General features: G+C 38.0%; 61 protein-coding genes and 1 other RNA gene. 31 read left to right on the forward strand and 31 right to left on the reverse strand.

The features are described from left to right. Positions 1–64 precede the first annotated feature (64 nt). The 3 genes from KME09_19330 to KME09_19340 all read right to left on the reverse strand — a co-directional run bounded on the left by KME09_19330 (position 65) and on the right by KME09_19340 (position 2113). On the reverse strand, positions 65–1018 hold the full coding sequence (locus KME09_19330) for a glycerate kinase (protein ID MBW4536093.1): 954 nt from the start codon (positions 1016–1018) through the stop codon (positions 65–67). Positions 1019–1153: 135 nt separating this feature from the next. Next, entirely contained in the window at positions 1154–1507 is a 354-nt protein-coding gene (locus KME09_19335; protein ID MBW4536094.1) for a DUF565 domain-containing protein, read from the reverse strand. Positions 1508–1516: 9 nt separating this feature from the next. Further along, complete coding sequence (locus KME09_19340) at positions 1517–2113, reverse strand: DUF3611 family protein (GenBank protein ID MBW4536095.1); 597 nt, start codon at positions 2111–2113, stop codon at positions 1517–1519. Positions 2114–2314: 201 nt separating this feature from the next. Between KME09_19340 and rnpB the strand changes: the two genes are divergently transcribed. The 4 genes from rnpB to KME09_19360 all read left to right on the forward strand — a co-directional run bounded on the left by rnpB (position 2315) and on the right by KME09_19360 (position 5706). Next, positions 2315–2710, forward strand: an RNA gene (gene rnpB / locus KME09_19345) — RNase P RNA component class A. Between the two features lie 23 nt (positions 2711–2733). Continuing rightward, positions 2734–3480 (forward strand): ribonuclease III, encoded by a 747-nt coding sequence (gene rnc / locus KME09_19350; GenBank protein MBW4536096.1) that lies wholly within the window; start codon positions 2734–2736, stop codon positions 3478–3480. Between the two features lie 60 nt (positions 3481–3540). After that, on the forward strand, positions 3541–4218 hold the full coding sequence (locus tag KME09_19355; protein ID MBW4536097.1) for a response regulator transcription factor: 678 nt from the start codon (positions 3541–3543) through the stop codon (positions 4216–4218). Between the two features lie 30 nt (positions 4219–4248). Further along, on the forward strand, positions 4249–5706 hold the full coding sequence (locus tag KME09_19360) for a HAMP domain-containing protein (protein ID MBW4536098.1): 1458 nt from the start codon (positions 4249–4251) through the stop codon (positions 5704–5706). Positions 5707–5720: 14 nt separating this feature from the next. On the opposite strand, the gene KME09_19365 is transcribed toward KME09_19360, so the two are convergent. The 4 genes from KME09_19365 to KME09_19380 all read right to left on the reverse strand — a co-directional run bounded on the left by KME09_19365 (position 5721) and on the right by KME09_19380 (position 9241). Continuing rightward, positions 5721–6992, reverse strand: a complete 1272-nt coding sequence (locus tag KME09_19365; protein MBW4536099.1) for a proton extrusion protein PcxA — start codon at positions 6990–6992, stop codon at positions 5721–5723. Between the two features lie 124 nt (positions 6993–7116). Next, entirely contained in the window at positions 7117–7785 is a 669-nt protein-coding gene (locus KME09_19370; protein ID MBW4536100.1) for a carbonic anhydrase, read from the reverse strand. 61 nt (positions 7786–7846) lie between these two features. Beyond that, positions 7847–8140 (reverse strand): P-II family nitrogen regulator, encoded by a 294-nt coding sequence (locus tag KME09_19375; protein ID MBW4536101.1) that lies wholly within the window; start codon positions 8138–8140, stop codon positions 7847–7849. A 3-nt stretch (positions 8141–8143) separates the two neighbouring features. After that, entirely contained in the window at positions 8144–9241 is a 1098-nt protein-coding gene (locus KME09_19380; protein ID MBW4536102.1) for a sodium-dependent bicarbonate transport family permease, read from the reverse strand. A gap of 327 nt (positions 9242–9568) precedes the next feature. On the opposite strand from KME09_19380, the gene trxA reads away from it, so the two are divergent. The 3 genes from trxA to KME09_19395 all read left to right on the forward strand — a co-directional run bounded on the left by trxA (position 9569) and on the right by KME09_19395 (position 11791). Continuing rightward, positions 9569–9895, forward strand: coding sequence for a thioredoxin (gene trxA, locus KME09_19385; protein ID MBW4536103.1), 327 nt, complete (start codon positions 9569–9571; stop codon positions 9893–9895). Between the two features lie 426 nt (positions 9896–10321). Next, positions 10322–11386 (forward strand): LOG family protein, encoded by a 1065-nt coding sequence (locus KME09_19390; protein MBW4536104.1) that lies wholly within the window; start codon positions 10322–10324, stop codon positions 11384–11386. A 183-nt stretch (positions 11387–11569) separates the two neighbouring features. Beyond that, complete coding sequence (locus tag KME09_19395) at positions 11570–11791, forward strand: hypothetical protein (GenBank protein ID MBW4536105.1); 222 nt, start codon at positions 11570–11572, stop codon at positions 11789–11791. Between the two features lie 84 nt (positions 11792–11875). Here the strand turns inward: KME09_19395 and KME09_19400 are convergent, their stop codons facing one another. Next, positions 11876–12166, reverse strand: coding sequence for a hypothetical protein (locus KME09_19400; GenBank protein ID MBW4536106.1), 291 nt, complete (start codon positions 12164–12166; stop codon positions 11876–11878). A gap of 46 nt (positions 12167–12212) precedes the next feature. Between KME09_19400 and KME09_19405 the strand changes: the two genes are divergently transcribed. From KME09_19405 to KME09_19450, 10 genes are all read left to right on the forward strand, one after another. After that, positions 12213–13436, forward strand: a complete 1224-nt coding sequence (locus KME09_19405; GenBank protein MBW4536107.1) for a lipid-A-disaccharide synthase-related protein — start codon at positions 12213–12215, stop codon at positions 13434–13436. A 42-nt stretch (positions 13437–13478) separates the two neighbouring features. After that, positions 13479–14249: an HAD-IA family hydrolase gene (locus tag KME09_19410; protein MBW4536108.1), complete on the forward strand. Its 771-nt coding sequence runs from the start codon at positions 13479–13481 to the stop codon at positions 14247–14249. A 157-nt stretch (positions 14250–14406) separates the two neighbouring features. Continuing rightward, entirely contained in the window at positions 14407–15933 is a 1527-nt protein-coding gene (locus KME09_19415; GenBank protein MBW4536109.1) for a lipopolysaccharide biosynthesis protein, read from the forward strand. Between the two features lie 16 nt (positions 15934–15949). Continuing rightward, positions 15950–16666: a class I SAM-dependent methyltransferase gene (locus KME09_19420; GenBank protein MBW4536110.1), complete on the forward strand. Its 717-nt coding sequence runs from the start codon at positions 15950–15952 to the stop codon at positions 16664–16666. A gap of 135 nt (positions 16667–16801) precedes the next feature. After that, positions 16802–18091: a polysaccharide pyruvyl transferase family protein gene (locus tag KME09_19425; protein MBW4536111.1), complete on the forward strand. Its 1290-nt coding sequence runs from the start codon at positions 16802–16804 to the stop codon at positions 18089–18091. A gap of 182 nt (positions 18092–18273) precedes the next feature. Beyond that, the gene (locus tag KME09_19430) at positions 18274–18825 is read left to right on the forward strand and encodes a hypothetical protein (protein MBW4536112.1); all 552 of its coding nucleotides are present in this window, start codon (positions 18274–18276) and stop codon (positions 18823–18825) included. Beyond that, a complete protein-coding gene (locus tag KME09_19435) occupies positions 18818–19336 on the forward strand; it encodes a hypothetical protein (GenBank protein MBW4536113.1) in 519 nt (172 codons plus the stop codon). Before KME09_19430 ends, KME09_19435 begins: the two co-directional genes overlap by 8 nt. Positions 19337–19698: 362 nt before the next feature. After that, on the forward strand, positions 19699–20931 hold the full coding sequence (locus KME09_19440) for a glycosyltransferase (GenBank protein MBW4536114.1): 1233 nt from the start codon (positions 19699–19701) through the stop codon (positions 20929–20931). An 88-nt stretch (positions 20932–21019) separates the two neighbouring features. Beyond that, a complete protein-coding gene (locus KME09_19445; GenBank protein MBW4536115.1) occupies positions 21020–21964 on the forward strand; it encodes a glycosyltransferase in 945 nt (314 codons plus the stop codon). A 71-nt stretch (positions 21965–22035) separates the two neighbouring features. Beyond that, positions 22036–23328, forward strand: coding sequence for an EpsG family protein (locus tag KME09_19450; protein ID MBW4536116.1), 1293 nt, complete (start codon positions 22036–22038; stop codon positions 23326–23328). A 296-nt stretch (positions 23329–23624) separates the two neighbouring features. Here the strand turns inward: KME09_19450 and KME09_19455 are convergent, their stop codons facing one another. After that, positions 23625–23966, reverse strand: coding sequence for a hypothetical protein (locus KME09_19455; GenBank protein ID MBW4536117.1), 342 nt, complete (start codon positions 23964–23966; stop codon positions 23625–23627). A gap of 56 nt (positions 23967–24022) precedes the next feature. Here KME09_19455 and KME09_19460 point away from each other — a divergent pair, with 56 nt between their 5' ends. The 4 genes from KME09_19460 to KME09_19475 all read left to right on the forward strand — a co-directional run bounded on the left by KME09_19460 (position 24023) and on the right by KME09_19475 (position 27199). Beyond that, complete coding sequence (locus tag KME09_19460; protein ID MBW4536118.1) at positions 24023–24316, forward strand: hypothetical protein; 294 nt, start codon at positions 24023–24025, stop codon at positions 24314–24316. Between the two features lie 68 nt (positions 24317–24384). Then, the gene (locus KME09_19465) at positions 24385–25140 is read left to right on the forward strand and encodes a YebC/PmpR family DNA-binding transcriptional regulator (protein MBW4536119.1); all 756 of its coding nucleotides are present in this window, start codon (positions 24385–24387) and stop codon (positions 25138–25140) included. Positions 25141–25270: 130 nt separating this feature from the next. After that, positions 25271–26332 (forward strand): hypothetical protein, encoded by a 1062-nt coding sequence (locus KME09_19470; protein MBW4536120.1) that lies wholly within the window; start codon positions 25271–25273, stop codon positions 26330–26332. A gap of 42 nt (positions 26333–26374) precedes the next feature. Then, positions 26375–27199 (forward strand): PHP domain-containing protein, encoded by an 825-nt coding sequence (locus tag KME09_19475; GenBank protein ID MBW4536121.1) that lies wholly within the window; start codon positions 26375–26377, stop codon positions 27197–27199. A 12-nt stretch (positions 27200–27211) separates the two neighbouring features. Here the strand turns inward: KME09_19475 and KME09_19480 are convergent, their stop codons facing one another. Continuing rightward, a complete protein-coding gene (locus KME09_19480) occupies positions 27212–27379 on the reverse strand; it encodes a hypothetical protein (GenBank protein ID MBW4536122.1) in 168 nt (55 codons plus the stop codon). Positions 27380–27527: 148 nt separating this feature from the next. Between KME09_19480 and rnc (KME09_19485) the strand changes: the two genes are divergently transcribed. The 6 genes from rnc (KME09_19485) (at position 27528) to treY (ending at position 35203) form a co-directional block, all read left to right on the forward strand. Beyond that, entirely contained in the window at positions 27528–28241 is a 714-nt protein-coding gene (gene rnc / locus KME09_19485) for a ribonuclease III (protein ID MBW4536123.1), read from the forward strand. 393 nt (positions 28242–28634) lie between these two features. Then, positions 28635–29057: a RimK/LysX family protein gene (locus tag KME09_19490; protein ID MBW4536124.1), complete on the forward strand. Its 423-nt coding sequence runs from the start codon at positions 28635–28637 to the stop codon at positions 29055–29057. Positions 29058–29106: 49 nt separating this feature from the next. Beyond that, positions 29107–30036, forward strand: coding sequence for a 30S ribosomal protein S6--L-glutamate ligase (rimK, locus tag KME09_19495; GenBank protein ID MBW4536125.1), 930 nt, complete (start codon positions 29107–29109; stop codon positions 30034–30036). Positions 30037–30063: 27 nt separating this feature from the next. Then, a complete protein-coding gene (locus tag KME09_19500; GenBank protein MBW4536126.1) occupies positions 30064–31014 on the forward strand; it encodes a succinylglutamate desuccinylase/aspartoacylase family protein in 951 nt (316 codons plus the stop codon). Between the two features lie 159 nt (positions 31015–31173). Next, positions 31174–32241 (forward strand): hypothetical protein, encoded by a 1068-nt coding sequence (locus KME09_19505; protein MBW4536127.1) that lies wholly within the window; start codon positions 31174–31176, stop codon positions 32239–32241. Between the two features lie 202 nt (positions 32242–32443). Then, entirely contained in the window at positions 32444–35203 is a 2760-nt protein-coding gene (gene treY / locus KME09_19510; GenBank protein MBW4536128.1) for a malto-oligosyltrehalose synthase, read from the forward strand. A gap of 219 nt (positions 35204–35422) precedes the next feature. On the opposite strand, the gene KME09_19515 is transcribed toward treY, so the two are convergent. Further along, complete coding sequence (locus KME09_19515) at positions 35423–35782, reverse strand: S1 RNA-binding domain-containing protein (protein MBW4536129.1); 360 nt, start codon at positions 35780–35782, stop codon at positions 35423–35425. A gap of 244 nt (positions 35783–36026) precedes the next feature. Beyond that, positions 36027–36344: a hypothetical protein gene (locus tag KME09_19520; GenBank protein MBW4536130.1), complete on the reverse strand. Its 318-nt coding sequence runs from the start codon at positions 36342–36344 to the stop codon at positions 36027–36029. A 149-nt stretch (positions 36345–36493) separates the two neighbouring features. On the opposite strand from KME09_19520, the gene KME09_19525 reads away from it, so the two are divergent. After that, positions 36494–36673 carry a hypothetical protein gene (locus tag KME09_19525; protein MBW4536131.1) on the forward strand — a complete coding sequence of 60 codons (180 nt, stop codon included), beginning with the start codon at positions 36494–36496 and terminating at the stop codon, positions 36671–36673. Positions 36674–36722: 49 nt separating this feature from the next. Here KME09_19525 and KME09_19530 read toward each other — a convergent pair whose 3' ends face one another. After that, positions 36723–37304 carry a hypothetical protein gene (locus KME09_19530; protein ID MBW4536132.1) on the reverse strand — a complete coding sequence of 194 codons (582 nt, stop codon included), beginning with the start codon at positions 37302–37304 and terminating at the stop codon, positions 36723–36725. A 174-nt stretch (positions 37305–37478) separates the two neighbouring features. Beyond that, positions 37479–38087, reverse strand: a complete 609-nt coding sequence (locus KME09_19535; protein MBW4536133.1) for a glutathione S-transferase N-terminal domain-containing protein — start codon at positions 38085–38087, stop codon at positions 37479–37481. Positions 38088–38217: 130 nt separating this feature from the next. On the opposite strand from KME09_19535, the gene KME09_19540 reads away from it, so the two are divergent. Beyond that, on the forward strand, positions 38218–39087 hold the full coding sequence (locus KME09_19540) for a Tab2/Atab2 family RNA-binding protein (GenBank protein ID MBW4536134.1): 870 nt from the start codon (positions 38218–38220) through the stop codon (positions 39085–39087). Positions 39088–39130: 43 nt separating this feature from the next. Here the strand turns inward: KME09_19540 and KME09_19545 are convergent, their stop codons facing one another. From KME09_19545 to lexA, 5 genes are all read right to left on the reverse strand, one after another. Further along, positions 39131–39292, reverse strand: a complete 162-nt coding sequence (locus tag KME09_19545; GenBank protein MBW4536135.1) for a YqaE/Pmp3 family membrane protein — start codon at positions 39290–39292, stop codon at positions 39131–39133. A gap of 117 nt (positions 39293–39409) precedes the next feature. Further along, positions 39410–39946, reverse strand: a complete 537-nt coding sequence (locus KME09_19550) for a tetratricopeptide repeat protein (GenBank protein ID MBW4536136.1) — start codon at positions 39944–39946, stop codon at positions 39410–39412. 122 nt (positions 39947–40068) lie between these two features. Continuing rightward, entirely contained in the window at positions 40069–40536 is a 468-nt protein-coding gene (locus KME09_19555) for an MEKHLA domain-containing protein (GenBank protein MBW4536137.1), read from the reverse strand. A gap of 57 nt (positions 40537–40593) precedes the next feature. Next, positions 40594–41619 carry a tRNA dihydrouridine synthase DusB gene (dusB, locus tag KME09_19560; protein ID MBW4536138.1) on the reverse strand — a complete coding sequence of 342 codons (1026 nt, stop codon included), beginning with the start codon at positions 41617–41619 and terminating at the stop codon, positions 40594–40596. 86 nt (positions 41620–41705) lie between these two features. Beyond that, a complete protein-coding gene (lexA, locus tag KME09_19565) occupies positions 41706–42314 on the reverse strand; it encodes a transcriptional repressor LexA (GenBank protein ID MBW4536139.1) in 609 nt (202 codons plus the stop codon). 203 nt (positions 42315–42517) lie between these two features. Here lexA and KME09_19570 point away from each other — a divergent pair, with 203 nt between their 5' ends. Then, positions 42518–43846 carry an ABC transporter substrate-binding protein gene (locus tag KME09_19570; GenBank protein MBW4536140.1) on the forward strand — a complete coding sequence of 443 codons (1329 nt, stop codon included), beginning with the start codon at positions 42518–42520 and terminating at the stop codon, positions 43844–43846. Between the two features lie 46 nt (positions 43847–43892). On the opposite strand, the gene KME09_19575 is transcribed toward KME09_19570, so the two are convergent. The 3 genes from KME09_19575 to KME09_19585 all read right to left on the reverse strand — a co-directional run bounded on the left by KME09_19575 (position 43893) and on the right by KME09_19585 (position 48536). Beyond that, positions 43893–44420, reverse strand: a complete 528-nt coding sequence (locus tag KME09_19575) for a late competence development ComFB family protein (GenBank protein MBW4536141.1) — start codon at positions 44418–44420, stop codon at positions 43893–43895. 501 nt (positions 44421–44921) lie between these two features. Further along, positions 44922–47546 carry a cyanophycin synthetase gene (gene cphA / locus KME09_19580; GenBank protein MBW4536142.1) on the reverse strand — a complete coding sequence of 875 codons (2625 nt, stop codon included), beginning with the start codon at positions 47544–47546 and terminating at the stop codon, positions 44922–44924. A 147-nt stretch (positions 47547–47693) separates the two neighbouring features. After that, on the reverse strand, positions 47694–48536 hold the full coding sequence (locus KME09_19585) for a cyanophycinase (protein ID MBW4536143.1): 843 nt from the start codon (positions 48534–48536) through the stop codon (positions 47694–47696). Positions 48537–48699: 163 nt separating this feature from the next. On the opposite strand from KME09_19585, the gene trmD reads away from it, so the two are divergent. Next, positions 48700–49413, forward strand: a complete 714-nt coding sequence (gene trmD, locus KME09_19590) for a tRNA (guanosine(37)-N1)-methyltransferase TrmD (protein ID MBW4536144.1) — start codon at positions 48700–48702, stop codon at positions 49411–49413. Here trmD and KME09_19595 read toward each other — a convergent pair. From KME09_19595 to KME09_19635, 9 genes are all read right to left on the reverse strand, one after another. Further along, positions 49388–49651, reverse strand: a complete 264-nt coding sequence (locus tag KME09_19595) for a Txe/YoeB family addiction module toxin (GenBank protein MBW4536145.1) — start codon at positions 49649–49651, stop codon at positions 49388–49390. The genes trmD and KME09_19595 overlap by 26 nt on opposite strands. After that, entirely contained in the window at positions 49644–49898 is a 255-nt protein-coding gene (locus KME09_19600) for a type II toxin-antitoxin system prevent-host-death family antitoxin (GenBank protein ID MBW4536146.1), read from the reverse strand. The genes KME09_19595 and KME09_19600 overlap by 8 nt, the downstream gene beginning before the upstream one ends. Before the next feature lie 279 nt (positions 49899–50177). Then, the gene (locus KME09_19605) at positions 50178–50606 is read right to left on the reverse strand and encodes a DUF29 domain-containing protein (protein ID MBW4536147.1); all 429 of its coding nucleotides are present in this window, start codon (positions 50604–50606) and stop codon (positions 50178–50180) included. A 74-nt stretch (positions 50607–50680) separates the two neighbouring features. Continuing rightward, positions 50681–51871 carry an L-2-hydroxyglutarate oxidase gene (gene lhgO, locus KME09_19610; GenBank protein MBW4536148.1) on the reverse strand — a complete coding sequence of 397 codons (1191 nt, stop codon included), beginning with the start codon at positions 51869–51871 and terminating at the stop codon, positions 50681–50683. 117 nt (positions 51872–51988) lie between these two features. Continuing rightward, positions 51989–53215 carry a methyltransferase domain-containing protein gene (locus tag KME09_19615; protein MBW4536149.1) on the reverse strand — a complete coding sequence of 409 codons (1227 nt, stop codon included), beginning with the start codon at positions 53213–53215 and terminating at the stop codon, positions 51989–51991. Positions 53216–53359: 144 nt separating this feature from the next. Next, entirely contained in the window at positions 53360–54589 is a 1230-nt protein-coding gene (locus KME09_19620) for a class I SAM-dependent methyltransferase (protein ID MBW4536150.1), read from the reverse strand. A 152-nt stretch (positions 54590–54741) separates the two neighbouring features. Beyond that, a complete protein-coding gene (locus tag KME09_19625; GenBank protein ID MBW4536151.1) occupies positions 54742–55788 on the reverse strand; it encodes an NAD(P)-dependent oxidoreductase in 1047 nt (348 codons plus the stop codon). Next, a complete protein-coding gene (gene rfbF / locus KME09_19630) occupies positions 55712–56566 on the reverse strand; it encodes a glucose-1-phosphate cytidylyltransferase (protein MBW4536152.1) in 855 nt (284 codons plus the stop codon). The genes KME09_19625 and rfbF overlap by 77 nt, the downstream gene beginning before the upstream one ends. 274 nt (positions 56567–56840) lie before the next feature. Next, on the reverse strand, positions 56841–57617 hold the full coding sequence (locus KME09_19635; GenBank protein MBW4536153.1) for a DUF1350 family protein: 777 nt from the start codon (positions 57615–57617) through the stop codon (positions 56841–56843). Between the last annotated feature and the right edge of the window lie 54 nt (positions 57618–57671).

Consider the following 57671-nt stretch of genomic DNA (forward strand, 5'->3'; position numbering starts at 1 on the left):
TATACCGCTACGCATATCCTTTAGGGGAGCCTAATCGCCAATTGTCTATACTCAAATATGTTTCCTATTTGGAATGACTATAAATTCTGCCCAAACTGCGATCGCTTTTTATTTCCACTACTAAATCAGTATGACTAAGTAAAGGCTTAATAAACAATTCTGGATGAAGAGCTTTCCAGAAATACTCGACAAAGCGATCGATCTCCTCATCACTCATCCCCGATTTGCCAAGAGCAATCATTTTATGTTCGGCATCTTTGCGCCATTGTTTACTGAGACGATAATCTTCGGGATTTAAAACGATCAAACTGTCTAATTTTGACCATAGAGGTAAATATGCCTGAAGACGCTGATTATTATCTCTAGCAAACTGCCGATCTTGTTCTGTAATTATCGGTGCAGGACAATGATTAAAAGAATCTAGTTCTAAAGGCTGTACACCGACAAACCAACCTTCAAACAAGAGAAGATCGGGTTTTGCTATGGCTTCTGGAGTAGTGCGATCGCCTGCACCATTAAATGCCGATTTATCAAACCGAGGTAGTAAAATCTGAGCAGGACTATTTTCTTCTAAGCACTGTTCAATTACCTTAAGACCCAAAGCTAGATCGTGTGTACCAGGAGGGCCTCGCCAGAGTAATCGTGGATCTTGCTGTTGTAGCGTTTGTCTTTGAGGGTAGGTTAAGTAAAGATCGTCAAGGGAAAGGGTAGCAACGGAAAAACCGAAATAACTCAGTATATGTTGAAGAATGATACAGAGGGTTGACTTACCTGTTCCTTGGCTGCCCAAAATTCCTTGAACAAAAGTCCGATTTAACTTTTGTCTTGCTGTAGCCAAATCTAATGCGATGGGTAGCCATAATTTTTCTAAGGTAGAGACAATAGCATCTTGCTCTTTAAATCCAAAACTGTGACAGACTGACGTAACTTCAACCAAAAGCTCTGCATAAAACCTAGACTCCTTACCCTGAACAATAAGACTTTCTAGTTTAAAATTATCTGCACTCTCCTGGTTCATGTTCAATAATTACTGATTACTGTTCATTGCGACGCGAAGGACGCGAAGCTAATCCTTTAGGGCTAGTCCTTTAGGGTTCACTGTTCATTGCTCATTGTGACGCGAAGCTAATCCTTTAGGACTCACTGCTCATTGTCAAGATCCTATTTTGAAGGCTTCCAAAAACAGACTATAGATCAAACCAATCTTAAATAAATTCAACGCCTCAATATACAGCGATCGCCTTTTAGGTAATGCGCCTTTTTCCTGACGGTTGGGACGACTATAAACCAACTTACTAACAAATTCGGTAAATATAAATAAGATAACTGCTGCGGAAACATCCCAAACCGCAGCCGCTCCAGCAGTTGTGGAAATTGCCGAACCCATAAAAAAACCTAGGAGAATGCTAATCAAGCTTAAAGAAATGCGTCGCCAAGGATTACTAAATAATAATTCTAAGCGATCGCCTGTAACTGCTACCAAAGAATTAAGCCGAGTACGTTGCATGATTAATTACTATTTATCAATACGACTATAAATCCATAAAGAACTTACCAATCCAGTACAATGAGCCAAAATAATGCTGAAGCAGGCTTGAATAATAAATACATCTAAAGAATTTACAAATTCGGTGTTTTGTTGATTATTAAAAACTTTTGCAGGATCGAAAGCTAATGTTTTAGAAAGTACTATGCCTGTAATTGTTTCTCCACCTATAACACTAATAATTATGCCAACAATACTGGTAATAATTGCAATTTGAATGATTTTAATCGTGGCAGACTTCTTTGGTGGCGTAGTGTTGGGTCGAGAAAACTGACTCGCCATTTTGCCATATCTAAAAGTAATGCATATTCCCACAACTAGACAAATCAGTCCGCAGACAGCACAAAATAGGCTAAAACCAATACCAGGGTTGCTTCTTTCTGTTTGATTGACGATCGCCAAAGCTAAGGTAACACTGGATACAACTCCCAAGACCAACTGCGTCCAAAATCCCGCTAATCCAGACCAGCGTAGTGCTTGGGCTACTCGACGTCTGCGTTCCGATTGAGGCAGAGTTGCAGATTTGCCAGTACCAGAAAAAGGGGTAATTTCTGATTCTTTGGGCATAGTTAAAATTCTCCTAAATAAGTAATAGCCATAAATTTAGTCAGTTCAAAGGAAATTTATTAATTATTACAATTTTAATCAACAGTTCAATTAACTAGTGATAAATAATCCACAATGCTCGGCAAGAGCTAGGTAAATTTTAACCAAGTTAGACAATTGTTTGAGATTACATATCAAATAATAATAGACTAGATAGACAAGAGAGTTGGCGAGGTGGTTGCAGATTTGTCCTAGAGGCAAATTTGAGGAAAGTCCGGACTCCCAAAAGACCAGACTTGCTGGATAATTCCCAGTGCGAGCGATCGCGAGGATAGTGCCACAGAAAAATACCGCCGTGTAGGGGTTGTTCATGAACTATCCCTACAGGGTAAGGGTGCAAAGGTGCGGTAAGAGCGCACCAGCAGTATCGAGAGGTACTGGCTCGGTAAACCCCAGTAGGGAGCAAGGTCGAAGGGATTAGGGTTGGTCTTTTTCCCATCCCGACCAAGGAGAACCGCATGAGGTGTTTGGTAACAAGCATCCTAGATAGATAACTACCCTTGAATCTAGGTAACTATGATTCGAGAACAGAATCCGGCTTACGTTCTAACTCTCTTTATCTTTCGTATTGTCTCTACTTAATGTTTGAAGATCCCAGAAGGCAAAAACAATTGCAAACTCTAGCTCAGAAGCTAGGATTATCTGCTCACACGCCGATTGACTGGTCGTTGCTAGATTTGGCTTTGACTCATCCTAGTGTGTCTCGAACCCACAACTACGAACAGCTAGAATTTGTGGGAGATTCAGTCATACGTTTAATTACTGCCGAGTTACTGCTGGAAGTTTATCCTCAAGAGTCCGTAGGGGAATTTGCTGCGGTTCGTTCCATCTTAGTCAGCGATCGCGTTTTAGCTCAACTAGCGGAAAGTTTTGGGATTGAACCTTATCTTTTGATTGGGACTAATGCCACAGGTAATCCTACAGGGAGACAATCTTGGTTAGCAGATGCTTTTGAAGCTCTATTAGGAGCGCTATATCTAAGTACGCACAACATGGATCTGATTCGTCCTTGGCTAGATCGAGCTTTGCAAAAGAAGGCGGTGGAGGTGATGAATGATCCTGCTCGCTTCAATTATAAAGATGCTTTACAAGAATGGACTCAGGGAAAATATAAAATTTTGCCAGAATATAAAGTAGTAGAGAATAAGCAGCTAGATTCAGTTTTAAAGCTAGCTAGTAATAAATCATCTTGGCACGACCAGCGTTTTGTGGCGGAAGTTTGGTTTCAGGGCAAATTATTAGGTACGGGTTATGGAAGATCGAAAAAGGCTTCAGAACAAGCTGCTGCTAAGGAAGCTTTTTTAGCAATACAGAATAAGGATAATTAAACTACTGGTCATGTTAGTTAACCGTTTAAAATAATCTAATCGATTATTGTAGGCTAATTTATGCGGGTTTTATTAGTAGAAGATGAGTTGGGAATCGCTCAGTTTATTACTCAAGGTCTGAAGGAAGTAGGCTACATCATAGACAGAGCTGAAGACGGTCAGGCAGGTCAAGATTTGGCTGAAGCTTACGAATACGATCTGATTATCCTCGATATTATGCTGCGGAAAGTTAATGGTTTACAGTTACTCAAGAAAATTCGCTCGGCAAAAAATATAACTCCTGTGTTGTTGTTAACGGCTAGAGATACTGTAGAAGATCGGGTACAAGGATTGGATCTTGGTGCAGATGATTATCTAGTTAAACCTTTTGATTTTTCTGAATTATTAGCTCGTCTGCGAGCCTTGCAACGTCGTCCCCCGTTACAGTTTGATACAGTTTTAAAGGTTGGAGACTTGGTTATGGATACTATTAAAAGAGAGGTACGTAGAGCAGGCAGATTAATCGCCTTAAGCCCTTTAGAATATAATTTGCTTGAATATTTGATGCGCAATAGCGATCGCGTTTTGACTCGAACTCAAATTGGCGAGAAAGTTTGGGCGCTTGATTTTTGCAGTAGCTCTAATGTAGTAGATGTTTATATTGGCTATCTGCGACGCAAAATTGATAAAGGTTTCTCTCAAGCTTTAATTCATACTAGTAGAGGTGTTGGTTATTGTTTGAAGACGGATGTAAATTGAGCCTTAATCTTCATCATTTGTCTATTTTACATGTTTGAAAGCTTAAGACTATTTTGGCGAGCAAAAAGATCTTTAAGAGTGCGTTTAACTGCTTGGTATTTGTTGCTGTTAGGCGGTACTTTGATGATCTTTAGTGGTTATTTATATCTACAGTTAAAATTCAGCTTACTGAGTCAATTGGATACTACTCTCAAAGTAGCTAGTACAGAGATTTTGACTAACTTAGTTGTCCAAAATGAGCGGATTAACTTTAGCGATACTGAGCAGTTTTGGTCTAATCAACAACAATTGACCAGTGCTGGCTTTTCGGCTCGAATTATTGCTTCAGATGGTACTATTAGCGATGGTTTCGGCAATTATCAAACTATCAAGATTCTATTGCCTCACAAAAAAGGTTATCAAAAATTAAGTACACAAGATCAAAAATGGCGCACTTATAATCTACCATTAGCGATCGCCAACTCGAAAATTAGCGAAACAACTTGGGAGCATAATCGACCAATCCAGTGGTTACAGGTAGCTCAATCTTTAGAACCCGTAACTAAAGCCTTAGCTCATCTTTTAACTTTGATCTTATTTGGCTTTCCCCTAATCTTATTTTTTGCTAGTTTGGGCGGACTATTTTTAGCAGATCGTGCCTTGAGTCCGATTAATCGAATTATTCGCACCGCCGAAGCAATTAATTCAGACGATTTGAGTTACAGAATTAACTATCAAGGAGTATCAGATGAAGTGGGACGTTTGGCAATGACTTTTGATCGGATGCTCAATCGAATTGAATTAGCTTTTGAACATGAACGGCGTTTTATTGCTGATGCTTCCCATGAGTTGCGCACACCTTTAACTGTAATCAAAGGAAAAATTGGCGTGATTTTAAGCCGTCAACGCACTCCTGCTGAATATGAAACTGTCTTACAGGAGTTGAATAGTCAAACAAATCGTTTAATTCGTCTGACTAATAATTTATTATTTTTAGCCCGTTTAGAACAAGAACAACTTCAAGGAAAAGAAGATTTGCTCAAAGTAGATTTAAGTAGTTTACTTGAGGTTTTAATTGAACAAATTCAACTAACTGATGAGTATGAAATCGATCTTCAGGCTGAGATTATACCTAATTTATTTGTTTTGGGTAATTCTGACTTATTGACTAGTTTATTTTTAAACATTTTGGACAATGCAGTCAAGTATACCCCGCCTGGGGAGCAAATTCGCTTAACAACTAAGCTAGATCAGCAACAAAAACAAATTATCGTGGCGATCGCTAATACTGGAGTGGGCATTGCAGCAGAAGATTTACCTTATTTATTTGACCGCTTTTACCGTCTTAATCGCGATCGCGCTAGCCATAATCAAGGATCGGGTTTAGGTTTGGCGATCGCTGCTTTAATCACTCGTTATCATGGAGGTCAAATTGCTGTAACTAGCCAAGATGAACTAACTACTTTTGAGGTTGTTTTACCTAGTGATGCTAGTAATTTTTCGGCTTAAAAGCATCAAGTACTTTATTCATTCATGTTTTTGAGGGTGGCTACAGCAGAAGGAGAAATACGGTTGAGATATCTAAAGATCCAATATTTTAAGATTGTATCGAGAATAACGGGAAAAGTAGCAATAAACAAAAATATCGCACTATGATTGGGTTGAACTCCTAAATGGCTGGCTAAGCCTTCTAGAATAACTTCCCAGCCGTGAGGGGAATGGAAACCAACGAATACATCTGTAAATAGAATAATTAAAAATGCTTTGGCACTATCACTTAAGCCATACATAATATCGTCCAAGAAACTTTTAATCGCCGTAATGCCTCGGCTATTAGTTAAAGCCACAATAACGAAGGTAAATAAACCTAATAAGTCGGCAAAAACATTGCTGATAGAACTATTACTTTTATGGCGAAATTCTACTGCTAATTCGTTAACTTTTTCCTTTAATTTTTCCTCAATAATTTCTGGAGCAATCGCTGGAACTATACTGAGTAAATTATTAAATTTTAGTTCTTCTTCAAAATTTTGTAACTCTTTAAAAGCTTCTTCTTTCATTTCTAAATTAATAAAAATCTCTGAATGATGCTCTTTACGATAATTTTCTACTAAAGGTAATAGAAAAAACTGTTTTGATATTTTTTGCGTTATTAGAGGAATTATAATTAATAATAAAAGACAGCGAATAGCTGCTTGAGTAACTCGCCTTTGACGACGAAAATTTTGAATCACTTCTACTTCACTATCACTCTTAAGATCGGTCTTAATCTTTTGGAAAGTTCTACCAAGCGATCTTGGCAAAGCTCCTGTTTTTTGGGTAATTGCTGGAACTTTGGTCAAATTATCTTTACCCTGAGTCTGGCTGTCAATTTTGATTTCTAATTTTTCGATAGTATTTACTTCAGAAACAATCGGCAGCTCAATATTATTTTCTCGATGTTCATTTAACACTTCTTCAATTAAAATAATTTTTGACCAATAACCTTGATCATGATTATTTAAAAAAAAACGACTAACTTTAAATTCTGCTAAGTTTACTTTAATACTTGTTAGATATCTATCTATATCAGACTGCAAATAATTCAAGATAATATCTTGATTATTTTCCATTTTAGTTTGGTTTTGGGACGTAGCATAATCTGCTTTTAAAGATTTAATACTCAAAGCAGCTAAGTAAGCTCTTTCTAAGGCTCTAGCTGGAGTATTAGTAAACCATTGATAGCTATTCTGAGAATAAGTAAGTAGATTATGCAGAATAACTTCTGTTTGATGATTATCTAAAGAGTTTTTCACGATACGATTAACTTAATTTTTGTTTATTTTATTTTTTAAAAATATGCTCTAACTTAAATTATATTTTTTTCTGCTCTCAAATATTAGTATGTGTTGCGTATAAATATGTCTTTTAAACTTAGTATTAATGAATAAATGGTAGTGGATTGGGAATTGGAAATGGCCCAGAACTTAGTAGACAAAACTTACTACAATCCGAATCATAGGCATTGATTTTACCAGTTTCAATTTCATATATCCAAGCATGAAGGGATATTTTTCCTGCTCGCATTTTAGAACGAATTACAGGATAAGTTTCTAGATTTTCGATCTGAGTCAAAACATTTTCTTCAACAGCTATTTTTAACAACTCCTCTTCAGTGCAATTAGCATAATTTTCTTTTAACAAACGTCGAATAGACTCACCATGATGTTTTAACCAGTCATAAACTAAAGGCATGTCATCATTTAATTTATTAAGCTGTAAAAGGGCTTTCATACTACCGCAATGAGAATGTCCACAAACAATAATATGTTCAATGTTTAAAGCAGCAACTGCATATTCAATTCCTGCACCCTCACTACTATTGAGAGTTCCATGAGCTGGAATCATATTGCCAATATTGCGGATCACAAACAGTTCCCCTGGTTTTGTTTGAGTTAGTAAGTTAGGGTCAATTCTCGAATCAGAACAGGTAATAAATAAAACTTCTGGAGTTTGTTTGAGAGACAATTCTTGGAAAAACTTTTGATGAGTATCAAAATAGTTATTTTGGAATTGACTTAACCCTTGAATAATTTTGTTAATAGGCATAAATAACTCTATAAATTGCCATATTATCTTTAAACCACAATAATATTTGCCGACAAATCGTTCAATGATTAATCCAAGCTGCTTCTGTAACTAAACAGATTCCACCAACTTTTTTTAGAAGAGGCTTAATTTCTTCGGTCAAAAAATTTAGCTGTTTTTCATTCGTGCAAACGGTCAAAATATAAGCGTTGCTAAATACTCTGTCGAGATCAATATCGGTGAAACCGCGATCGCCTTTTCCAGTTGTGTTATCAATCACGGTATAGCCCGATACACCGACTTTTTCGAGTATTTTTAGCACGCGCTCAAGTTTTTGACTACTAATGATGATTTCTACTTTGTGAACTGATTGCATTGTTTAAACAAATAAATGTTTGATTATTTCTAAATAAAGCGGAATGCCAACAATAATGTTGAAGGGAAAAGTAAGAGCCAACGCCATAGAAACATAAAGACTGGGATTAGCTTCTGGGACAGTCATTCTCATCGCTGCGGGAACGGCAATATAAGAGGCACTAGCGCATAAAACTGCAAACAATAAAGCGTCGCCTTCTGTAAAACCCAAAACTTTGGCGATCCCAATTCCAATTAAGGCATTAATGACTGGAATAAACACAGAAAAGCTAATTAAAAATGTACCAGTTTTACTTAAATCTTTGATTCTTTTAGCAGCCACTAATCCCATGTCTAATAAAAAGAAAGTTAAAGCACCATAGAAAATACCTTGAGTAAATGGTTCTAGTTTTGTCCAGCCCTCTTCTCCAGTTAAAATGCCAATAATTAAACTCCCAATTAACAGAAAAACTGAGGCATTCAAAAAAGCTTCTCTTAAAACTTGACCCCAAGAAAAGTCAGATTGCTCTTGGTTAATTTTATCCTTCTGAGTAGTAGGAAATGCTGCTGAGGGAGTACCAGTAGCAGATGAATACTGATATTTACTTTCGCCATTGTATTCAGGTTCAAATTTTGGTGAGGAACTACTTAATTCCTTTACTGGAGCAAACATTTTAACCAAAATAATACCCACAATAATTGCAGGAGATTCCATTAAAGCTAATGCAGCTACCATATGTCCACCGTAAGGAATTTGGAGCTTTTCCAAAAAAGAACTCGCCGTAATAAACGTCACAGCACTAATTGAACCATAAGTAGCAGCGATCGCCGCAGCGTTATAGCTATTAAGCTTAGTCTTTAAGATAAAAAAGGTATAGATTGGCACTACACAAGCCATGACTATTGATGCTAGTAAAGTGAGTGCAATGTTTAAATTAATGCCACTTTCTGCTAATTCATGACCACCTTTAAAACCAATCGCAATTAAAAGATATAAAGAAAATAGTTTAGGTAGAGGCGCAGGAATTTCCAGATCAGATTTAGTAAACACGGCGAGCATCCCCAAAAAGAAAAACAACACTGGGGGATTTAGTAAATTAAATAAAATTAGACTGCCATCCATAAGTTGCTCTTAGCTGATTTATTGTGACAATGTTAGTTTACAGATCTCCAATCAAGATAATCCAAAGTTTGTAAGAAAATAATGAGAGAATTCTAAGAATTTTCTTATAGAACAGGAAATACCTAGGTTTCCTCGGCTTATTCCACTTTCACAGGAGACGCTATCTGAAAAGTAATAATGCTCAAATATTTGGTACAGGAGCAAAAATTTTTGGGATCTCACTCTTAAGATGTAAAGTCTAATTGCTTTAGATCCTGTTGAACATTGACCGTGGTAGAATCCTATATTATTGAAAAGGATTTATGATAAGTAAGGACTTAAGTAAGTATGTCATCATCAGCCGCGCCAGTAACAGATGCTAGTTTTCCTGAAGAGGTTCTAGAAAGCTCAGTACCAGTTTTAGTAGACTTTTGGGCCCCTTGGTGCGGGCCATGCCGCATGGTTGCGCCAGTAGTCGATGAAATCGCCGAGCAGTACGACGGGCAAATCAAAGTTGTCAAGTTAAATACAGACGAAAATCCCCAAGTTGCTAGTCAGTATGGTATTCGTAGCATTCCTACTTTAATGATCTTCAAAGATGGTCAACGAGTAGACATGGTAGTGGGCGCAGTACCCAAAACTACTTTGGCAACTACCATCGAAAAGTATCTTTAAATTTAGATATTTTTAGTTTGTCTCACAATAATTACAGCTCGATAGCTCTAGCAAATTAGATTAAAGATTAAAAATTTAGCTAGAGCTAATCAAAAACAAAAGCCAATTCTCAAGATTTGAACAGCAAAATCAAGAGTAACAACCAAGGCTAAGATTAATTTTTGACTTTAGTTATTTTCATTGAGCCAGCAAAGTCATCTAGGGTGTATTGCCCATTGACTCCACTCAAAAATTCGTCGGTTGCTTTTCTACATCCGCCCCAATCGTGGTGGAGCAATCATCTCAAAAATATCATAGATAAATAGTCGGGTAGGACTGTTGTACATCAAGATTACTCTGTTTAAAGTTAATTATCTCCCTTAATCGGCAACGGTTGCAGATTCAATTAAAATAAGTGATGATTGAAAGTCCTTATCATGCCTAACTATGGACGCATTTGCCAGTAACTCAAAGATTTTAGATCAACAGCTACAGCAACTACTTGTCGATTTAGCAAACCATCCCCAAGGTAAATTGATTCAAAGAGCTTTACAGGTACTACTGAGGGTTGCAGGGGAAGACACAGAGCGTCTGGACTGGAAAATTTTAACTGCATCTCTAGAAGATTTAGAACAGGGGTTTAAAAAATTTTCTCCCTATCGCCATACCAGAAAAATCGCTATTTTTGGTTCTGCCAGAACTTCACCTCAGCAGCCAGAATATCAGGTAGCATCCGATTTTGCTCGTTGTATGACCCAAGCAGGGTTTATGGTCATTACAGGGGCAGGAGGGGGTATTATGCAGGCAGGAAACGAAGGTGCAGGTAGAGATAATTCTTTTGGCTTAAATATTAAACTTCCTTTTGAACAGGGTGCAAACTCCGCAATTAATGGGGATGATAAGCTGATTAATTTCAAATACTTCTTTACGCGGAAATTATTTTTCTTAAAAGAGAGTGATGCGATCGCTCTTTTTCCAGGAGGATTTGGCACTCAAGACGAGGCATTTGAAACTCTGACTCTTTGTCAAACTGGTAAATATGGACCTGTACCGTTGGTGTTAGTGGATCGACCAGGGGGAGATTACTGGCATTCTTGGAATGATTATATTTGCAATCAATTAGAAGCCAAGGGTCTAATTAGTCCCGAAGATTCTAGTTTATATACGATTACCGATCGCCTGGATGTTGCTTGTCAGACCATCAAGAATTTTTATCGAGTGTACCATTCAAGTCGTTATATAGGCAAGCTGTTTGTCATACGCCTCAAACTAGAATTGTCAGATCTGATGGTGGCAGAATTAAATCAAGAATTTAATGATATTCTCAGCCACGGAGAGATTAAGAAAAATATTGCTCTGCCTGAAGAACAGCAAGACTTGGAAGCTCTTGTTTTGCCACGCTTAAGCTTTTATTTTAACCAGAAAAGCTTTGGTCGTCTTTATCAGCTAATCAGTAAAATCAATCGTTTGGGGGATGCTTGTAATGCCACCAAACACCCCGAAATTAAGTAGTATTACTAGGGCAAGTGAAAATAAAGTAAATAATAAAAGACATATATTAAGCTTTGTATGGATATTTGCTGTATATCTAAATATTTTCTTTAGATTTGATCTGATTAGACTAAGATTTAGATTGTTAGCATAATTAAACTTTGAGCTAAGACAATTACATCTATTATTTGAAGGTGAAGCAAGTTGAATACCACATTATTACGCCAAACCTGGAACCTGATTGAGACTACCAACGCCTGGGAGTTATTAGAAGCCAGCGAATCAGATTTAATTCAAGGATTATTACAGCGTTTAGATGCTCAAAAACCGTTGGCAGATCAAGAACGTGTTTCTCTAAATGACTATCTACAGACCAAAATGAGTCTAATTAAAGATACGGCTGAGTCTCGTTTGGTAATGGCTTAAATTCTGTTTGCAGTAGATAACTAATGAATCATAAGTTGCCCAGGAGACAAAAAGTCGCTGGTGATCAATAGGCGATCGCTTAATCTAAATTCTACGCCAAATTTGGTAACTTTGATTTAATAGCCAAAATAACTGTCTTATCTGGGCGGTTTGTAGCTGTAATAACTGATATTGTTGACGAATCTGAGCAATATTATCCTGTCCTTGGTAAATTACCTGGGGTGCGACTGGCAACAGGATACTAAAGTAGCTTTCATAATTAATCAAAATAGAGGTAATGCGGGTAATAATGAGGCGCAATTGCCAAATTCTAATCGCTATGTAAATATTGAGCAGCGTAATTGATAAATTAACGGCAATAATTAAAAATATCATTAAGTAAATTGTCTACAGTAGAGCCAGATTAACTGGTCAAAATCGAATGAAACTGCTAGTTCTGAGCAATGGGCATGGAGAAGATCTAATCGCCACCCGTATTATAGAACGACTTCTACAAAATATTGCAGAACTAGAAATAACGGCTCTACCAATAGTTGGACAGGGGTACGCTTACCAAAATCTCAATATTCCTCTGGCGGGGCGAGTTCAGCAAATGCCTTCGGGTGGTTTTATCTATAAGGGAGGTAATCCACTTTGGCAAGATCTGCGTGGAGGTTTAATTCAATTAACCTTAGAACAAATCTGCCTCGTACGTCAATGGAGAAAAACTGGAGGCAAGATCCTCGCAGTAGGAGATCTTGTTCCTTTACTCTATGCCTGGTTAAGCAAGGCTGACTATGCTTTTGTCGGTACTGCCAAATCTGAATACTATTTACGAGATGAATTTGGTTGGTTAGCTCAAACATCTTGGCTAGAGCGCAAGTTTGACTCGGTGTATCTACCTTGGGAGCGCTGGTTAATGAGTCGCGATCGCTGTCGAGGAGTATTCCCCAGAGATAGTTTAACCACCGAAATTTTGCAGCAGAAGGCAATTCCTGCTTACGATTTGGGTAATCCGATGATGGATGATTTAACGACTAAAAGTAAAACCAGAGAAGCAGGTAAGTTAGATATCTTACTTTTACCAGGCTCAAGAATGCCCGAAGCCATCAGAAATTGGCAGCAGATCTTAATGGGAGTTTGGTCAGTAAACAAAACCCTGTCTCAAGTACAATTGAACTTCAATGCCGCGATCGCTCCTGCATTAGATTTAAAATCTTTTGCTCTTAGTGCGATTACTCAGGGATGGCAGGTAACCTCAAGACAGGAAAAAACCGTTATTTTGGGGCAAAAGGAGCGTACTTTGACTCTTACTCAAGAGCATAACCAAGAATTCTTTCAGCAAGCAGATATAGCGATCGCCATGGCAGGAACAGCTACGGAACAGTTTGTCGGGTTGGGTAAGCCTGTCGTCATTTTTCCTGGACAGGGGCCACAGTTTACCTACGCTTTTGCCGAAGCTCAAGCTCGTTTACTCGGCTGTGGAATTTTAATGGTCGAAAATCCTGGTCAAGTAGGTAAGGCGATCGCTAAAGTGATTGACGACGAGGAGTTGTTGAAGGAGATTATGATTAATGGTCAGCGTCGTATGGGAGAGGCTGGAGCAGCCCAAAGAATTGCCGAGTGTCTGCAAAAAACGCTATTATCCTCAGAACAATTTTTGTAAACATTTATTAGGCAATCGAACAGCAAAAACCGACTTTACAATATGAGCAATCAATTACAATGTCTCATCTTTGATGTTGATGGCACTTTAGCCAATACAGAGCGAGATGGACACCGAGTCGCCTTTAATCGCGGGTTTCAAGCAGCAGGATTAGATTGGCATTGGTCAGTAGATTTATATGCTGAACTCCTTACTGTCTCTGGTGGCAAAGAACGGCTTAAATATTTTCTACGGCAATATCTTCCAGAATTTAAGCCAGATGGCGAGCTAAATGATTTTGTGGCTCATCTTCATCAGCTAAAAACCAAGTACTATCTAGAGTTACTACGTGATGGAGCAATTGGTCTGCGTCCAGGAGCAAAAAGACTAATTGAAGAAGCTAGAGTAGCAGGAATTACTTTAGCGATCGCCACCACCACTTCTCTACCCAATGTAATTGAGCTGTTAGAAAAATACCTCGATCTAGACTGGTTTGCCGTAATTGCCGCAGGAGATATTGTCCCTGCTAAAAAACCAGCTCCAGATATTTATCATTATGTAATTAAACGTCTAGAATTAGACCCAGACAGGGTAATTGTTTTGGAAGATTCTGACAATGGACTAGAATCAGCGATCGCCGCAGGATTAACTACCGTTGTCACCGTCAACAGCTATACCGAGCAGCAAGACTTTAGCCAAGCTGCCTTAGTGGTCAGTGATTTGGGTGAGCCTGAGCAACCTTGTCGAGTTATTCAAGGAAATTTTGCGGGAAATTATCTAGATATAGCTGGTTTGCGATCGATGATCGAGATTAATTCACGAGTCTTGCACTAAGTAATCATTTTTAAAATACTACTTTCTACTTCCTATTTCCTACTTCCTACTTCCTACTTCCAATAGAATCTCGTTTACCTAAGAATTACAAAGTTCATGGTATCTTGACCTAATATTTAGGATGGATAAATTTGAGCAATTTAATTAGGGCTGATTAGTGTCGCACCAAAGTAGTAACAATTCGCGAGGTAAAGACCGAGATTACTTCGATACAGATCATTTAGAAGGGAATTTAAAACGTCAATCAGTTCGTGGCGGTGCAGTAACGATTGTGGCTCAAGCCAGCAAATTTGTGATCAAACTGGGTTCTACCGCAGTATTGGCTCGCTTACTTGTTCCCGAAGATTATGGTCTGATTGGCATGGCAACTGTCATTATTGGCTTTGTGGAATATTTTAAGGATTTGGGTTTATCAGCAGCCACGATTCAACAGGCTAAAATTGATCACCAGCAAGTTAGTACTTTGTTTTGGATTAATGTCGCGGTTGGCTGTCTGGTTGCTTTAGTTGTGGCTTTACTCGCCCCAGTAGTGGTATTAATCTATCAAGAGCCACGGTTAGGGGAAATTACCCTGTGTTTGGCAATTAGCTTTGTTTTTAGTGGTTTAACTGTACAGCATCAGGCATTGCTACAGCGACAGATGGAATTCTCTAGTTTGGCGAAAATTGAAATTATTGCCATGATTAGTGGCATTATTGGGTCGATTGTCTCCGCTTATTATGGTGCGGGATATTGGGCATTAGTTATTTTACAGCTATTGACAGTTGTGTCCAATGCGATCGGCGTGTGGTTTTTTTGTCGCTGGCGACCAGGATGGCCCAGTCGAGATGCTAAAATCGGCTCGATGCTGAGTTTCGGGCGAGACTTGACTGGATTTAATATCATTAATTATTTTTCTCGCAATCTAGACAATTTTTTGATTGGTCGAGTTTGGGGAGCGCAACAATTAGGACTATACGCTAAAGCATATCAATTGGTGCTGCTGCCCATCAATCAAATTAACGTGCCAGTCGATCGAGTCGCTTTACCAGCTTTATCTCGGTTGCAAAACAATCCAGCCAGATATCAGAAATATTATAGCAGAGCGCTTTTGGCGATCACTTTTTTGGGGATGCCCCTGGTCATGTTTTTATGTGTCTCAGCCGATAAGGTTATCCTCTTGTTACTTGGTAAGCAGTGGCTTAACGTCATTCCTATTTTTCAATTTTTGATTCCCGCAGCTTTTATTGGCACTTTTAATCTGGCGATGGGATGGGTATACCAATCTCTAAATAGAAACGATCGCCAATTACGTTGGGGAATTTTTTCTTCTATAATCAACGTTATTATCTTCGCCGTAGCGATCAGGTGGGGAGCATTGGGAATAGCTGCTGCCTATGGGTTATCGAGGATAATTATCGTAGTTCCCGCCATTATCTACTGCTACAGAGGAACTTGGCTGAAATTAACTGATTTCGTCGCCATCATTTTTTTGCCAGCTTTTGGCTCAATTGGTGCTGCAATTGGCGTGTTCATTTTACAACGTCTTTTTCTGGGAGAAATAGAGCTAAATGCTTTTGCTAGTCTATCTCTAGACTGTTTATTCTATCTTCTATTTTATAGTTCAATCTGGTTTTTAATTCCCCAGGGTAGAAAACGTTTACATGACATATTACAGATAGTTGTAGAATATAAAAAAAAATAGAGTAAATTAATCATCAATGAAACAAATTATCGGCAGAATTAAAACTAAAATAGAGCAATATTTATTGAAAAATTCTTCACGAGTTTATCTATATAATTGTAATCAAGAATTTGCCTCTAAACTCAAACCTAATAGCTTAGTTTTAGATGCTGGAGCGGGTAATGCACCTTATCAAGAATTATTTGCTAATTTTAACTATGAAACTGCCGATAAATTTGATTCTTCTTGTAAATATGTATGCGATTTAGTTGCTATTCCAGTTCAAGATGAAAGATTTGATTATATAGTCTGTAATCAGGTTTTAGAACATTTGCCAGAACCAAAACAGGCTTTAAAAGAATTATGTAGAGTTTTAAAAACTGGGGGAGAAATTATTTGTACCACTCCCTTTTTTTACGAAGAGCATTTACAACCGAATGATTTCTATCGCTATACTCAATTTGGTCATGCTTATTTATTTAAGGAGGCTGGATTTGAAGTAGAAAAAATTGAGTGGCTCGAAGGTTATTTTGGCACACTTGCTTATCAATTGGAAGTGGCTTATAGATCTCTACCGAGCGCCCTCACTAGCATAGTCAAAAATTGGTTTGGCTTGGTATTATCTCCTTTTTTGATCTTATGCAAAGTTTTATTTTTGCTGTTGTCAGCTATTTTTTACCGCCTCGATCTTAAAGTAAAATTTACTTCTAATGGTCATCCCAAAAATTATGTAATTATCGCTAAAAAAGTTTAATTAAACAGTTTAAATTTAGTCAAATAATTGAGCAAAATAAAAGTATTATTTCCAAATAAGTGGATAAAAAATCTCCAGCTAAAAGAATAAGTTATTCCGTACAAAATATACTAAAACTTAGGTTTGAATTGAGTAATGAAAATTATTATTTCTAATACCGTAATTTTAAACGGTGGGGATGCTGCTATCTTAATTAGCATTATCAAAATATTGCAGACTGCTTTTGGTAACGATACAGAATTTATCATTTATGATAGCCAACCAGAAACAGCCAAAAAATATTATCCCCAGCTCAATTTACGCAGATTAATTTATGAGCAAAGTATAGATTCAATCAAGATTAGATTTGTCGGCAGAATTATTAAGTTTATTAGCCAATGGCGATTAAAAGTAGCGGTTTTGTGTATATACAAACAAAAATTTAGTTTAGGTCGCTTATGCACCACAAAAGTAGAATATGATAGCTTACTTGATTATCAAACTGCCGATTTAATTGTTAGTACAGGTGGAACTTATTTAGTTGAAAACTATGGGTTAGAAGCGAGATTTTTTGATTATCAAATATCTTTAATGTTCAACAAGCCATTAATTTTTTTTACTCAATCTTTAGGCCCTTTTGAACAGGCTAAAAATCGTCAAACTTTAAAAAATATTTTTGCTCACTCAGCATTAATTTTATTACGCGATCGCCAATCGGCAAAACACCTTCAAGAATTAGTTGCCCAGCAGAATAAAATTGAGGTTGTGGCTGATGCAGCTTTTGCTCTAGCTAACTTAACGGCTTTGTCAACTGCTAAAAACAAGCAAGATAATTTATTCCCTGCTAAAATTGCTATTTCGGTTAGGGATTGGCGCTATTTTAAAACTGTCGATCCTGCTATGGGAATTGCTAAATATATTCAAGCTTTAGTGGCTTTAACGGTGCATTTAGTTGAAAAATATCAGGTTAACATTACCTATATTTCTTCTTGTCAAGGAATTAAAGAATACTGGAAAGATGATTCAGAGTTTGCCTTAAATATTGTCAATCAATTACCTGCGGAAATTGCCAAATTTGTTACAGTAAATCGAGAGTTTCATGATCCAGAAACTCTAATTAACATAATTAGTGAATATGATTTAGTCATTGCCACAAGGTTACATATGGCGATTTTATCATTGGGTGCTGGCGTTCCCGTATTTGCGATCGCTTATGAATTTAAAACTGAAGAATTATTTTGTAAACTAGGTCAGCAAGTATCACTGATTGATATTGAAAACATAGACGAAAATGTCTTAATTAATCGAGTTGATGCTTTGATTAGTTCATTACCACAAGTTCGCCAGCAATTGTTTACAGGAGTTGAACAAGAGCGATTAAGTGCGTGGCAAACCAGCAATTTAGTTCGGCAGGCTTTTAAACAGTGGCAACTAGATCATCAGTAAAAAGATTAGGGCGTGTCATCTATATAAAAGGAAAAAAAATTAGCTGAAACTCTTTCAGAAACTAACCCCACCCAAACAGAGATTGAACTTGACTGGGATAAAATTGCCTAGCCTAATATAACTGATAATTTCTTTCCCTCTGTAAAAACTTATTTATACATTTCTCTAGTTTGATTAAGAAAGTGGCAGATGAGATTTGTGGTGTTGAGAAGCCTAAAACAACTACAGGTAATATGGATGAGATCAATTATTCTATACGTAAATACAACGCTCCGACCAATGATATAGGCCCATACACAGTAGAAACTGTTGGCAATGAAATCAGAAATAACTCTGTAGCAACCAAAGCCTATCAGCGTATTAACGATCAAGGTTATGATGTCAGAATTAATTATGATAGACCACCCGAACCTGAAACTGTTGCTAGAACTCAACGAGATGTAAAAAACGTGGAAGTTTATGCACAGAACAATTACAGTACAGAAGATGTCGTAGGCACAATAGTTCACGAATCTACTCATGTTGAGTATCGTCACAAGAAGAGAATACCATACAATACTCAATACGAAGAGTATAGAGCAGCCGTTAGAGAAAGAATTTATCGTAATAGCAAAAACCCTTACAGACAAACTAGACCGACATTAGAAGAAAGACGTAGAATCTGGGAAGACGTGAAAAGAGATTATTCATATTTACAGCAAGGCAAGAATCCATTCGGAGGTGGCGGTGAGTAAAGTAATTAGCTTCAAGAGAGGCAAAACACCCTATGAAGAGATAGTAAGGCTACACAAAGAAGGCTACGTAGTAATATGTCCTCTATGTAAATCAGAACTAGTATTTCAAGAGTCGGGTGTTTGGTGTCCTAAGAATCCAAATCATTATGAAGTACATATTTATCCTGGTAAATTTGCCAGAAAAATGCGAGAACAAAGTAGAGAATGGGGAATTAAGGAAACTACAAAAAAATTGCAAAAAAAAGGATATACAGAAGAACAAATTAAATCAGAAATAATTCAGCTTTATTATCGTCAACCACAGTCTTTTGTGAAAGCCATAGATGAAAATATTGATGAGGTAACACTGGATGCTTTACCAGAAGAGCTAGATAAACACATTCAATTCTTCATAGAAAATCATAAAAGGCATGGTTACAAGCATATAGAAACCACCCAACCTTTAGACAATGAAGGTTATGATATTCGCAAAAGAGTTTACATTCGATTTGCAAAAAAACAGAAAATATAAAGTCATTCTTGTGTTGGTCAGTCTAAGCTTATATTCATTACTGAAATGCAAAATTTTCTAGATAAGATATTTGATTATGAAAACAATATTACAAAGTAGGTACGATTCGGATAAAAGAACATCTAAACTATCAAAAATTAATTGATAGCTCGTTTTACATTTGTTTAATTACGGCAATTGAAGATAGACGAACTATTTTCACTTCCACATTCCCAACTACATACTACTCCTTCAAAAGCGCGATCGCATTCCCCAATTTACAATAACCAAACTTAGAGTAAAGCGATCGCTTTTTTCTAATTGATGACACGCCCTAGTCAAATAAATTTTACTTTAAATCAAATAAAAATAAATAGTTTAAAATGCGTATTGCTGTTCTTGTCGATCAATTTCCCAGTTTATCAGAAACCTTTATTTTAAATCAGATTACGGGGTTAATCGATCGCGGTCATGAGGTAGATATTTATGGCGATCATCCAGGAAATATGCAGAAAACTCATGCTGAAATACAGCAATATAATCTTTTAGAGCGTACTTATTATACTCCTATTCCCACTAATGCTTTAGGACGAATTGTTTCGGCTATTTTTTTATTTTTACGTCATTTTTTTATAGCACCCAAGGTTTTATTACGAGCAATTAATTTTGTCCGATATAATTCTACTAATTATGGGAAACCTGCTACTTTTCTCAAGCCTCTTTATCTAATAATTCCCTGGTTAGATAAGGCTCCCTATGATGTTATTCTGTGTCACTATGGACGCAATGGATTAAAAGCAACTCTATTACGAGATTTAGGAATTACTCAAGGAAAAATTGCCGTTTTCTTTCACGGTTATGATATTTCTCGTTATTTAGATATGCATGGTGAAGATACTTATAATTATCTTTTTGAGCAAGCCGATCTACTTCTACCAATTAGTCAACATTGGCAAAAAAAATTAATCGATCTTGGCTGCAATCCCAATAAGACTTTAGTGCATCATATGGGCATTAACTGTAGCAAATTTAATTATATCAAACCTTCGTCTCAAGAACAAATTTCATTACTTAGTGTTGCTCGCTTAGTCGAAAAAAAAGGACTAGAGTATAGTATTCGAGCAGTGGCGCAGTTAATTCCCCATTATCCTAATTTACAATATCGGATTATTGGAGATGGTGTTTTAAAACAAGAACTAGAAAATTTAATTAAACAGTTGAATGTAAGCAATCAGATTAAATTATTAGGCTGGAAACAACAACAGGAAATTATTAGCATAATGGAAAATTCTGCTTTAGTTTTAGCTCCAAGTGTTACTAGTCATCATGGCGATTGTGAAGGAATTCCTGTTTGTCTGATGGAATCAATGGCCAAAGGACTACCTGTAATTAGCACCTATCATAGTGGCATTCCCGAACTGATTGAAGATGGAAAATCTGGATATTTGTTGCTAGAAAGAGATATTTCGGGCATTGTCAGCAGAATTGAAATTTTGCTTAATGACATTAAACTGAGGACAGAAATCGGTTTAGCTGCTCGTCAAAAGGTAGAGCAGGAATACAATATTGAACTTCTGAATAATCGTCTTGAAGAAATTTTACAACAGCTAGTTTAAAAACCCGCCAATAATTTGATTATCGAGTTCTTAACTCAAAAATATGTTACTGTTTCGGAACATTTATTTATTTAATTCATAATTTTCAATGACAGGAAATGAGGGAAAGTTAATCAGCGTTGTTATCCCGACTTATAACCGCAGTGATTTAATCTTCAGAGCGATTTCTTCAGTCATAGCTCAGTCATACTCGAACCTGGAAATAATCGTTGTAGATGATGCTTCGCAAGAGGACATTGCGGGAGTAATACAGCAAATCAATGATTCTCGTATCCGATATCTTCGTCACCCTCATAACCTTGGTGGCTCGGAATCTAGAAATACAGGAATTAAACATGCCACAGGAGAGTTTATCGCTTTTTTAGATTCTGATGATGTATGGTTGCCTCACAAGCTACAAAGCCAGCTAGATGCGGTGAAGCAGGTAGCAACCCAATATAATCTTGTCTGTTACAGCAAGTTCCAATTACATCCTAATTTATTTTATGCTCAATCAATTTTTCCCTCCCAAGGAAAAAAAACGTCAGAAACGATTCCCGACTACTTATGGATATCCAGAGGAGAAATGCTGACAAGTACTCTCTTAGTTTCTCGTGAGTTAGCCGTAAAAACTTTGTTTAAACCTGGACTGATCAAACATCAAGATTTAGACTTTGTAATTAGGTTAGAACAACAAGGAGCTACATTCATTTTTGTACCTCAAGTTTTGACAATTTGGCATAATGAATCCCGAAGCGATCGCACTTCAAAAATCAACAACTATCAACTTTCTTTAAACTGGATTAATACTTATCAAGACCACATTTGTGATCGAGCAATTAAAGGATTTATCTTGAAGGAAGTCGCCCCAAAAATGCTCGTAGATGCTGAAAAAAAACCACAGGCAATTAAAATACTAGTAGCAGGACTACGGGATCGACTTATTCCCCTGAACTATTTTTTATTTTTATTGATTAAACAAGCAGTGCCTCGCAAATATCAGTTACTTTTAAAAGCTTTATTCCAAAAGGCTAAGTTGATTAGTAATATTTAATTAATCTCAAAATTAATAAATCTAAAAAATTATCAGATAATCATGATTACGGAGAAAATTGAACAAATTAAATGCAAAGAAATTTAATCAATGGCGATGCCAATAGCTTTATCAGTCGCAAAAATGACAAAGTAATCTTCTTATTTATCGGTCTAGCCCTATGGTTTTTTTCACCGATTTTAGGTGTTTTTGCACTGCTCTATTTCGTCCACTTAAATAAGAAAGAAAAGAGTCGACTTAATCTACTAATTATTTTAGTAGTAGTTCTTACTCTTACAGTTTTTGTCTCTTCTGTCGATATAATTTCCGATTTAGCAGTTTATGTTGATAACTATGAAATGCTAGGAAAAGAAACTCCTTTTGAGGTTTCTGGAGGAGGCGGATTTGAGTTTGTCATGTGGCTACTTAGCTATCCAATTTATTTGTTTTCTGGAGGCTCTAGATATGCCTTTGTCTTCTTTTGGTCATTAGCTATTAATTTGGCAACTTTTTTTGTAATTGTCAAAGCATTTTCTCCCAAAAACTATGCACTATTAGCTTTATTTATTGTCAGTACACCTAATTTTATTGGTTATCAAGCATTTTTACTCAGACAATATATCGCCACTATAATTTTTTTAATTGCTTTGATTTTTATTGATAAAAAAGTCTGGATGTGGGGATTATATTTATTAAGTGTATTAACGCATATTGGAAACATCCTCTATTTACCAATTTTACTGTTATACAATAAAGTTAAACTTTTAGAATCTAAAGTAACAGTATTTTGTATAGTTTTATTTGGCATAACCGCAGCTTTTAGTACTTCGATTGTTTTCGATTTATCTTCTTTTATAGCTAAATTTTTACCGTCTCCCTATTCTTCAATTATCTTAATTAAAACCTACCGCTATGGTAGACAGCAAGTTCAATCTGAGGATTTGGGCATTGCCTTTGTCGAGCAAGTTATCGTTTTTCTGATTATTATCTTTTTAGTAAATAATAAAGTAGTCAAAAGTCCTCAAGAAAAAGTACTTAAATTTTTATATCCGATCTTTTTAGCAATTATGCTGATGGGACGCAATATCTTCTTGTTTTCCAACAGATTTGCTTTTATCTTTTTCCCTTTTGGCGGATTATTCTACTACTTTATAATTGAGCATAAATTAAAAATCTTTAAAAAAGAAATTATTATTTACCTACTGTTAGCCAAAATTGCATATTTCATCTATTTTATGAATATTATGAATGACGGTAAAACTGTATTGACTTTCATGCACGGTAATACCCTTGGTTCTAACCTGTTCGACTATATTGAAATAGTTTATGATGGCTTTACCGAAGACGTTAAAATCAAAGAGCTACCCGATCGCATTATTATTTAGATGAGATCGCTAAACAAGATCTAGCGTAATATAAGCACCAAGAAAACAAAGCAAAATGTGGCTCAACTGACTCAAAATGAAGCTATAAGAAGTTATGATGCTAGAGCTAAATTCTTAAGAGAAAACCGCCCGATAAATTTCCGAGCGGAGTGTGGTGTGAGGAGTGAACGGAAACTTTTGTCTCCGCCCTCTATCATTCTAAAATAGAACTTTGAAATTGCCAGAATTTTCTAGCTGAAACAGCACAAATCTTAAGTTTTATTGCGATAAATTAGGAAAAAATCAAAAATAATGGGTTAGGTGGCATAAATATGTAAAAACCAGCCGATCGCAATTCCCAAAAAGACAAAACGTATTACCTGCCAAAAAATATCGGGTAAGAGAACACTTTCGAGGGTTAGCTCCAGGCGATCCAATTCTTGTTGTAGACTGCGTAGTTCAGTTTTCAGAGGTTGAGGCAGAGATTTAGCTTGTTGCTGTTTTAACTCTTGCTGACGCGCTTTAATTTGCGATCGCTTTTCCCAATCTTGTTTAACCTGAGTGTGTCGTAACTGAAGCTGCACCAGAGATTGCTCTACTTCAATCAAGATCTGTGCCAATTCATTTTCTTGAGTATCGCCAGATTTAGGGGATGACATCGCTAAAATTATTAAAATTAAGCATAAAGCAATTTAGAACGACACGATATTAACCTATGTTTAACGTAACGCCGATCTCCAGCAAGCAAAATAAAGTTCCTGCTGAACTAACAGATTTAGAGCTAGCACAGGCTCTAGTTGAACGGAGCGTCATTGCTCACCAAAACTGGCATCGTCTTAAAGGCAATCGAACAGCTCAAGCCAAACAACAGCTAACCTCAGCACTCGTCTTGCTATTAAAAGAACAGCCTGAATTAGCATTACAGCACCTCAATCAAGCAACAGGATGGCTCGATGGCTCACTGGCTTCTCCTCCTTGTCCTGATGCCCAAAAGCGCAAAAAACCTTAAAGCTAAATCACCTGTAAAATAAACTACCTAAATTATGTTGGTTAACGAGAGATAGGCTTAAACCAAAAATGGCGGGACATAGTAAGTGGGCAAATATCAAGCGGCAAAAAGCCAGAGTCGATGCTAAAAAAGGTAAAACCTTTACCCAACTATCGAGGGCAATTATTGTGGCAGCACGCAACGGTGTTGCCGATCCTGATGGTAATTTTCAACTGCGGACAGCAATCAATCAAGCCAAAGCAGCAGGAGTTGCCAATGAAAGTATTGAGCGATCGCTCGCTAAAGGAGCAGGAACTTATCAAGATGGTGAAGCCAGCCTAGAAGAAATCCGCTATGAAGGTTATGGTGCAGGAGGCATAGCGATTTTGGTTGAAGCGTTGACGGATAATCGTAATCGTACCGTTGCCTATCTGCGTACAGCATTTACTAAAAATGGCGGAAACTTAGGAGAGACAGGCTGTGTTAGCTGGATGTTTGAGCAGAAGGGGGTTGTAATTGTCACAGACGTAGATGAGGAAAAATTGCTGGAAGCTTCCATTGAAGGTGGAGCAGACAGTTATGAAATGTACGACGATCGACAAAGTGCCGAAGTACTAACAGAAGTTGCTAACCTCGAAAATTTGAACCAAACTCTGCAAAAATATGATTTTTCGAGCGACGAAATAGAATTACGCTGGATACCCAACAATACGATTGAAGTAAGCGAGCCAGAACAAGGGCGATCGCTGATTAAACTGATTGAAACTCTCGAATCATTGGATGATGTTCAAAAGGTTACCGCTAATTTTGAGCTGAGTGAGGAATTAGCCATAGCTACGAGTTAAAGACTAGGTGTAAAAGCTAAAAGCTAGTTAATCAACAGCGTAGTCTATCAAGCCTAAAAACTACTCTAATAGATTGACAAAGCAATTTTCTTGAGCTATCAAGGATGCCAAAATAAAGTAATAATTTCCTATGCTAAACTATGGAGCAATTTCTAGTAGCGATCGACAACCAGTTCTTCCCTTAGCTGATTTACTATGTCGCAAAAAAACTGAACAATTAGCTCTCTTACCAATTGGCGCAAAAATCAAATCTTTTGAAATTAAACAGCAATCCTTTGATTCTTGCCCTATTCAAGCTTTGCAACGGAACATCAAGCTACCTAACTTTGCCGATTTACAGTCTTATCCACTCAATGTCGATCGCCAGCAGATTGTTAGCCAAGCTCCTGTCATACCGCTTGAATCTCAGTGTAGTTTGAGAACAAATCAAAGATTTTGGTGGCACTGGCTATTATTAACCAGCACTAAAATTTTCATCCTCGTCTCGCTAATTCTATTTCAGTCATCTTCTCAAGCGAGCAACCTTTTAGAGAAAGCCAAAATTTATCTCGATTTAGATTCACAAGCAGCAGCAACTCTACCTCCAAGTAGTACTGTTTTTTTAAGCGATAGCCAAGCTTCGCCATTTAATCGTGCAATTGAACATGCCAGAAAAATTGAACTAGAGCCTTCCTTTGATCCCCAAGCGCGAGCAGACATTATTCGTTGGAGTGAAACAATTCTAGATATTGCTAAAGGAAGAGCGAACGATGGAGATTTAGCGGGGGCGATCGCAGCTGCTAAGTTAATTCCCCAAAATTATTCCTCGACTCAATTAATTGCTCAAGAAGCAAGCGCATCAGTGAAAAACTGGCAGTTAATAGCGCAGACACAGGATCTCAATCACAATTATCTAGCAAAAGCCAAAGCAAAAATCTTAATTAATCCCGATCAGGCATCATCTTACAATCAGGCAATTGCAATTGCACGGCAGATAGTTCCAGGAGCAACAGGATATCTTGAAGCGCGGAATCTAATTAGTCAATGGAATAAGCAAATATATTTAATTGCCGAGCAACGCGCAGACAAGGGGGACTTTCAACAAGCAATTGAAGCTGCTCTTTTAATTACTGAAGATTCTTTATATTATCCACTAGCAAAAGACTCAATCAATCAAAAAATCAAATCGATATATGTAGAATATATAGAGTGAGCAGCCAAGTGTAATTAAGCTCTCCTCACTGCACCCCCAAAAATGATCGAACTACATACCCATACTACTTATTCTGACGGTATTTTAACTCCCCAACAGCTAGTAGATAGAGCTGCTCAGGCAGGGGTCAAAGCGCTGGCGATTACCGATCATGATACATTACATGGTTGGGATGAGGCGATCGCTACGGCGAAACAATACCAGCTGGAAATTGTACCAGGAGTGGAATTAAGTACGGTTCACAAAGGGCGATCGCTACATATTCTCGGTTACTATCCGCAAAGAGCGTTACTAGAAGCGCCTCTAGCAGAACGTTTAGCAGGGAGAAAGCGTCGCGCCAAACAGATGGTAGCTAATTTAGCTCAGATGGGTTATCCCCTAGAATTAGAGCAGTTAGACGGTAATCTAGCCCTAGGTCGTCCGCATATTGCTAGCGCCATGATTAAGGCAGGCTATGTTAGTTCTAGTCAAGAAGCTTTTGAGCGATTTTTAGGCGAAGATCGACCAGCTTATGTCCATTATGAAAAGTTTTCCATTCAAGAAGGCATTGGTTTAATTCGTGATTGTGGGGGAATTCCTGTTTGGGCGCATCCTTATTTATTCCGTGGTGGCAAGGTTGAAGATGTGCTGCCAGAGTTATTAGCAGCAGGATTAATGGGACTCGAAGTGTATCATCCGCATCATGGTAATAATAAGGTGCATCGTCTCCAGCAATTGTGTCAAGAGCATAATTTATTGATGACTGGGGGAACAGATTATCATGGTTACGATCTAGATCATCCCGAAAACGAGCGCTGGCAATTGAACCAGTTAAATCTACCTTTAAGTTTACTCGAACCTTTGAAGCAGTTGGCATTGGCAAATTAGAATCGCGATCGCTCAATCATCACTAATACACCAAGCGGCAAACGAGATTAATAATAAGGCTAAAACCCACCAACCAAGAGAGGTAAAACGAATCGCTAAATCTACGGGAGTAAATATTAGAGTTTCTGTCAAAAACCAATTGCCAATTAACAGTAAAGCCAAAATGATTACCAGTAACATATTTGTAATTTAATATACTTTTAATGTGAATTAGCTTCTAAATCCAGTAAATGTGAATGGCGATCGCTTTTCCCTTAAAATTATCTATTGTGAGCAAGAAGACCTCTGTGCTTCAGTTTAGCCGAACAGACTGCGATTATTGAGCAACATGCAGCATCAACTACCGAACTTCAATAACTCTAGCTTGTTTGAACTTGCTTTAACCCACAGTTCCTATGTCAACGAAAATCCTCAATCAGCAGACAATGAACGGTTAGAATTTTTGGGTGACGCGGTATTGGGATTCGTGATTGCCGAGATGCTATACAAGATGTATCCGACGATTAATGAAGCTCAACTAACTCAGATGCGATCGCGACTGGTGGATGAAAAGCAGTTAGGTCAGCTAGGGGCAAAATTCGGTTTAGGCAAACTTATGCGCTTGGGGAAAGGGACAGATAAAGATGGTGGCAGAACTAATGCTTCTTTACTCAATGACACTTTTGAAGCCACAATCGGCGCATATTTTTTAGATGCAGGAACAGAGGCTGTGCGTGAGTATATTTTGCCAATATTTCAACCTTTGGCTAGACAATTAGTTACCGATTTTAGTAATTCTCAGGTGAGCGCGCAACCAGATCTAGATTTATTAAAACCCCAAGCAACCTTTATCGATAGCAAAAACCGCCTTCAGCAGTGGGCATTAGCTAATTATCAAACCAAACCTGAATATCAAATTATTGCCGAATCTGGGCCAGACCACGCCAAAGAGTTCACCGCTCAAGTATCAATTCAGGGAAAAATCTACGGCACTGGCAAAGATCGTCGTAAACAGGAAGCAGAAAAGAGAGCCGCCGAAGCAGCTTGGATTAAGGTCAATTAACAGCTTAATTAGAGCGATATTGCTCTAAAAAACCGCGATTCAACAAAATTGTTGAAAAATGGTATGCTTCTATACATTACAGGAGAAAATTCGGACTATCCTGTATGAGTACCAAATTTTGGTACATTACAGTTCGTGGGACTCCAGAGGTATCAGTAATCGCTGATGCCTTTTTCTTATCTAGTCTGATTTCAGCTCATCGGCGTTCACTACACTAGACAAAAGCAATCATTTTAGATACCTATAATATACAGATAATCACCAGAAATAAATTCAGCCGAATTGCTGAAAATTTTTAGTTGAACAACTGAAACTAATTTAAAATACACCCCTATTTTTGTGTCTCATCATCAAAACCGAAACGATACTGGTGACTTTACTTCAGCTAGTAAAATCATTGGCTGGCGAGAATTTGTCACTTTACCTCAGCTAAAAATTGGCAGAATTAAGGCAAAAATAGATACAGGAGCAAGGTCTTCAGCGATTCATGCGTTTAATATCCAAGAGCGATCGCAAAACGGCAAAAAAATTATTCGCTTTGAGATTCATCCCTTCCAGCGTGATGATCAGACCATAATTACCACCGAAGCAGAATTATTGGAATACCGCAAAATACGTAACTCTGGGGGAACAGCGCAATTTAGACCAGTGATCAAAACGAATATTGAAGTAGGTAAATACACTTGGGCGATCGAATTATCTTTAACCAATAGAGATGTGATGGGCTTTCGGATGCTGCTGGGAAGACAAGCCGTTCGCAATAAGTTTTTAGTCGATCCTGGTAGTTCTTTTCTTCAAAGTTGTCGCAAACCATAAAAATATAAGAATATAAGTAGCCCCGATCAAATTTATCGAAATTCGCAACATGAAAATAGCAATTCTTTCGCAGAACCCTCATCTCTACTCGACTAAGCGCTTAAGAGAAGCAGGGCAAGAACAGGGGCATGATATGAGAGTGATTGATTACCTACGCTGCTATATGAACATCACGTCTAAAAAGCCCACTATTGTCTATAAAGGTCAGCCCCTGGAGAATTTTGATGCCATTATTCCCCGCATTGGCGCGTCGAAAACTTTTTATGGCACGGCGGTAGTCAGGCAGTTTGAAGTAATGGATGTTTTTAGCCCTAATCAATCCCAGGCGATTTCCCGTAGTCGAGATAAACTACGTTCGATGCAGATTTTGGCGAGGGAAGGGGTAGGTTTACCCATTACAGGATTTGCCCATGCCACTCAAGATATTGATGGATTAATTGAGATGGTTGGTGGCGCACCGTTAGTGATTAAACTTCTAGAAGGTACTCAAGGTATTGGCGTAGTGCTAGCAGAAACCTATCAAGCAGCTAAATCAGTAATTGAAGCCTTTCGCGGTTTGGATGCCAATATTTTAGTTCAGGAGTTTATCAAAGAAGCTGGGGGAGCCGATTTACGCTGTTTTGTAGTGGGGGATCAGGTAATCGCTGGGATGAAACGTCAGAGCGCAGAAGGAGAATTTCGTTCTAATCTTCATCGCGGTGGCAATGCCGAAGAAGCCTTACTATCACCTGAAGAAATTGAGACGGCAATTAGGGCTGCTCAAGCTATGGGCTTAAAAATTGCTGGCGTAGATTTATTGCGTTCTAATCATGGCCCTGTAGTGATGGAGGTGAATTCTTCTCCTGGATTAGAAGGAATTGAAAGCGCAACGGGAATTGATGTAGCTGGTAAAATTATTGAATTTATTAGCAAAAATGCCGAACAAATAGAAGAGCGGGATCATTCTTCTGGCATATTGAGCGATCGCATTAGATACTAGGAGTTTTAGATTTCAACTGTAAATTTTGTGTCAGATAATATTATTGAAATTGCCAAGGAAATCATAGCCCCAGGAGAATTACGCCGTTTTGAGCTGCCTGTAACCCGTTTGGCCACTAAAACCCTGGTTTCTCTACCGATTACTGTCGTTAATGGGATTGAGCCAGGACATACTCTCTGGCTTAGTGGGGCGATTCACGGTGATGAACTAAACGGAGTGGAAATTATTGCTCAAGTTTTGGGGCGGATCGATCCTCTCAAACTTAAGGGAACAGTCATTGCCGTTTCGATTGTCAATGTCTTTGGCTTTATCGAACAATCGCGCTATTTACCCGATCGCCGAGATTTGAACCGCTCTTTCCCTGGCTCGGAAAATGGCTCTCTAGCTTCGCGATTAGCCAACTTATTTATGCGCGAAATTGTGGAACGGAGTGATTATGGCATCGATCTCCATACTGCTGCGGTACATCGCATTAATTTGCCCCAAATTCGAGCTAATTTAGAAGACAAAACTACTTATCATTGCGCTCAAGCTTTTAGCGCACCTTTAATGATGCACTCCAGTACTAGAGATGGCTCTTTACGTCATGCAGCGACTAAAAAAGGTATTCCTGTGCTGCTTTATGAAGCTGGGGAAGCTTTGCGTCTCAATCCTTTAGCGATTAAAGTTGGTATTTCTGGGATTTTTGGCGTGATGAAGCATTTAGATATGTATGAACACGAACTTGTCCCCTCCATCGGCGAATCGCTTCAAGCAAAAAAAAGTAAATGGATTCGAGCGTCTTATGGTGGTATTTTTCATCTCTTAGTCCATCTGGGCGATCGCGTTACTAGAAAGCAAGAGTTAGGCTACATTACTAATGCTTTTGGTGAAAGAAGAGTTCCTATCCGCGCCACGATCGAGGGTATTGTGATTAGTCATATTCAGAATCCACTGGTTAATCAAGGCGATGCCATTGTTCATCTAGCAATTATTTAGTAATTATTTAATAATTGCGATTAGGCTCCGCCTACCCTTCGGGATCGCGCTAATAAATCATAATCGTGAAAAATTAGACAAAGTTAATGACCTTAAAAGCCAAATCGTCTAGTCTATTGACTGGTAACTAATAATTGAATAACTACTAATAATTGTTATATGTCTCTTACTTTTGATGCTGAGTCTGCCCAAAAACGAATCGATAAATTTTGGCAACTTTCCGCTAGTTTTGGCATGGAAAGAAATGCTTATCATAATTATCTGAACGAAATTGTCAGCGATCGCTATGCTTTAATTAACGGCTTACAGTTGTTGAGAGACGAACTACAGCTTGCTGCCTCTAGTATGACCGATATGCAGATCTGTGGCGCTGACTTGAGCTTGCCCAGCGTAGTTACCACTTTAGCCTATACCAACTGTGGCGATCGCATTCACCAGGGAGAGGTTACTAAACGATATCGAGATGTTGTAGCATCGCGCTTTGCTACCCTATCGGAAATTGGCGAACTCAAGCTAGAGGCATTTTTCCCCGCTGGAGGTGGGACAGACAACGGAGCAACATTAGCCCATGTCACTGTAGCACATCAGATGGATGAACCACTACGCCGTAGACTGTATGAAGGTAATTCTCAATCCATGGTTTTAGTGGCAACAGATCTCAAGACTCATGTGGGACGTTTAGAAGAAGGAGAGCAGCGCATTTATGGCAAAACCCGTGAATCTCCTTGGCGTGAACCCCGTCATGCCTGTGGGGCGATTGTGGGCGCTTTATTAGATTATCGCCCGCATAATATGATCCATCGTCGTATTCGCGATGATTTAGGCGAGAAAAACTTTCAATATCTTTCGACGCGCAAAATTCTGACTGATAGCGGTATAGATATTACGATGGCAGTTGCTGCTGCAATTGTTGCAATTCGTGGCATTCGCAATACGGCGATGGCAATGACTCAAGAGATAGATGAACGAGGAATAGCCCATTTAACTGCCAGTACTACGGTTAATCGTCCCTCCAGAGATGATTTAGTCATTTATTTAGCCAGAGCAACTGTTTTCAACGGTAAGGTGCGGATTCAAAGTCTGGGAACAAAAGCCGAGTTGTATAGTGGTCAGTTGATTAAATATGCGGGAGAGCGAAGACTTCAGCTTACCTATGACAATCTCGATAGCGAGTGCTTACCCGTAGAAGAAATTCCCTATCAAATAAAATATTCAAAACTTAGTTGAATTTTAATTGGGCGTTTAAAGTTAGCTGCCGAGACACAAACCTTTCTTTAGATAGAAGCGATCGCAATTTCAAAGTGGTAAATATCAAGCGGGGATATAAACATTCAATGTTCTTATCTTATCGTTTTGTAGTTTACCAACAGTAAAATTGTCTATTTTTGGCGATCGCTTTTGGTCTTTTAATTTTTTTATCTTTTAATCAATGCGTATTCCAACAGCGACCTATAGAATTCAATTTCACGCCGAATTTAATTTTGCGCAGGCTCAAGAGATTGTTGCTTATTTAGCCGATTTAGGAATCTCCGATTTTTACGCTTCACCTATTTTTCAAGCTACTCAAGGAAGTACTCATGGTTATGATGTAACCAACTCAACTATGCTTAATCCCGAATTGGGAACGAAATCAGACTTTGCTAAATTAAGTGCAGAAATCCACCAGCATCAAATGGGTTGGTTACAAGATATTGTTCCTAATCATATGGCTTACGATAGTCATAACCTGTGGTTAATGGATGTTTTAGAAAATGGTCAAGATTCCGAATTCTTTGATTTTTTTGATATTAATTGGAATCAATCTGATGAAGAAATGAATGAACGGGTACTTGCTCCTTTCTTAGGTGATTTTTATGGCAATTGTTTAGAAAGAGGCGAGATTAAGCTTGACTATCAGAAACAAAATTTAATAGTTACTTATTTTGGCTTAGAGTTACCAGTAAGAATTGAATCTTATTTAACTTTCATTACTTATAATTTAAATATATTAGAGCAAAAGTTAGGTCGGCAACATCCAGATTTTATTAAGTTTATAGGAATTATCTATTTGCTTAAGAACTTACCTAAAGATACTAAAGACAAAGAACGTTTAGAGCAAAAAGTTTTTGTCAAAAATCTACTTGCAGAAGCTTATCAGCAAAATTCTACTGTAGAAGAATTTATTCAAAATAATCTCAAGGAATTCAACGGTAAAGTTGGTAATCCCAAAAGCTTTGATTTATTAGATAATTTACTTGCCGAACAATTTTATCGTTTATCATTTTGGAAAGTTGCCGCTCAACAAATTAACTATCGTCGCTTTTTTACAGTTAATGAATTAATTTCTGTCAAGGTAGAAGAGTTAAAGGTATTTAATAAAACTCACGAATTAATTGAGCGATTAGTCGCTGAAAATAAATTTACAGGAGTACGAATAGATCATATAGATGGTTTATATAATCCTGCTGAATATTTAACTAGACTGAGAACAAAACTAGGCGATATTTATATTACCGTCGAAAAAATTCTCGAATTAACTGAAGATTTACCACAACAATGGCAAATTCAAGGTACAAGTGGCTACGAATTTCTTAATTACGTCAATGGTTTATTTTGTCAATCAGAAAATGAAGCAGATTTTAGTCAAATTTATACTCAATTTACTGGTTTAAAAGCTGATTATCAAGATTTATTTTATGAAAAGCAGGCTTTATTTTTAGAGAAAAACTTAGGAGGAGATCTAGAAAATCTAGCTCGAATTCTCAAAAAAATCGCTTCTGATACGAGGGAAGGGAGTGATTTTACTACATATGGTTTAAAAAATGCTCTGTTTGAAGTGTTAGTACTGTTCCCTATTTATCGTACCTATATTGATGAAAACGGTGTAAGAGAAATAGATCGAGAATATATCAATCAAACTATCAAAGCTGCTCAGAAAAAAGCTCCCTTACTAGTTAATGAATTAAACTTTATTCAAAAAATACTGCTGTTGAAATACGAAGATGGTCATAGTAAAACTCAAGCAGAAAAATGGCTATATTTTGTTATGCGATCCCAACAATTAACAGGCCCATTAATGGCGAAGGGAGTTGAAGATACACTTTTATATGTTTATAACCGATTACTATCATTAAATGAGGTAGGAGGAAACCCCAGTCACTTTGGGATCGAGTTGGATTTATTTCATCAGTTTAATCAAAATAAAGTCAAACATTGGCAGCATGGGATGAATACCACTGCTACCCACGACACTAAGCGGGGTGAAGATGCACGCAGTAGATTGAACGTGCTGTCGGAAATTCCTCAAGAGTGGTCACGTACCGTTAATCAATGGCGGGAAATTAATCAAGTACATAAACAAGGAGTAGTTCCCGATGCTAATGATGAATATTTTTTATATCAGACTTTATTAGGAACTTTTCCCTTTGAAGACGAAGAATCAGCATTTCTGACCAGAATTAAGGATTACATGCTCAAAGCAGTTAGAGAAGCTAAAGTTAATACAGCCTGGTTGCGTCCTAATGAAGAATACGAACAAGCATTGATGAGTTTTATTGAACGAGTTTTATCTCCTCAAGAATCTAATTTCTTACAGCATTTTCGACCTTTTCAGCAGCAAATAGCTGAATACGGTATTTATAATTCTCTTTCCCAAGTGTTAATTAAAAATACAGCGCCTGGCGTACCAGATTTATATCAGGGTGCAGAACTATGGGAATTAAGTTTAGTCGATCCCGATAATCGTCGTCCTATAGATTATCAAAAACGAAGAAAATTTTTACAAGAAATTAAACTAAAAAGTTCACAGGATATTCTACAACTACTTAAAGAACTAATTGCAACGAAAGAAAATGGTAAGATCAAACTTTTCTTAACTCATCAGTTACTAAAAGCCAGAAAAGAATATATAAAAATATTTCAAAACGGAAATTATCAACCAATAGAAATTACTGGTAAATATCACAATCATCTGATTGCTTTTAGTAGAAATTATGGCGACAAAACTATTGTGGCGATCGCACCTCGGTTTTTAACTGGAATCATTAAACCAGGACAACTTCCTCTTGGTACAAAAATATGGGAAGATACCAGCCTCAAGTTAGTACCTAAAAATTGGCATAATCTAATCGATAACCAAACAATAACAGGAGAAAATTTAGCAGTGGGAGAAATTTTACAGAACTTTCCTGTTGCATTATTAATTGGATAATAGATTTGAGTAATCTGGTAGTAATAAAAAGGTAATAAAGCATTATAGAACTATTTTAGTTATGCCTTGTTGTATTAAAAAGTCGTGGTGTTGCTCATGAGTGCGATCGTTATTTAATGATGAGTACAGATTTGCTTAAGTTGACGAGTAGAGCAAGTAATGATTTTAAGACGGGCGAAATACTATTTTTTCTAGTTCAAAAGTCAGATATTTTGTTTGTCACAGTAAATTTTCTCGTTTACTACGGTATTTTGCTGCCATTTTTTCGGCATTTCTATAAACCAATTGTGGGGTTTTAAGCATATCTCCTGACTCTTGTTCAAGTTCTTTTGTAGAAACTGCAACACGTCTTTTTTCAATATTCATCCAAATAACAATCGCTTTTATTTCATCATCAACTTTAAAAATACTGTTTAAGTCTATTGAATTAACAGTATCTTGAGAAATATCGGAAATATGTAACAACACAACGCCTTCCCCAATATCTATAAATAAACCATAGTCTTTAATTTTTATTACTTTTCCTGTTATAAGATCGCCAATTTTTATTTGTTTTACTCTTAGGTAAACAACGCAAATTTATTACTTACACATAAAGAATATTTTTTATTATTTAATATTTGCAAAGGTGTTCTAAGATTATTATTTTTATTTTCAATAAAATTGGAATTTATATGACTGTCATGAAGGAAAGCAGCTGTACCTTCAATATTTACTAGAAAACCAGTACTTACTGAATTTCTCTTGGCTATTTGTGAGTAAAATATAATATTTTCATTTTCTGCTTGGATCTGTTTAATTCTTTTATAACCTATTTGATCTTCTAATTTTTTAATAGATAAACCAAGGGTTCTACACCTATATTATGATAAATATCCGAAACTATAAATTCACGAACTAAATTAAGATGTAAAACTTCTTCAGAAGATTTAGCCCATAGTGACATATCACTCAGACCAATATATGCAGCTTTTTCTGCTCCAACATCAACAAAAGCATAGTCTAACGTTGTCACTATTATTTTATTAAATTGAGAAACTGTAATATAGCGATATATTTCAATTGTGTTTAAAAAACTGGTTTGAAAACGATCTTGTAACTTGTAAACTATAAGTATTACGACAAATTGTAATTTTTTCAAGATGTCCTAAAATTAAATAAGCTTAGTAGTTTGGGCATTTAACGAAGGTCGTGGTGTTGCTCATGAATGCGATCGCTATTTAATAGGAAGTACGGATTTACCTTAAATAAAAATAAGAAATAACCGCTCAAACACAATTCAAAACCAAGATGCAATTGTTTAAATTTGATCCTAAAGCTCGCCCTATCTGGGAAATCGCAGCAGAAATTAGCGCACAAATACCAGATTTAGAATGGGCAAAAGTGCCAACAGATCTAGCTAAAAACTTTGATAAGTATCAAACTAAGGCTGCAAAATGCGCACCTTCTAAATCGCTATTTGAGGGGTGAGCAAATCTTAAATATTTTTAAATACTAATAACTTGCTCACCACGATCTTTTAAGCTTTATTGCGATAAAGAATGTTGACAATAAATTTAGCAACTACTTGGAAGAAGCTAGGTTTTTTCTCGTTTTTGGTAGCATTTGAATTAGAAGTCTTAACTGCCGACTTGTCAGATGATTCTACAGATTCTGGCTTCTTGGGTGGTATTGCTTCGGTTAAGGATGCTTCTGCTGCTTCTAGCGCTTCAGATTCAGCAACATTGGCATTAGCGATCAGTTCTGGGGAAGATTCAATCGTGGTGGAAACTGATTTTGGTACGCTGAGATTTTCCTCAATGTTTTCCTCGTTTTCCTCAATATTGGTTTCCGTCACAGCAGAAGGTACAGGCTCAGGTGCAGTTAAAGAATGACACTTGTTTAAAAAGTCTTCTAACTTTTGGCGATCGCCAAGCTCAATTTGGCGCGCATTGGCAGCACATTCAGCAATATCATAGTCGCCAATATAAGCAAGCCATTTCTCTAGATCTTGTCGAACTAAAAAGCTTGTGGCGTCATCGGGATACTGCTCACAGAGTTTTAATAAATCTTCGGCATTATTAGCTACTCTACCGTCGGGAAAATGAAAAGGCTCAGTCATGGTCGTAATTTTATTTATGGTTAAATCAAAAAAGTTCAGTTTTATCTTGCCACAGGTATCTCAACATCAACCGCTAGGAATTTGCTGAATGTTAATATCCAATCAGCAACAAAAATAATCAGCGATCCCGAAGGGTAGGCGGAGCCTAATCGCTTAATTATAATTCGATCATAGTTACCCTGGTACTTTCATCCCTCTATCTACGGCTGGACGTTGCTTGAGCGTTTCGTACCACTGTTTGAGCTGTGGATGATTCTCTAAGGTCAACTCCATAAACTCAAAAGCAGCTACCCAGGGATAGATGGCAATGTCAGCAATCGAATAATCAGCACCGCTAATATACTCTGTCTTAGCCAATTGACTATTCAGGACATCATAAAGTCTTAAGGTTTCCTTGTGATAGCGATCGATGGCATAGGGAATTTTGGCTGGGGCATACTTATTAAAGTGATTATATTGCCCAAACATTGGCCCAATGCTACCCATCTGGAACATTAGCCATTCAATTGTATTAAAGCGCTGTTTTACCTCAGTAGATAGTAATTTTCCTGTCTTTTCCGCTAAGTAAATTAAAATTGCTCCCGATTCAAAGATCGTCAACTCGGCATCGCGATCGACAATTGCGGGAATTTTGCTATTAGGATTGATAGCGACAAACTCAGGCGCAAACTGTTCTCCCTTAGTAATATCAACACTATGAACCTGATAATCTAAGCCGATCTCTTCCAGCATGATAGAAGCTTTGCGACCATTTGGAGTGGTAAAAGTATACAGATCGATCATTTTGGGTACAAAATTATTAATTACTCTTGATTCACCTACTACTATTATGACGACACATCCAAAGATGGGCCGCATCTCGGTAAACTAATAACTAAGTTAATTATGCGATTTTAAGGGTTTGTTGGTGGATATGAGTAATACAGTTTGGGAATTAGATTTTTATTCACGTCCCGTCTTAGATGAAGCAGGTAAAAAACTTTGGGAAGTTTTGATCTGTGAAAGTTCCAATAGTATAGAGCGATCGCCTGCTACTCTATTCAAATATGCTGAATATTGTCCCAGTACCAGCGTAAATTCATTATGGTTAAGAGAAGCAATTGAAAGAGCGATCGCCGAAGCAGCTACAACACCCAAAAAAATCCGCTTTTTTCGTCGCCAGATGAACAACATGATTGTCAAAGCTTGCGAAGATGCTGGAATTAACCCTGTACCCAGTCGTCGCACCTATGCGTTAAATCAGTGGCTTGCCCAAAGAATGATTGATGTTTACCCCCAAATGGAGGGATTCGATCTCAAGACGGCTAATGCTACTTCGGTACAGTATCCCCCGTTAAACGCAATTTCTCTGCCAGATGCGGTAAAAGGCGATCGCGGGGACAAATGGACTTTTGTTAGCCTATCTGCTGCTGATTTTGATGATATGCCAGATTGGGAGATTGCTTTTCAAGAATCTTTTGCCCTCTCCCTGTTAGATATAAAGACTGATACGGCGATCCCTGGCTTAATTATCTATTCTCCCCGCGCCACTCCCTTGGCAGCCTGGATGTCGGGACTAGAAATGGGTTATCTTCAGCTAGAAAAATCTGCTCGTCCTCAACTACGTTTAGAAACAGGATTGAGTGATAGCTGGACATTAATTAACTTAACTAACCAAGAAATTGTTAAGCAGGCAGAAGATTTTGAGACTGCAAAACAAAAAGCCAATGGAGTCCACTTTTTAGCAGTACAATCAGATCCCAATTCCGAAGCTTTTGCTGGTTTTTGGCTGTTAAAAGAATAACTTTAACAGCCGTACATTGGGTTCTAAGTTGGTTAACTTTCAATTATTTCTTCGTAATAATCCAAATAGCATGAATTAAACCAGGAAAATAGCCGAGTAGAGTTAACAGAATATTGATCCAAAAGTCTACGCCTATACCAACTTGAAGAAATACTCCTAATGGTGGTATTAAAATTGACAAGAGAATGCGGATTACGTCACCCATATTGCTTGTTCTCCTACAGCAATGTTTTTTATCGACAGCAGTAATACACCTCAAGTCTGTTTTTAAGGCAATTACTGCTGTTTATTAGCAATAACATGCTCAGACAAACTTTAGCTTCTATCTTGAGTTAGAGGGAACAAGACGCTTTTCTAACGAATTAAGACGCTGTTGGGCAGTTTTATTTTCAGGGTCATATTCTAATGCTTCTCTATAAGTTTCTACAGCTTTGACAATCATCTGTTTTTTCTCATAGACGTTACCCAGATTGTTAAACGCAATTACGTATTCAGGATAAAGCTTTAAAGCTTCTTTATACTGTCTGATGGCAATGTCGTATTGTTCTTGAGCAAAGTAAGCATAACCCATCGCGTTGTGGATTAAAGCCTGATTTTCTTCTGGCAACTGCTTGTCTACTTTCAAAGCCTTTTCGAGGAGAGTGATCGACTGAACAAACAACTTTTTATCTAAATACAGACTTCCCAATTCATAATATTCTTCGGCAGTGCCTTTCTCTTTTTTAAGCTTGTCTTGCAGGCGAGAAAAGGTGCTTTCTTGTTTACGAGTTTTAATAACTTCTCGCAGAATATAGATCGCGGCAAAAACTAAAATTGCTAGTAAAGCAGAAATATAAGCTATAGGTAGATTCTCATTCATGGGCGATCGCGCTTTGTGATACTTTTGTTAATTCGGTTTCTAATTACCTGTAATTTTCACACATCTAACCAGACGAGATCCTTAATCGTTAACAAAATGTTGATTAGAAATACCGCAGTCAATCAAAGCCATTCCCAATTAGGAAAAGTTGCAGCTTGCCCACAGTTCTGTCCAGATTCATCAGTTAAATTCCACAGGGTTGCTTGTTTAATTAAAAATCTTTGGCCTTGACTAGAGATCCTCACCCCCTGGTAATTCTCAATATATCCCTGTTCTTTTGCCTGCTGGAGCATTCCTGCCCGTTCCTCTCTGGCGACTGGTTCAGCACTGGTAGCAGAAGGGGTTGTAATAAATTCGTCCCAACTCAAAGACCATAATTGTAAAGCCGTTTGATTACCATAGTTAAAAATAGGCTCTGCTTGAATACCATGAGAAACCAGCACAAATGGCGCATAAAATAACGTTTTGGATAATTGTTCTGGAGTATCAACCGAATCAATTAAATTCTTCCCCAATAGCTGGCGATAGCTATCCGCTACAATCTGTATCCAGCGAATAATTTCTGGTTGTTGCCAAACAGATATAGTCATTCAAATTAATTTCCGTAGGTTTATCTATAAAATGCTTATCTTCTCAGTAATCAGTAATCACTGATGATTGGCAATTTCACTGTTTAATATTTCATATCCTTGTTCGAGGCTTTCGATTTGGGACAGGCGATCGCGTAACTCAGCTGCACCAGAAAATCCTTTACAATACCAAGCTAAATGTTTACGGGATTGATAGATACCTCGTTGTCCTTTGTATTCCCACAAACCTAATAGATGCTCTTTAGCGCATTCCAGTATAGTAGCAACATCAGGAGGCGGTAATAAATCACCTGTTTGCAGAAAATGATCGATTTCACCGACTAAGAAGGGATAGCCTAAAGTCCCCCGTGAACACATCACGCCATCTGCTTGTGTCATCTCCAGACATTTCACCGCAGCTTCAACGGAGAAAATATCACCATTAGCAATGACAGGGATTGATAAAGCCTGTTTAACCTTAGCAATCCATGACCAGCAAGCAGAACCGTTATAGCCTTGAGCGCGAGTACGAGCATGAAGCGTCAGCATTTGCGCCCCTTGATTTTCCATCCTGCGGGCAAAATCAATAATATTAATTTCCCGATCATCCCAGCCAAGACGGGTTTTAACTGTTACGGGAACATCTACTGCCTCGACTACAGTTTTCACAATTGCCTCGGCTACTTCTGGTTGACGCAACAAAGACGAGCCACCGCCTTTTTTCGTGATCTTATTGACGGGGCAACCCATATTAATATCAACAGTATTCGCTCCTTGAGCTACCGCTTTGCGGGCTGCTTCCGCCATAAAGTCTGGGCGACAATCAAATAACTGAATACTAATGGGATTTTCATCAGCAGCGATCGCCATTATGCTCGGCAATTCTTGTAGATGATAAATTTCTTTAGCACTCACCATCTCGGTATACATCATCGATTTTGGCGCATATCGCCTCACTAATCGTCGAAAGACCAGATCGGTAACTCCTGATAGAGGAGACTGTAAGACACGACTATTAACTACCACCGAGCCGATTTCTAGAGGAGTTGCCAACCTAGTTTTCAGTTCAGCAGATAAAGCGAGAACTTCAATTGAATTAACCATAAATCAAATCTTCATAGCGAGGAAATATGACTCACAAATCCTTAACTGCTAATACTCGAAAATAATTCAGAGTTTAAAGCTTAAAGCTAATTAGCAACAGAGCGCCAAACACCGACCAAAATCCCCTGAATTTCTACATTCTCAGCTTCTGCTTTGATCGGCTCATATTTTTGATTAGCAGGCTTAAGGGTAATTTTTTCTTGTTGCTGATAAAAATGTTTTAAAGTTGTTCCATATCCTGATACTCTAGCGGCCACAATATCGCCATTTTTGACTTTGGTGGCATCATCAAGCGATCGCATAACTACATAATCTCCTTCATTAATGAGATCCTCAATCATGCTGTCGCCAACTACTCGCAAAACATAACAATCAGGCTGAGCAAATAGATCGGCTAAATCTAGCCGAGTTTTTTCATCACTAAACGGCTCAACTAAACCGCCTGCTGCAATCTCACCTTCAATAGCCAATCCTTTTTCGGGCTGATGTAAGATTTTAATGGTGCGAGCTTTGCCATCGATCCAGTCAATGTAACCTTTATTTCGCAGTCTTTCCAGTCGACTTTGAACGGGAGCGGGCGATCGCAAATTCATCGCTTTCATCATCTGCCTAATAGAGGGTGCGTGCTGGGTCGACTTGATATACTCAACTAACCAATCGTAAAGTTCTTTTTGGGCTGGGGTAAGACTTTCCATTGCTTTTTTCTAAGGTATGTTTTTGAGGACAAGCTACTGGCAATTGAAACCAAAACTTGATATGTCCATTCAGAACATAGGTACTAAATATTAGAAGATATTGACCCCCAGTAAGTCAAGTATCGTTTCTTTTAAGTGGCGAGTATTGACCATGGATCGGCAAAAAACCAATTCGATCGAGTTATCAAGAATTAAATTGTTTTATGTTAATAATTGCAAATTTTAAGTTATGGCAAAAGCGCAATCAGTTTAACCATTGTTCAGTTAGAGCTAGCTTAATTAGTCTATTGCTCTGCCTTTTACTGTTGCTTAATGGTTGCAGCGATCAAAGACAAATTAGTAAACCAGAAGTAACCAAGATCACTTTTTGGCACGGAATTAACCCACCAGAGAATCGAGATATTTTTCAAGAATTAGTCAATAAATTTAATCAAAATAATCCCGATCTTGAAGTTGAAGCATTATATATTGGTCAACCTGATACTCAACTACCCAAAATTTTAGCTGCGACGGTAAGCGAACAACCCCCAGATATTCTCTGGTTTGTGGCACAAATTGCAGGCAAGCTAAATCAGTTAGGCGCATTGTTACCTTTAGATGATTGGCTGGATAATTCAGCGATTAAAGCAGAAATTGATCCCGCGATGTTTGCCTCCATGCAGCTAGACAATCAGATCTTATCTGTTCCCTTCGCTACCAATAATGCTGCGGTGTTTTATCGTCCCAGTTTATTTGAACAGGCAGGAATAACCACGCTGCCTAAAACCTGGTCAGAATTACAACAGGTAGCCAAAAAGTTGACTCAAGATCCTAATCGGGATAAGCGCCTGGATCAACATGGTATGTTCTTGTCTTTAGGTAAGGAAGAATGGACTGTTTTTACTTGGCTACCCTTTATCTATAGTGCGGGAGGAGATCTATTAGCCCAGGGAAAGCCGAATTTAGTTAACGATGGAGCGATCGCTGCTTTACAATTTGGTGCAGACTTAGTACAAGCTGGGGTAGCCGTTTTGTCTCCACCAGAAAGAGGTTATGAAATCGATAACTTCATTGCTGGTAAAGTGGCAATGCAGATTACAGGCCCTTGGACTTTAGCTCAGCTAAAATTGGCTAATATTGACTATGGTGCTTTTGCTATACCCATTGCCAAACAACCTGCTACGGTAATTGGTGGAGAAAACTTATTTGTCTTTAAAACTACTCCCAAAAGAGAGCAAGCTAGTCTGAGGTTTCTTGAATATATCTTGAGCGAAGAGTTTCAGACTACTTGGGCCTTAAAGACAGGATACCTCCCTGTCAATACTAAATCGCAACAGAGTAAAGCTTATCAAAACTTTGTAGCGGAAAATCCAGTAATTAAAGTGTTTTTAGATCAGATGCAGTGGGCAAAATCTCGTCCTATAATTCCTCAATACAATCGCCTGTCAGAAAACTTAGGTAGGGCAATTGAGGCTAGTTTGTTAGGTAAACAGACTCCTGAAGCAGCGTTAAGGCGATCGCAACAGCGTTTAGAATTAGTTTTTAGCAATTAATTATTTAACTACAAATTAAACTAAATTTCTAGCAGGCGATTCGCCTTTATTTTTTATAAATAGAGTCTTCCCAAAGTTCGCTTCCTCTAGCTTTAACTTTTTGACTATAAATTGCTTCTGGGTCTTGCTCTTTTAATTCAGCTAAGATAGGTTTAACCAACCTAATGACATTTTTCCAAGTCAAATCTTTTTCTGGTAAATAATCAGCTAACTCTTGTAAAGCGGCTTTAGCTTCTTTAATACTTTTATCAATTTCTGACTCATTTTCTGATAGCAAAGGAGTAGAACTACGAAGTAAATCTTGTTGAACTGCTGCCAATCCTTTACGTACTTCTTGAGTAATTTTTACACTATGTTCTGAGCGTCCTTTAAGCTTTTGTTTATTAAACCCCTGTTGTGATGAAGCATATAAGGCAGGTAATCTATTAAGAGCATAAGTAGCTACTTCAATCGGATTAATAAACTTTTTAATATTGCTAGGAAGGCGAACTAGTTGTCGCTCAATTTCATCAGCAACTAACATTTCCATCACATTACGGTGAATATAATCATTTTCTGACTGGCTATTTTTCATTTAATCAACTTTGCTTATGCTTATAAATGATCACTGAGCAGCTCGGATTTAAAATCTTTGATCTTGCTTTCTCCATATATACACAGATAACCACAATTGCCCAGAGAATACCACCGTAAAATAGCTTAAATTTACCCTAAGTTTATCTAAACAAAGCTCAAATATTGTGTTTCTTCATAGAAAACTCAAATATAATCAGCAAAAAAAACAATTGAGCAACTCAGTAAATTTATTGACAGCAGTTTTCGCCCTTGATAGATTACGCTGTTTGTCAATACCAACTCTCTATGAAAATGCACTAAATGAAATTTAATTCTTTGTTTCTCTGCGTCTTTGCGTCTTTGCGACGCGAAGCTAGTGCTAAAGCATACCGCTTCGCATATCCTTTAGGGCGCGAGATTTATAATCAAAATATTAAGTGCAACTTTAAGGAGAAATGGTATAACTAGCTTTTAGTTTTTTAAAGTTCAACAACATCAAGGCTAGATCCTTTAGCAATGTCTAAGATTCTTTTTGCCTGCGCTGCTGAATTAGGTCGATCGCTAAATCAACTTTTTCGGGGAAGATTACCACCAAACTATCTTTTGGTGCTTGGTTTAAAGCTGTATTAATTGCCTCAATTTCATTAAGAATAATTTCGTGATTTTTGTCTGGACTGATCTGATAGACTCCCTTTTTAATCAGATCGGCAACTTCTCCAGACTCTCTCCCCCTGAAATCTTGGTCTTCTTTAATAATGATTTGATCGAAAATTTCAGCAGCAATATTACCTAGTAAAATAAGATCTTCATTACGGCGATCGCCTGGACCCCCAACTACACCGATTTTGCTCCCTTGCCAGTTACGGACAAAATCGCCTACCGCTTTAAATCCATGAGGGTTATGGGCATAATCGATTAGTACCTGATAATCCTCGATTTCAAACAGATTCATTCTACCTGGGGTTTGCTCTGCCGACATTTGAAAAGTGCGTACTCCCTGACGGATCAGCTCGATATCAACTCCTTGAGCAAAGGTAGCTAAGCAGCTAGCTAAAGCATTAGCAATCATAAAGGGAGCTTTCCCGCCCATGGTCATGGGAATATTAATCGCTTTCTCAATCCTGAGTGTCCATTTACCTTCTAAAATTGCCAGATAGCCGTGTTCGTAGACTGCCGCTAATCCATTACGACGAGAATGTTCGATAATAATCGGATTATCGGGATTCATCGAGAAATATGCCACGTTACAGTTAAGCTTGTCCGCCATTGCTGCTACCAAAGGATCGTCGGCATTCAAAATTGCATAACCGTCCGCCTTAACTGTCTCTGCAACCACTGCTTTGACTTTTGCCATTTGTTCAATAGTGTCGATGCCACCTAAACCAAGATGGTCAGCCGCTACGTTTAAAACTACGCCCACATCACAGCTATCAAAAGCCAAGCCTGAACGCAAAATACCACCTCTAGCTGTCTCTAAAACGGCAACTTCTACAGTTGGATCTTTAAGAATTGCGCCAGCACTATAAGGCCCAGTGTTGTCGCCCTGTTCGACTAAATATTCTTGGATATAAATACCATCAGTAGCAGTAAAGCCAACAACTTTATCAGTTTGACGATAAATATGAGCAGTTAACCTAGTAGTAGTAGTTTTACCATTAGTTCCCGTAATCGCCACGATAGGGATTCGACTGGGAGTTTGCTCGGGAAACAGCATTTCCAATACCGATGCACCGATATTACGAGGCAGCCCATAACTAGGGGCAGCGTGCATTCTAAAACCAGGAGCAGCATTAACTTCAACAACTACTCCTTTTGTTTCATTAAGAGGCTTACTGATATCTGAAGTAACAATATCAATTCCAGCAATATCTAAGCCGATGATCTTGGCTACTCTCTCGGCTAGCCAGATATTTTGCGGGTGAATTTCATCAGTGCGATCGATCGCAACTCCGCCAGTACTTAAATTAGCCGTAGCGCGCAAATAAACAACTTCTTGAGCAGGCAAAACCGAATCGAGATCGTAACCCTGCTTTTTTAAGACCGCCAAAGATGTTTGATCGACAGTAATTTTAGTCAGCACATTATCATGCCCGTTACCTCTTCTAGAGTCTTGGTTAGTCAGATCGATTAACTGCCTAATTGTATCCTGACCATTACCCGTAACGTGAGCAGGGACTCTTTCGGCTACCGCTACCACCTTCCCGTCAATCACCAATACCCGATGGTCGTTGCCCTGATAGTATTGCTCGACAATCACCGAGCGAGTTTTAGAAGCATTACTCGCCAAATCGTAAGCTAATTCTGCTTCCTCTACATCATTAATATTGATAGTAATACCGCGACCGTGGTTGCCATCCAAAGGCTTAATCACGATCGGATAACCTCCCACATCAGCGATCGCCTGTTCTAATTCATCTAAATACTCAATTACCGTTCCTTTAGGTACAGGTACTCCTGCATTGCCCAAAATATTTTTTGTACCTTCCTTATCGCAGGCAAGCTCTACCGCCAGAATACTAGTATTATTGCTCAAGGTAGCCTGAATTCGCTTTTGTCTCGCCCCATAACCAAGCTGTAACATCGCCCGCGCACTTAGCCACATCCAGGGAATTTTTCGTGCCTCGGCTTCTTTGATGATTGTCTCAGTAGATGGCCCCAAAGCAGTACTAGCATGAAGCTCTTGGAGATCTCGCAAATCCTTCTCAAGCTCAGCCGAAGAATAAGTGCCTGTTTCCACAATTGACTGACATAATCTCACTGCGGCTCTACCTGCGTAACGTCCTGCCTGTTCTTCGATATATTCAAAAGCGACGTTAAACACTCCTGGAGTTGAGGTTTCTCTGGTACGACCAAAACCTACGGGCATTCCTGCCAACTCTTGCAGCTCTAGAGCAATGTGTTCAACAATATGACCCATTAAAGTGCCTTCTTTAATTCTTTCGAGAAAACCACCACGATGTCCACGAGAGCAGTGATGTTCAATCAAGCTAGGTAATACCTGAATTATACCCTCATAAAACCCTGGAATCTCATTCGACGTTTTTTCAGTCAACTCTTCCAAAGCTAGCTGCATCACAATCAACTTATTGCGCCGAATACTCCAGTAATTAGGGCCCCGTAGGGTCTGAGTTTGTAAAATTCTCATGATGTTTGCTGTTATGTGCTTTGGGGCAGCTTAGAGAGGAAATCAAATAGTTAGCTTATCATCTCTTTTCAACCGACAACCAAACTGTTCTCGATGAACAATTTAATTACCACTTTACAGGTATCTAATGCCTGTGATGTAAGCTAATTAATGTAGAGGAAGATGACGCTGTAGATCATAGCGATCGCCGTAACCTAAAATATGCAGTTTAAGATTGTGTAGGCTCAGAGGCTGATTGCCAATAGCTTGTTCTTGGTTCGAGTAAGACATTGTTCTGGCATCGACAATAGTTACCGCACCCTTGCCTATTACTTGAATCATGCCGTCACTTTCAAACATGGCACAGGTATCTTCATCAATTCCAACACCTAGCAGTTCAGGATGAGCGGAAACTGCACTCAATAACCGAGCTAAACGATTACGATTATAAAAGTGCTGGTCTACCAAAACTCCAGGAATGATATTAAGACCTTTAGCCATATCTACTAAGGCACGATTAGGACATTCAGCACTACTACCACCAGAAATCATGTGCTGACCCATAATGGCTGCTCCTGCACTAGTTCCTGCTAGACTCATTTTACGCTGTTGCGCCCTGGCGACAATTCGATTCATTAAGGGGGTGTCGGCGAGTAAACCACAAAGACGCAGTTGATCGCCACCTGTCAGAAAAATTCCCGTACAGTTTTCCACAAAACTAAGATGATCTGTATCCTCTGCACCTGGGCGATCGCGTATATCTAAAACTTTGATTTCTTTTGCACCCATATCGTCGAAGAGTCGATAGTATCTCTCCCCAATCAAAGCAGGTTCTCGTGAAGCACAGGGGACAATTCCAATCAGGGCATCTGTTCCTCCTGAACGCTGAAAGAAAGTTTGCAGTATTTCTTTACCATGTACTTTATCTTCCGCCCCACCAATAACTAAAATAGCATTTTTGGTAGATTGAGAATATAAGCTGGTGTAATATTCAACTTCGGTGTTAATCATAATTGGATTGACGGACAAGAGATATATCTCTGAGACTGAGATGATCGTAAAGGCGATCATCACGTAACTACTGTGTCAAAGACTACTTAAATTTCAGATTAAATTTCAGAGCCAAGCAGACTTATACTTATATATTCTGAATAATATTGGTGAACTTTTAATTGTGCGTTTTGATATTATCACTCTTTTCCCCGACTTTTTTGTCTCTCCCCTTAGATGTAGTTTACTAGGTAAAGCGATCGCCAAGAAAATTGCCACCGTAAATTTAGTTAACCCCCGCGACTTTACCACGGACAAACACCGTAAGGTAGATGACATTACCTATGGTGGAGGAGTAGGTATGCTGCTTAAACCAGAACCGATATTTGCTGCGGTAGAATCTTTGCCTATTTTGCCCCAGCGAGAAATTATTTTAGTTACTCCTCAAGGAGAACCTCTTAATCAACCTTTACTTAAAAATCTCGCCACTAATTATCAACAGCTAGTAATTATTTGCGGTCATTATGAAGGAGTAGATGAGCGAATCAGACAGCACTTAGTCACCAAAGAGATCTCTTTAGGAGATTTTGTCTTGACCTGTGGCGAAATCCCAGCTCTTACCCTGATTAACGGCGTCACCAGACTTTTACCAGGAACAGTAGGGAAAGAGGAATCTTTGAAGACAGAGAGCTTTGAAACTGAATTATTAGACTATCCTCAATATACCAGACCTGCCGAATATCGTGGCTGGCAAGTGCCAGAAGTATTACGCTCAGGAAATCACAAGTTAATTGACGAGTGGCGTAGAGCAGAACAGATTAAACGGACAAGCGATCGCCGTCCTGATTTGTGGGCGAAATGGCAGTCTTTGATTAATAATGAAACCGACAAGAGATAATAGTTAGATAGCGATCGCTGACTGCATACACAAGACGATTTGTATCGTCTATGCGACGTGACCACAATCCTGATAAATTTTCTTTTAGAGGTTCAGGCTTACCAATCCCTATAAAGGGAGTACTTTTTGTAGCTTTAATTAGTTTGTTAATTCTCTTTAGCGTTTTTTTATCCTGACTCTGCCAGTAAACATAACTATCCCAGGCTTCATCAGTCCAGGCTAAAATCCGACTACTCATCCAACAAATCTTTTTCCGTCACTTGTCCTTGTTCATATTGGGCGATCGATCTGATTAAATGAGCAGCATTTGCTGGAGATTTGAGTAAATGGACTGTTTCCAGCAAACTATTAAAATAGTCCAGGGACATAACCACGACATCATCAGCATTTCGCCTAGTGATTACGGTATAGTCTGCATCTTCAATTACTCGATCTAAAATCTTTTTGAGCTTGTTCCTTGCTTCAGTAAAGGTTACTATTTTCATTAATCGAACCTGTCTTACTATTTGTACAAGTATACTGAATTATTTTTAGTTTCTCAATTTATAATTGCTAGAACAGTATCTCAAGCCATCAAAGCTAAAAAACCTAAAACACGTTATGTTGCAGGTTTTTTAGCCAAACCTGTAATTCTGATACAGAAGTGGTTAGGCGATCGCATTTTAGACAAAATCATTACAAATCCAATTTTAAAATAAGGGCAGAACAAAAATTTTATAGTCGCTGAAACTCGGCTTCATCTTCTTCCAAAAGAGTATTAATTGTTAATCGGGAAACCAATCTTCATCTAAAACTTGTGTTAAGCTCAGGTCGATTGTTTCTGGTAAATCAAATAATTTACCGACCGAGCGCTTTGAATCAAGTAAAATCTCTACATACATTTCAGCTAAATTTGCTTTTAAACTAGGAGATTCCTTCAGCCTTTTACGAAGTAAGACCCGAAAGTTAACTACTTCTGATTGCCAATGCTTTTTGTTTCTTTCTTTCTCTGTTTCCCAATATTTGAGCTTTAATAGATGTTCAGTCAAACGCAGTAATAAGCTCTCTACAGCCCGCTTTTGACTTTTGCCCATATCATCAATTTCTTCAATTAGGTTATCCCAATCTACCTTTAAATAATCTTTATTTTTGAGATTTTCAACCATTGTTTGAGTCCACAAATAATAGTCTTCTTCATATTTCACTTTAGCCATTTGCTTTTAAGAAATTGTTTTAACTTTAATAATATTTTAAATGCGATCGCCAAGCGTGGGCTAAAGCTCAATATTTAAATATCTCCAGGAATTTGCGCCACAATTTGTTTACCAATTTCAATCGAAGCAGTAGCAGCAGGGGAAGGAGCGTTACAGACATGCAGGGCTTTATTGCCATTAACAATTAAAAAGTCTTCAACCATCTTGCCATCATTTTTTAAAGCTTGCGCCCTTACTCCAGCAGGAGTGGGAACAACATCTTCAGCTTGCACTTCAGGGATTAATCTTTGTAAACTACGGACAAAAATAGTCTTGCTGTAGGAGCGAATCATCTCCTGGATTCCTTCATTATAAAATTTCCCTGCCAGTTTCCAAAACCCAGGATAGGTCATGGTATCCATGAAGTCTTTTAGATCGAAATCGAACTTATTATACGCTTCTCGTTTAAAGCCTAGTACTGCATTTGGGCCTGCATGAACGCTACCATCAATACCAGGGGTAAAATGGACTCCTAAAAAGGGAAAGTTAGGATTTGGTACGGGATAAATTGCACCATTAACTAAATATTTTTTTTCAGGAGTTAACTCGTAATATTCGCCTCTGAAGGGAACTATTTTGGCTGGGGGTTTTTCCTGGGCTAATTCTGTTAAGCGATCGCTATATAATCCCCCGCAGTTAATTAAAAATTCTGTCTGATATTCCCCTTGATTTGTGGTGATTAAATGACCTTTAGATCCAGATTTAATCCCCGTGACGCAAGTATTGAGCAATAGATCTACTCCTTGCTCTTTGGCGAGCGCTGCATATTGCTGGCAAACCTGTTTATAGTCAACTATTCCTGTTGATTTGACCCAAATTCCCGCTAAGCAATTAACATGAGGTTCTATTTCTTGTACTTGCTCTTTAGTAATCTTTTTAATCTCAAGTTCATTAGCTAATCCCCGATCATAAAGATTATCTAACAGAGGTAATTCATGCTCTTCTGTCGCAACGATGACTTTGCCACATATTTTATAATCGATATTGTGTTGTTGGCAAAAATCTACCATTGAGCGATTACCATCACGGCAAAGTTTGGCTTTATAACTCCCTGGTTTGTAGTAAATGCCCGAATGAATTACACCACTATTGTGTCCTGTCTGATGAGCAGCCCATGATGCTTCTTTTTCTAATAAAGCTATCTTAGCAGCAGGAAAACGTTTACTAAGAGCCATTGCCGTAGACAACCCAACAATTCCACCACCGATAATAGTATAGTTATACATATATGACTAAGTATTAATAATTAAGCTACGTTCAATCAATCCAAGCTTTAAACAAAACAAGAAATAAGGGATGAAGATTAATTCCTCCTCATCCCTTATCTTTAACTTGATATCTGGTTACAGTGCCACAACTTCGGTGGTCACACCCATATTTTTCAGCATTTCGCTAATTTCTGGAGTATAAATGGCATTCATTACAATGACTTTATCTGGTTGATAAGATTTGAGAAATTCTGGGGACATAATTTCTTTGCCCACCCCAGGAATATATTTGCCATGACGATGAGGGTTAATATCGACAGCATATTCAATCTTGTCAATAGTTTTGAGGGTAGTTAAGAAAGCCACGCATTTAGAACCAGAACCCCAAACTACAACTTTTTCTTGTTTAGCGTGAGCATCATCTAAATACTTTTTCCAGTAATCTAGCTTGCCTGTAATCTTCTCAGTAAATAGCTGCACGTCTTGAGCAACATCTTCTACCGTTTCTTCAAAAGGATGAACCTTATCTGAAGGCATAGCAACAGGCTTAGCTTCAATTAATAAATACTGATCGCCATAGTCGCAATATAGATCTGTTACTTCAAATCCACTGTTGCGGAATAAACGAGCTAAGGTACCAGGACTAAAATAAGAACAGTGTTCGTAATAGATATCTTCAAAAGCTTGCTCTTTTAAGACTCTAGTGTTATCTGGGATTTCAAATACTACGGTAGTATCGCGATCGCCGATGGACTTACGCACTGTTTTGATAAACTCAGAGGTAGGCTGAATATGCTCTAGGGTATGGCGACAACAAATAAAATCACCAACATACTCGGAATGCTTTTCAGAATAGTAATCTTGAATAAAGGTCACGCGATCTGCTGCCTCACTTTCTACTCTTCCAGGTACGACGCTGGGGTCAATACCCACTCCACGGTTGTTACCTAATTCACACAGAAGCAGTAAGAAATCTCCCTTGCTACAGCCGATTTCGATAATGTCTTTATTGTGCAGATCGTATTTATCGATTAAGTGATTGGCAAGCTTTAGGGAAAATTTATTAAATGTGGGAGAATAGCTTTGTTGATCTTCGTAGTTTGGTGCATAGGATGACCATTTGGCATCAAATTCAGTATTGGTAATAAAACCACAGCGATCGCAAAATCCTAAAACTACGTCTCCAGTCGGAAAATTACTTGCTTCAGATCGATCCGATATCATCAAGCAACTATGAACGGGAACATCTCGAACTTCGTAAAAAACCTCTAGTTCATGATGACCACAGTTAGGACATGAATGCTGAACTTTTTGGGTTTTGGTTTCTGAGGAACTGGGATTGGAAATTATATTTCTCACCATAACTGACACTCCAGGATAAAATTTGAGTTGCTAAAAAGACTAGTTACGCTTTAACTAGCTCTAACTAATTGTTGTTAGAAATAAACCTTGATGTTTGAATTTTGCTTAAGCTGAACTTAATCAGTTGGCAGGTTAGCTACCCGATCAAACAATTTTAGGTTTGGGGATGGGAACAATAAATTTTCCTCCAGCTTTTTGATATTCTTGTTGTTGCTGTATGATTTCTTCGGCAAAATTCCAGGCAAGGATCAATACATAGTCGGGTTGATCTTCTAGCAACTTAGTAGGAGGAAAGATTGGTAGATGATTGACGCTCATATAGCGTCCGTGCTTAAAAGTGTTCAAGTCTACTATATAATCCAACAAAGTTTTATCAATATCCAGGTAACTAAGCATGGTTGTGGCTTTAGCCGCAGCACCATAACCCACAACTCTTTTGCCTTGCTTTTTCAAATCCCACAGAATATCTAAGAGAGAATGTTTGAAATTTGCTACCTTGTCAGCAAAATCTTGGTAGTAAACCATCTGATCTACCTGTGCCGACTGTTCAGCTTCTAATAAAGACTTGACTGAATCTTTTACCGCTTCTTTTGGTTCAACATACAAGCGCAAAGATCCACCGTGGATTTTAGTATGTTCAATATCGTTTAAATATAAATTATGTCTTCTAAACAACTTATCTAAAGCTGTCACCGAGTAATAACAAAGGTGCTGATGGTAAATCGTGTCAAACTCGCAATGTTCCACCAAATCGACTAGATAAGGAGCTTCAATTACCGCTACTCCTGTATCTTTTAATAGCAACGAAATTCCAGTTACAAAGCCATTTAAGTCTGGCACGTGAGCCAAAACATTATTAGCTAAAAACACATCCGCTTGCTTGCCTTCATCCTTTAGCTTCTGAGCTAATTCTTGACCAAAGAAAGTACAAATCGAGTTAACACCTTTTTCAATGGCTGCATTTACAGGGCCAGAGGCTGGATCGATCCCTAGTACAGGAATATCCGCGTCAACAAAGTTTTTCAGCATATAACCATCATTACTGGCAGCTTCAATCACTAAGCTATTGCGGTCTAAATTTCTGGTTTTAATTAAATTTTTGGCACTATCACCAAAGTGTTTAAGTAAAGATACTGATACCGATGAGAAATAAGGATAATCTTGACAAAAGAGAATCTCTGGAGGAACTATTTCGGTAATTTGCACCAGACTACATTCAGGACAAAATACTAGATCTAAAGGAGCAGTGTATTCTGGTGAATCAAACTGTTCTGGAGTTAAAAGATTATCGGCAAGAGGAGTATAGCCAAAAGAAATAATTGATTTAAGGTCTGTGTTCCCGCAGGAAAGACAACTTGGCTGATGATTATTCATAGTTAAGATTACGGATTACTTAAGATTAAGAGGCTCAACGGTAAATGATAGAAATTAGGACAACCAGTTTTGATTGCCCTAATTTTTGCTTCCCCAAATCTGTGATTGACTTAGTTTGATCGAGTTATAACGCAAGTTAATCACTATGAAAGCTATTCAATCGTCGCTAGCTGTTCTTTACGCCAACGCAGCTCTCCATCAAGTAAATCATTGCCGATTAGGTACTTAATATGAGCAATTCTTTGATATTTGGTGCCTTCAAATTCATCTAGAGTTAGACCCACCTTTTGATACACTTCATATAGCTCTGCTGCTCCTTTGCGTGTATCCCATTGAGGCTTAAAACTAGGCAAAACTTGAGCAATTTTGCTACAGTCTACGCGATAACAGCGTGTGTCAGGACCCGCATCTGGTGCATATTCAATGCGACAGTTAGGTACTGTTTCCTTAACAATTTCAGCTATTTCGCGAATTTGATAGTTGTCTTCATTGCGACCAACGTTAAAGGCTTCATTATGAATTAGCTCTCTTGGTGCTTCTAAAACAGCAATAAACGCTCTTGAGATGTCTTCAATATGAACAATTGGACGCCAAGGACTACCATCACTTTTGATGTAAACCAAACCTTTAGTAAATGCCCAAGCAACTAAGTTATTTAAAACTAAATCAAAACGTAATCTTGGTGATACGCCATAAGCAGTGGCATTACGTAAAAAGGTGGGACTAAAGTTATCATCAGCTAACTGACTTACTTCTTGCTCTACTTTTACCTTAGAAACTCCATAGGGAGTAACAGGGTTAAAAGCTGACTGTTCATTCAACCAGTCTTCGCCACCTGCGCCGTAGTTACTACAGGAAGAAGAGAAAATAAAGCGACTGACTCCAGCTTGTTTTGCTAGTTTGGCTAGTTTAACTGAAGCCTTATAGTTAATTTCCTCGGTCAATTGGGGATTAAGATTACCTAAAGGATCGTTAGACAGACCAGCTAAGTGTAAAACTGCTTCAAATCCAGCTAAATCTTCTAGCTCTACATCACGAATATCTTTAATGAGTTCAGGAATTTCGACTATTCCTTCGCCAAAAGTGCTTCTGGCATATAAATCGGTGTCTAAACCGACAACATCATATCCTTTCTCGATCAGCATTGGAACCATGACTGTTCCGATGTAACCCTTGTGACCAGTTAGTAGTATTTTCATTTTTTTCGTTCTCCCATGTTTTCCAAGGTGCATTACCGCTTGCCCATAAAGTTTCTAAAAGGGTTTTATCGCGCAAAGTATCCATACATTGCCAGAAACCATCGTGCTTATATGCCATAAGCTGACCGTCACTAGCTAATTTTTCTAATGGGCCTTTCTCCCACTGGGTGTCATCGCCATCGATGTAATCAAAAATTTCAGGCTCTAGCACAAAGAAAGCACCATTGATCCAGCCTTCTTTTGTTTGAGGCTTTTCAGAGAATTCAGAGATTTGATCTCCCTGTAAATCTAAGTGACCAAAACGTGCAGGTGGTCGAACTGCTGTCAGGGTTGCCAGCTTGCCATGAGAACGGTGGAACGCTAGTAAATCATGAAGATTTACATCAGATACGCCATCCCCCCAGGTTAACATAAAAGTTTCTCGACCAATGTAGGGTGCTAGGCGCTTAATCCTTCCACCAGTATTGGTTGTCAATCCTGTATCAATTAAATCTACATTCCAATCTAGTTGATAGCCACCATGAGTTTTAATTTTACCGCTGCCCAAATCGACGGTTAAATTGCTGTTGAGAGCGCAGTAATCTACCATATATTTCTTGATAGCTGCACCTTTATAACCCAAGGCAACTGTAAAATCTTTGAAGCCGTATTGATAGTAATGCATCATAATATGCCATAAAATTGGCTGACCACCAATTTCTACCATCGGTTTGGGCTTATTTTCTGTTTCTTCGGAAATTCTAGTTCCCAATCCACCAGCAAGAAAGGCTACTTTCATATTTGTTGCTGCTCCTTTTTTTGAGCTTATATTAATAATTAGATTACGCCTGAATCTCTTTGTTAATGCACCCAGGTAATTTTACTAGCGTTTAAAGCCTAGCTTGAATATCAATAAATTGTAAATATACTTAAGCTATTTAAACTATAAAGTTTTAATGAATTTAAAGTTATAAACGCACATCTAATAGTCAAAGTTAATTCAAAAATATATCTATGTCAAGCAGATTAAAACAGAGTTTTGCGAATAAATCTAACTTAATTAATTACAATATTTAGAAGGCTGACATAGGATTTAACCAAGCAATTAGTTCTCGGCTTAAGCTCTGTAGATTACGAGACATTCCTTGATTAAACCATTGCCCAATTGCATCAATTGGTGTAAAAAAATCGCCAGTTTGCCACTGTATATTTTGAGATAAAGGAGTTAAGTGAGTTCCCATTAAAGTACGTAAAGTTATCATGTTGGGAAACCTATTTTGTAAAATACTGTTCAAGTTTACTGTTTGGTCTAATTCATCTTGAGTAAACTTGAGCAATAAATTACGACGTACATTGTAATGTTCAGCAATCAACTTTTCGGTTTCTATTGGAGAAGGTGCAAACTCCACATTAAGCATAGGAGTAATATTAAACTGCTCCATAAAAGGAACGGCTCGACTAGCAGGGTAATTGTTAAACGAAATGAGAATATTTCCTGCTCTTTCTACATCATATAAACTCCCAATTAGAAGATGTAGTTTACAACCCATGCTATGTCCGATACCATAGATAGGTAGATAACCTGTGCTTAACTTATTAGTTTTTTGCAGTCTGACAATGACGGTTTCAAAACGATTTAAGACTTCGCGGGCGATCGCAAAATGATCGAACGTATTGAGAAAGGGCGTAGCGACAATGGCAAAGCCAGCCTGACTCAGTTGTTCTAAAATAGAACGATAGGATACTTGAGGTGCGGTGGCCACAAATGCGCCACCTAAAAAATGAACAATGCCCTTGACTTCCTGACGAGGAAGATAAACCCAGTTACCAGATACTTCTTGCCATTGCATATAATGTTCCGTTTGAGTTAACTTCGTTTTCGGTAATACTTCAAATTGATCTTA

The organism is Pleurocapsa minor HA4230-MV1, from assembly GCA_019359095.1.
In the GTDB taxonomy this organism is placed as follows: Bacteria; Cyanobacteriota; Cyanobacteriia; order Cyanobacteriales; family Xenococcaceae; genus Waterburya; species Waterburya minor.

Coding starts and splice junctions, on each gene's coding strand:
- KME09_19330 (MBW4536093.1), bottom strand. CDS start 1,018: ATGAACCAGGAGAGTGCAGATAATTTTAAACTAGAAAGTCTTATTGTT.
- KME09_19335 (MBW4536094.1), bottom strand. CDS start 1,507: ATGCAACGTACTCGGCTTAATTCTTTGGTAGCAGTTACAGGCGATCGC.
- KME09_19340 (MBW4536095.1), bottom strand. CDS start 2,113: ATGCCCAAAGAATCAGAAATTACCCCTTTTTCTGGTACTGGCAAATCT.
- rnc (MBW4536096.1), top strand. CDS start 2,734: ATGTTTGAAGATCCCAGAAGGCAAAAACAATTGCAAACTCTAGCTCAG.
- KME09_19355 (MBW4536097.1), top strand. CDS start 3,541: ATGCGGGTTTTATTAGTAGAAGATGAGTTGGGAATCGCTCAGTTTATT.
- KME09_19360 (MBW4536098.1), top strand. CDS start 4,249: ATGTTTGAAAGCTTAAGACTATTTTGGCGAGCAAAAAGATCTTTAAGA.
- KME09_19370 (MBW4536100.1), bottom strand. CDS start 7,785: ATGCCTATTAACAAAATTATTCAAGGGTTAAGTCAATTCCAAAATAAC.
- KME09_19375 (MBW4536101.1), bottom strand. CDS start 8,140: ATGCAATCAGTTCACAAAGTAGAAATCATCATTAGTAGTCAAAAACTT.
- KME09_19380 (MBW4536102.1), bottom strand. CDS start 9,241: ATGGATGGCAGTCTAATTTTATTTAATTTACTAAATCCCCCAGTGTTG.
- trxA (MBW4536103.1), top strand. CDS start 9,569: ATGTCATCATCAGCCGCGCCAGTAACAGATGCTAGTTTTCCTGAAGAG.
- KME09_19390 (MBW4536104.1), top strand. CDS start 10,322: ATGGACGCATTTGCCAGTAACTCAAAGATTTTAGATCAACAGCTACAG.
- KME09_19400 (MBW4536106.1), bottom strand. CDS start 12,166: ATGATATTTTTAATTATTGCCGTTAATTTATCAATTACGCTGCTCAAT.
- KME09_19405 (MBW4536107.1), top strand. CDS start 12,213: ATGAAACTGCTAGTTCTGAGCAATGGGCATGGAGAAGATCTAATCGCC.
- KME09_19410 (MBW4536108.1), top strand. CDS start 13,479: ATGAGCAATCAATTACAATGTCTCATCTTTGATGTTGATGGCACTTTA.
- KME09_19420 (MBW4536110.1), top strand. CDS start 15,950: ATGAAACAAATTATCGGCAGAATTAAAACTAAAATAGAGCAATATTTA.
- KME09_19425 (MBW4536111.1), top strand. CDS start 16,802: ATGAAAATTATTATTTCTAATACCGTAATTTTAAACGGTGGGGATGCT.
- KME09_19440 (MBW4536114.1), top strand. CDS start 19,699: ATGCGTATTGCTGTTCTTGTCGATCAATTTCCCAGTTTATCAGAAACC.
- KME09_19445 (MBW4536115.1), top strand. CDS start 21,020: ATGACAGGAAATGAGGGAAAGTTAATCAGCGTTGTTATCCCGACTTAT.
- KME09_19450 (MBW4536116.1), top strand. CDS start 22,036: ATGCAAAGAAATTTAATCAATGGCGATGCCAATAGCTTTATCAGTCGC.
- KME09_19455 (MBW4536117.1), bottom strand. CDS start 23,966: ATGTCATCCCCTAAATCTGGCGATACTCAAGAAAATGAATTGGCACAG.
- KME09_19460 (MBW4536118.1), top strand. CDS start 24,023: ATGTTTAACGTAACGCCGATCTCCAGCAAGCAAAATAAAGTTCCTGCT.
- KME09_19465 (MBW4536119.1), top strand. CDS start 24,385: ATGGCGGGACATAGTAAGTGGGCAAATATCAAGCGGCAAAAAGCCAGA.
- KME09_19470 (MBW4536120.1), top strand. CDS start 25,271: ATGCTAAACTATGGAGCAATTTCTAGTAGCGATCGACAACCAGTTCTT.
- KME09_19475 (MBW4536121.1), top strand. CDS start 26,375: ATGATCGAACTACATACCCATACTACTTATTCTGACGGTATTTTAACT.
- KME09_19480 (MBW4536122.1), bottom strand. CDS start 27,379: ATGTTACTGGTAATCATTTTGGCTTTACTGTTAATTGGCAATTGGTTT.
- rnc (MBW4536123.1), top strand. CDS start 27,528: ATGCAGCATCAACTACCGAACTTCAATAACTCTAGCTTGTTTGAACTT.
- rimK (MBW4536125.1), top strand. CDS start 29,107: ATGAAAATAGCAATTCTTTCGCAGAACCCTCATCTCTACTCGACTAAG.
- KME09_19505 (MBW4536127.1), top strand. CDS start 31,174: ATGTCTCTTACTTTTGATGCTGAGTCTGCCCAAAAACGAATCGATAAA.
- treY (MBW4536128.1), top strand. CDS start 32,444: ATGCGTATTCCAACAGCGACCTATAGAATTCAATTTCACGCCGAATTT.
- KME09_19525 (MBW4536131.1), top strand. CDS start 36,494: ATGCAATTGTTTAAATTTGATCCTAAAGCTCGCCCTATCTGGGAAATC.
- KME09_19530 (MBW4536132.1), bottom strand. CDS start 37,304: ATGACTGAGCCTTTTCATTTTCCCGACGGTAGAGTAGCTAATAATGCC.
- KME09_19535 (MBW4536133.1), bottom strand. CDS start 38,087: ATGATCGATCTGTATACTTTTACCACTCCAAATGGTCGCAAAGCTTCT.
- KME09_19540 (MBW4536134.1), top strand. CDS start 38,218: ATGAGTAATACAGTTTGGGAATTAGATTTTTATTCACGTCCCGTCTTA.
- KME09_19545 (MBW4536135.1), bottom strand. CDS start 39,292: ATGGGTGACGTAATCCGCATTCTCTTGTCAATTTTAATACCACCATTA.
- KME09_19550 (MBW4536136.1), bottom strand. CDS start 39,946: ATGAATGAGAATCTACCTATAGCTTATATTTCTGCTTTACTAGCAATT.
- KME09_19555 (MBW4536137.1), bottom strand. CDS start 40,536: ATGACTATATCTGTTTGGCAACAACCAGAAATTATTCGCTGGATACAG.
- dusB (MBW4536138.1), bottom strand. CDS start 41,619: ATGGTTAATTCAATTGAAGTTCTCGCTTTATCTGCTGAACTGAAAACT.
- lexA (MBW4536139.1), bottom strand. CDS start 42,314: ATGGAAAGTCTTACCCCAGCCCAAAAAGAACTTTACGATTGGTTAGTT.
- KME09_19570 (MBW4536140.1), top strand. CDS start 42,518: ATGTTAATAATTGCAAATTTTAAGTTATGGCAAAAGCGCAATCAGTTT.
- KME09_19575 (MBW4536141.1), bottom strand. CDS start 44,420: ATGAAAAATAGCCAGTCAGAAAATGATTATATTCACCGTAATGTGATG.
- cphA (MBW4536142.1), bottom strand. CDS start 47,546: ATGAGAATTTTACAAACTCAGACCCTACGGGGCCCTAATTACTGGAGT.
- KME09_19585 (MBW4536143.1), bottom strand. CDS start 48,536: ATGATTAACACCGAAGTTGAATATTACACCAGCTTATATTCTCAATCT.
- KME09_19595 (MBW4536145.1), bottom strand. CDS start 49,651: ATGAGTAGTCGGATTTTAGCCTGGACTGATGAAGCCTGGGATAGTTAT.
- KME09_19600 (MBW4536146.1), bottom strand. CDS start 49,898: ATGAAAATAGTAACCTTTACTGAAGCAAGGAACAAGCTCAAAAAGATT.
- KME09_19605 (MBW4536147.1), bottom strand. CDS start 50,606: ATGGCTAAAGTGAAATATGAAGAAGACTATTATTTGTGGACTCAAACA.
- lhgO (MBW4536148.1), bottom strand. CDS start 51,871: ATGTATAACTATACTATTATCGGTGGTGGAATTGTTGGGTTGTCTACG.
- KME09_19615 (MBW4536149.1), bottom strand. CDS start 53,215: ATGGTGAGAAATATAATTTCCAATCCCAGTTCCTCAGAAACCAAAACC.
- KME09_19620 (MBW4536150.1), bottom strand. CDS start 54,589: ATGAATAATCATCAGCCAAGTTGTCTTTCCTGCGGGAACACAGACCTT.
- KME09_19625 (MBW4536151.1), bottom strand. CDS start 55,788: ATGAAAATACTACTAACTGGTCACAAGGGTTACATCGGAACAGTCATG.
- rfbF (MBW4536152.1), bottom strand. CDS start 56,566: ATGAAAGTAGCCTTTCTTGCTGGTGGATTGGGAACTAGAATTTCCGAA.
- KME09_19635 (MBW4536153.1), bottom strand. CDS start 57,617: ATGCAATGGCAAGAAGTATCTGGTAACTGGGTTTATCTTCCTCGTCAG.